General features: G+C 43.3%; 56 protein-coding genes (1 of these 56 running past the window's edge). 36 read left to right on the forward strand and 20 right to left on the reverse strand.

What is annotated here, in order from left to right; genetic code table 11:
- Window positions 1–199 precede the first annotated feature (199 nt).
- Genes AB4263_RS00870 through AB4263_RS00880 form a run of 3 tightly spaced genes read right to left on the reverse strand, consistent with a single transcriptional unit; the run spans window position 200 to window position 1,417 of the window.
- Entirely contained in the window at window positions 200–457 is a 258-nt protein-coding gene (locus AB4263_RS00870) for a hypothetical protein (RefSeq protein WP_154724136.1), read from the reverse strand.
- A gap of 47 nt (window positions 458–504) precedes the next feature.
- Window positions 505–861, reverse strand: coding sequence for a hypothetical protein (locus AB4263_RS00875; RefSeq protein ID WP_102305698.1), 357 nt, complete (start codon window positions 859–861; stop codon window positions 505–507).
- Between the two features lie 55 nt (window positions 862–916).
- Entirely contained in the window at window positions 917–1,417 is a 501-nt protein-coding gene (locus tag AB4263_RS00880; protein WP_154724135.1) for a hypothetical protein, read from the reverse strand.
- A gap of 174 nt (window positions 1,418–1,591) precedes the next feature.
- On the opposite strand from AB4263_RS00880, the gene AB4263_RS00885 reads away from it, so the two are divergent.
- Window positions 1,592–1,915, forward strand: a complete 324-nt coding sequence (locus tag AB4263_RS00885) for a hypothetical protein (protein ID WP_154724134.1) — start codon at window positions 1,592–1,594, stop codon at window positions 1,913–1,915.
- A gap of 41 nt (window positions 1,916–1,956) precedes the next feature.
- Entirely contained in the window at window positions 1,957–2,454 is a 498-nt protein-coding gene (locus AB4263_RS00890; protein WP_372050581.1) for a hypothetical protein, read from the forward strand.
- A 63-nt stretch (window positions 2,455–2,517) separates the two neighbouring features.
- Here the strand turns inward: AB4263_RS00890 and AB4263_RS00895 are convergent, their stop codons facing one another.
- Complete coding sequence (locus AB4263_RS00895; protein WP_372097209.1) at window positions 2,518–3,255, reverse strand: hypothetical protein; 738 nt, start codon at window positions 3,253–3,255, stop codon at window positions 2,518–2,520.
- A 154-nt stretch (window positions 3,256–3,409) separates the two neighbouring features.
- Between AB4263_RS00895 and AB4263_RS00900 the strand changes: the two genes are divergently transcribed.
- The gene (locus AB4263_RS00900) at window positions 3,410–3,625 is read left to right on the forward strand and encodes a hypothetical protein (protein ID WP_154724035.1); all 216 of its coding nucleotides are present in this window, start codon (window positions 3,410–3,412) and stop codon (window positions 3,623–3,625) included.
- Between the two features lie 10 nt (window positions 3,626–3,635).
- Here AB4263_RS00900 and AB4263_RS00905 read toward each other — a convergent pair whose 3' ends face one another.
- Window positions 3,636–3,833, reverse strand: a complete 198-nt coding sequence (locus tag AB4263_RS00905; protein ID WP_081230237.1) for a hypothetical protein — start codon at window positions 3,831–3,833, stop codon at window positions 3,636–3,638.
- 407 nt (window positions 3,834–4,240) lie between these two features.
- Between AB4263_RS00905 and AB4263_RS00910 the strand changes: the two genes are divergently transcribed.
- The 6 genes from AB4263_RS00910 to AB4263_RS00935 all read left to right on the forward strand — a co-directional run bounded on the left by AB4263_RS00910 (window position 4,241) and on the right by AB4263_RS00935 (window position 8,775).
- The gene (locus AB4263_RS00910) at window positions 4,241–4,573 is read left to right on the forward strand and encodes a hypothetical protein (RefSeq protein WP_081230238.1); all 333 of its coding nucleotides are present in this window, start codon (window positions 4,241–4,243) and stop codon (window positions 4,571–4,573) included.
- Window positions 4,574–4,630: 57 nt separating this feature from the next.
- On the forward strand, window positions 4,631–4,960 hold the full coding sequence (locus tag AB4263_RS00915) for a type IV conjugative transfer system protein TraL (RefSeq protein WP_136987019.1): 330 nt from the start codon (window positions 4,631–4,633) through the stop codon (window positions 4,958–4,960).
- Window positions 4,961–5,022: 62 nt separating this feature from the next.
- Window positions 5,023–5,691 carry a TraE/TraK family type IV conjugative transfer system protein gene (locus AB4263_RS00920; protein WP_372050578.1) on the forward strand — a complete coding sequence of 223 codons (669 nt, stop codon included), beginning with the start codon at window positions 5,023–5,025 and terminating at the stop codon, window positions 5,689–5,691.
- A gap of 8 nt (window positions 5,692–5,699) precedes the next feature.
- Window positions 5,700–6,887: a hypothetical protein gene (locus AB4263_RS00925; protein WP_372050577.1), complete on the forward strand. Its 1,188-nt coding sequence runs from the start codon at window positions 5,700–5,702 to the stop codon at window positions 6,885–6,887.
- Between the two features lie 12 nt (window positions 6,888–6,899).
- A complete protein-coding gene (locus AB4263_RS00930; RefSeq protein ID WP_136987022.1) occupies window positions 6,900–8,258 on the forward strand; it encodes a TraB/VirB10 family protein in 1,359 nt (452 codons plus the stop codon).
- 1 nt (window position 8,259) lies between these two features.
- Entirely contained in the window at window positions 8,260–8,775 is a 516-nt protein-coding gene (locus AB4263_RS00935; RefSeq protein ID WP_136987023.1) for a hypothetical protein, read from the forward strand.
- A gap of 56 nt (window positions 8,776–8,831) precedes the next feature.
- Here the strand turns inward: AB4263_RS00935 and AB4263_RS00940 are convergent, their stop codons facing one another.
- Window positions 8,832–9,062, reverse strand: coding sequence for a hypothetical protein (locus tag AB4263_RS00940; protein ID WP_086714999.1), 231 nt, complete (start codon window positions 9,060–9,062; stop codon window positions 8,832–8,834).
- Window positions 9,063–9,071: 9 nt separating this feature from the next.
- Window positions 9,072–9,614 (reverse strand): hypothetical protein, encoded by a 543-nt coding sequence (locus AB4263_RS00945; protein WP_136987024.1) that lies wholly within the window; start codon window positions 9,612–9,614, stop codon window positions 9,072–9,074.
- A gap of 393 nt (window positions 9,615–10,007) precedes the next feature.
- On the opposite strand from AB4263_RS00945, the gene AB4263_RS00950 reads away from it, so the two are divergent.
- The 3 genes from AB4263_RS00950 to AB4263_RS00960 all read left to right on the forward strand — a co-directional run bounded on the left by AB4263_RS00950 (window position 10,008) and on the right by AB4263_RS00960 (window position 12,414).
- Window positions 10,008–10,232: a hypothetical protein gene (locus AB4263_RS00950; protein ID WP_133150982.1), complete on the forward strand. Its 225-nt coding sequence runs from the start codon at window positions 10,008–10,010 to the stop codon at window positions 10,230–10,232.
- Between the two features lie 220 nt (window positions 10,233–10,452).
- Window positions 10,453–12,117, forward strand: a complete 1,665-nt coding sequence (locus AB4263_RS00955) for an ATP-binding protein (RefSeq protein ID WP_372050576.1) — start codon at window positions 10,453–10,455, stop codon at window positions 12,115–12,117.
- A 60-nt stretch (window positions 12,118–12,177) separates the two neighbouring features.
- The gene (locus tag AB4263_RS00960; RefSeq protein WP_086714996.1) at window positions 12,178–12,414 is read left to right on the forward strand and encodes a hypothetical protein; all 237 of its coding nucleotides are present in this window, start codon (window positions 12,178–12,180) and stop codon (window positions 12,412–12,414) included.
- 185 nt (window positions 12,415–12,599) lie between these two features.
- Here the strand turns inward: AB4263_RS00960 and AB4263_RS00965 are convergent, their stop codons facing one another.
- The 6 genes from AB4263_RS00965 to AB4263_RS00990 all read right to left on the reverse strand — a co-directional run bounded on the left by AB4263_RS00965 (window position 12,600) and on the right by AB4263_RS00990 (window position 19,034).
- On the reverse strand, window positions 12,600–13,730 hold the full coding sequence (locus tag AB4263_RS00965) for a hypothetical protein (protein WP_136987026.1): 1,131 nt from the start codon (window positions 13,728–13,730) through the stop codon (window positions 12,600–12,602).
- A gap of 2 nt (window positions 13,731–13,732) precedes the next feature.
- Window positions 13,733–14,992, reverse strand: coding sequence for a ParA family protein (locus tag AB4263_RS00970; protein ID WP_372050575.1), 1,260 nt, complete (start codon window positions 14,990–14,992; stop codon window positions 13,733–13,735).
- Window positions 14,993–15,523: 531 nt separating this feature from the next.
- Window positions 15,524–15,679, reverse strand: coding sequence for a hypothetical protein (locus AB4263_RS00975; RefSeq protein ID WP_154724030.1), 156 nt, complete (start codon window positions 15,677–15,679; stop codon window positions 15,524–15,526).
- Between the two features lie 143 nt (window positions 15,680–15,822).
- A complete protein-coding gene (locus tag AB4263_RS00980) occupies window positions 15,823–16,908 on the reverse strand; it encodes a hypothetical protein (RefSeq protein ID WP_154724029.1) in 1,086 nt (361 codons plus the stop codon).
- A complete protein-coding gene (locus AB4263_RS00985; RefSeq protein ID WP_081230253.1) occupies window positions 16,908–17,939 on the reverse strand; it encodes a recombinase RecT in 1,032 nt (343 codons plus the stop codon). Before AB4263_RS00985 ends, AB4263_RS00980 begins: the two co-directional genes overlap by 1 nt.
- A 15-nt stretch (window positions 17,940–17,954) precedes the next feature.
- Entirely contained in the window at window positions 17,955–19,034 is a 1,080-nt protein-coding gene (locus AB4263_RS00990) for a PD-(D/E)XK nuclease-like domain-containing protein (protein ID WP_136987028.1), read from the reverse strand.
- Between the two features lie 206 nt (window positions 19,035–19,240).
- On the opposite strand from AB4263_RS00990, the gene AB4263_RS00995 reads away from it, so the two are divergent.
- The 5 genes from AB4263_RS00995 to AB4263_RS01015 all read left to right on the forward strand — a co-directional run bounded on the left by AB4263_RS00995 (window position 19,241) and on the right by AB4263_RS01015 (window position 24,113).
- Entirely contained in the window at window positions 19,241–19,957 is a 717-nt protein-coding gene (locus AB4263_RS00995) for a hypothetical protein (protein ID WP_136987029.1), read from the forward strand.
- Window positions 19,958–20,055: 98 nt separating this feature from the next.
- Window positions 20,056–20,760, forward strand: coding sequence for a hypothetical protein (locus AB4263_RS01000; protein WP_102423357.1), 705 nt, complete (start codon window positions 20,056–20,058; stop codon window positions 20,758–20,760).
- A 4-nt stretch (window positions 20,761–20,764) separates the two neighbouring features.
- A complete protein-coding gene (locus tag AB4263_RS01005; RefSeq protein ID WP_136987030.1) occupies window positions 20,765–21,376 on the forward strand; it encodes an LPP20 family lipoprotein in 612 nt (203 codons plus the stop codon).
- An 11-nt stretch (window positions 21,377–21,387) separates the two neighbouring features.
- A complete protein-coding gene (locus tag AB4263_RS01010; RefSeq protein WP_102305722.1) occupies window positions 21,388–21,855 on the forward strand; it encodes a metal-dependent hydrolase in 468 nt (155 codons plus the stop codon).
- Window positions 21,856–23,057: 1,202 nt separating this feature from the next.
- Complete coding sequence (locus AB4263_RS01015; RefSeq protein ID WP_170964545.1) at window positions 23,058–24,113, forward strand: replication initiation protein; 1,056 nt, start codon at window positions 23,058–23,060, stop codon at window positions 24,111–24,113.
- Between the two features lie 1,554 nt (window positions 24,114–25,667).
- On the opposite strand, the gene AB4263_RS01020 is transcribed toward AB4263_RS01015, so the two are convergent.
- Window positions 25,668–26,429, reverse strand: a complete 762-nt coding sequence (locus AB4263_RS01020; RefSeq protein ID WP_372050574.1) for a DsbA family protein — start codon at window positions 26,427–26,429, stop codon at window positions 25,668–25,670.
- A 178-nt stretch (window positions 26,430–26,607) separates the two neighbouring features.
- Here AB4263_RS01020 and AB4263_RS01025 point away from each other — a divergent pair, with 178 nt between their 5' ends.
- Entirely contained in the window at window positions 26,608–27,618 is a 1,011-nt protein-coding gene (locus AB4263_RS01025; RefSeq protein WP_372050573.1) for a hypothetical protein, read from the forward strand.
- Here the strand turns inward: AB4263_RS01025 and AB4263_RS01030 are convergent.
- Window positions 27,615–29,045, reverse strand: coding sequence for a DnaB-like helicase C-terminal domain-containing protein (locus tag AB4263_RS01030; protein ID WP_157939158.1), 1,431 nt, complete (start codon window positions 29,043–29,045; stop codon window positions 27,615–27,617). The genes AB4263_RS01025 and AB4263_RS01030 overlap by 4 nt on opposite strands.
- Window positions 29,046–29,203: 158 nt before the next feature.
- Window positions 29,204–29,647 carry a hypothetical protein gene (locus AB4263_RS01035; RefSeq protein WP_372097211.1) on the reverse strand — a complete coding sequence of 148 codons (444 nt, stop codon included), beginning with the start codon at window positions 29,645–29,647 and terminating at the stop codon, window positions 29,204–29,206.
- 259 nt (window positions 29,648–29,906) lie between these two features.
- Between AB4263_RS01035 and AB4263_RS01040 the strand changes: the two genes are divergently transcribed.
- The 11 genes from AB4263_RS01040 (at window position 29,907) to AB4263_RS01090 (ending at window position 44,586) form a co-directional block, all read left to right on the forward strand.
- Window positions 29,907–30,065: a hypothetical protein gene (locus tag AB4263_RS01040; RefSeq protein WP_154723766.1), complete on the forward strand. Its 159-nt coding sequence runs from the start codon at window positions 29,907–29,909 to the stop codon at window positions 30,063–30,065.
- 36 nt (window positions 30,066–30,101) lie between these two features.
- Window positions 30,102–30,422, forward strand: a complete 321-nt coding sequence (locus tag AB4263_RS01045) for a hypothetical protein (protein ID WP_081230265.1) — start codon at window positions 30,102–30,104, stop codon at window positions 30,420–30,422.
- Between the two features lie 150 nt (window positions 30,423–30,572).
- Window positions 30,573–31,052 (forward strand): lytic transglycosylase domain-containing protein, encoded by a 480-nt coding sequence (locus AB4263_RS01050; RefSeq protein WP_146493234.1) that lies wholly within the window; start codon window positions 30,573–30,575, stop codon window positions 31,050–31,052.
- A 113-nt stretch (window positions 31,053–31,165) separates the two neighbouring features.
- Window positions 31,166–31,525 carry a hypothetical protein gene (locus AB4263_RS01055; protein ID WP_102305739.1) on the forward strand — a complete coding sequence of 120 codons (360 nt, stop codon included), beginning with the start codon at window positions 31,166–31,168 and terminating at the stop codon, window positions 31,523–31,525.
- 114 nt (window positions 31,526–31,639) lie between these two features.
- Entirely contained in the window at window positions 31,640–33,592 is a 1,953-nt protein-coding gene (locus AB4263_RS01060; RefSeq protein ID WP_372097213.1) for a helicase-related protein, read from the forward strand.
- Between the two features lie 76 nt (window positions 33,593–33,668).
- Entirely contained in the window at window positions 33,669–34,370 is a 702-nt protein-coding gene (locus tag AB4263_RS01065; RefSeq protein ID WP_372082495.1) for a hypothetical protein, read from the forward strand.
- A gap of 243 nt (window positions 34,371–34,613) precedes the next feature.
- The gene (locus AB4263_RS01070; RefSeq protein ID WP_372097215.1) at window positions 34,614–35,381 is read left to right on the forward strand and encodes a hypothetical protein; all 768 of its coding nucleotides are present in this window, start codon (window positions 34,614–34,616) and stop codon (window positions 35,379–35,381) included.
- Complete coding sequence (locus AB4263_RS01075) at window positions 35,378–36,079, forward strand: TraV family lipoprotein (RefSeq protein WP_086714968.1); 702 nt, start codon at window positions 35,378–35,380, stop codon at window positions 36,077–36,079. Before AB4263_RS01070 ends, AB4263_RS01075 begins: the two co-directional genes overlap by 4 nt.
- Before the next feature lie 13 nt (window positions 36,080–36,092).
- Complete coding sequence (locus AB4263_RS01080) at window positions 36,093–38,750, forward strand: TraC family protein (RefSeq protein ID WP_102561031.1); 2,658 nt, start codon at window positions 36,093–36,095, stop codon at window positions 38,748–38,750.
- Between the two features lie 575 nt (window positions 38,751–39,325).
- The gene (locus AB4263_RS01085; RefSeq protein ID WP_372082491.1) at window positions 39,326–39,820 is read left to right on the forward strand and encodes a hypothetical protein; all 495 of its coding nucleotides are present in this window, start codon (window positions 39,326–39,328) and stop codon (window positions 39,818–39,820) included.
- A 572-nt stretch (window positions 39,821–40,392) separates the two neighbouring features.
- The gene (locus tag AB4263_RS01090; protein WP_269999708.1) at window positions 40,393–44,586 is read left to right on the forward strand and encodes a hypothetical protein; all 4,194 of its coding nucleotides are present in this window, start codon (window positions 40,393–40,395) and stop codon (window positions 44,584–44,586) included.
- A 76-nt stretch (window positions 44,587–44,662) separates the two neighbouring features.
- Here AB4263_RS01090 and AB4263_RS01095 read toward each other — a convergent pair whose 3' ends face one another.
- A complete protein-coding gene (locus AB4263_RS01095; RefSeq protein WP_081230277.1) occupies window positions 44,663–44,995 on the reverse strand; it encodes a hypothetical protein in 333 nt (110 codons plus the stop codon).
- 30 nt (window positions 44,996–45,025) lie between these two features.
- Window positions 45,026–46,195 carry a DGQHR domain-containing protein gene (locus AB4263_RS01100; RefSeq protein WP_372097217.1) on the reverse strand — a complete coding sequence of 390 codons (1,170 nt, stop codon included), beginning with the start codon at window positions 46,193–46,195 and terminating at the stop codon, window positions 45,026–45,028.
- A gap of 161 nt (window positions 46,196–46,356) precedes the next feature.
- Between AB4263_RS01100 and AB4263_RS01105 the strand changes: the two genes are divergently transcribed.
- The 4 genes from AB4263_RS01105 to AB4263_RS01120 all read left to right on the forward strand — a co-directional run bounded on the left by AB4263_RS01105 (window position 46,357) and on the right by AB4263_RS01120 (window position 52,004).
- Window positions 46,357–50,025: a hypothetical protein gene (locus AB4263_RS01105; protein WP_372097219.1), complete on the forward strand. Its 3,669-nt coding sequence runs from the start codon at window positions 46,357–46,359 to the stop codon at window positions 50,023–50,025.
- Complete coding sequence (locus tag AB4263_RS01110; protein WP_372097221.1) at window positions 50,018–50,497, forward strand: hypothetical protein; 480 nt, start codon at window positions 50,018–50,020, stop codon at window positions 50,495–50,497. The genes AB4263_RS01105 and AB4263_RS01110 overlap by 8 nt, the downstream gene beginning before the upstream one ends.
- A gap of 500 nt (window positions 50,498–50,997) precedes the next feature.
- Window positions 50,998–51,546 carry a hypothetical protein gene (locus tag AB4263_RS01115; protein ID WP_372097222.1) on the forward strand — a complete coding sequence of 183 codons (549 nt, stop codon included), beginning with the start codon at window positions 50,998–51,000 and terminating at the stop codon, window positions 51,544–51,546.
- An 8-nt stretch (window positions 51,547–51,554) separates the two neighbouring features.
- Window positions 51,555–52,004 (forward strand): type II toxin-antitoxin system YafO family toxin, encoded by a 450-nt coding sequence (locus tag AB4263_RS01120; protein WP_372042043.1) that lies wholly within the window; start codon window positions 51,555–51,557, stop codon window positions 52,002–52,004.
- Window positions 52,005–52,100: 96 nt separating this feature from the next.
- Here the strand turns inward: AB4263_RS01120 and AB4263_RS01125 are convergent, their stop codons facing one another.
- The gene (locus AB4263_RS01125) at window positions 52,101–52,445 is read right to left on the reverse strand and encodes a hypothetical protein (protein ID WP_136987070.1); all 345 of its coding nucleotides are present in this window, start codon (window positions 52,443–52,445) and stop codon (window positions 52,101–52,103) included.
- Window positions 52,446–52,911: 466 nt separating this feature from the next.
- On the opposite strand from AB4263_RS01125, the gene AB4263_RS01130 reads away from it, so the two are divergent.
- The 3 genes from AB4263_RS01130 to AB4263_RS01140 all read left to right on the forward strand — a co-directional run bounded on the left by AB4263_RS01130 (window position 52,912) and on the right by AB4263_RS01140 (window position 57,158).
- Window positions 52,912–55,320, forward strand: coding sequence for an Ig-like domain-containing protein (locus AB4263_RS01130; protein ID WP_372097224.1), 2,409 nt, complete (start codon window positions 52,912–52,914; stop codon window positions 55,318–55,320).
- Window positions 55,321–55,632: 312 nt separating this feature from the next.
- On the forward strand, window positions 55,633–56,421 hold the full coding sequence (locus AB4263_RS01135; RefSeq protein WP_102305763.1) for a serine/threonine-protein kinase: 789 nt from the start codon (window positions 55,633–55,635) through the stop codon (window positions 56,419–56,421).
- Window positions 56,421–57,158, forward strand: coding sequence for a PP2C family serine/threonine-protein phosphatase (locus tag AB4263_RS01140; protein ID WP_102305764.1), 738 nt, complete (start codon window positions 56,421–56,423; stop codon window positions 57,156–57,158). The genes AB4263_RS01135 and AB4263_RS01140 overlap by 1 nt, the downstream gene beginning before the upstream one ends.
- 68 nt (window positions 57,159–57,226) lie before the next feature.
- Here the strand turns inward: AB4263_RS01140 and AB4263_RS01145 are convergent, their stop codons facing one another.
- A protein-coding gene (locus tag AB4263_RS01145; protein WP_372097226.1) for an Ig-like domain-containing protein crosses the window boundary here: on the reverse strand, window positions 57,227–57,671 show its final stretch. 446 nt of this gene lie beyond the right edge of the window; only the last 445 of its 891 coding nucleotides appear in the window; its start codon lies off the right edge, out of view; it ends in the stop codon at window positions 57,227–57,229.

Below are 57,671 nucleotides of genomic sequence, written 5' to 3' on the forward strand. Positions count from 1 at the left end.
ATAGTGGACTACTATGAATAAAGCAACGACAGAATCCTTCGGTATTTAGACCGTCAACCTCCCTCGGTAATCACAACAAAAGACAGACTACGACAAAAAGCATCTAAAAGTTTCTAACTTTATTGTTACTTCTTGCTTTAAGTTGGCCTATTGAGTGAAATTGAGTTTTGATCTTTATTGTCAAATCTTTGCTATAGCGTCACGTAGCAATCAGCTCTGCGTAACAGAAAAGTTTCAATCTTTGTTGTTCACCGACAACAGCATGCACCAGTTTTGATTTCTCACGTTTAACTCTTGCTTGCCCCTTCTCGCTTACGACAAACTCGCAGTCCATCAATGACAATGAAGGACTGTAGCCAATCACCTTCCCATAAGACTCTTTCTCTCGTGACCGAATAGAATACACACGCGTCGTATCAGTGGAGCGATGTAAGTTCAGATACACATCAACTTTCATGTCATGATCTCCAAGGTGTTAAGAGAAAGAATCGAACAAGGTGTCATTTAGCAATAGCGAGCTTCATGAGCGGCTTTGAGCTTTTCCATCAGCGACGACAAGACAGCGGCTTCCACATCAGGCAGAGACTCACGAGCGAATACTTCAAGGAACTCGAAATCCAACGCCTCATAAGTAGCATCGAACTGACATACCTCATCCGGCGCTTCAACTGCTGCTCTTTGCATGTCATCCAAGAGCTTGCAATGGTCTAGGTATTGCTCGGTCGTACCATCAAGTAACTGGTTGGTTTCAAGCCAATGAAGGAGCCTATCCCATGCCATGTCTTCGTCCGTGGCATGCACAAGGTATGATTCAGGTTCGCCGCCTTCTGCGTGTGTAACGACTAAAAATAATTGCTTCATGTCTATCTCCAAATTAAAAAAGTTCGGGGGACTGGGTACACCATTACGTCCCGTTTTAGTCAGCTAATGCCACCTCTTGAGCTTGCTTTGTCGCGATGTCCACAATTTCGCTTTCGAGGAATTCCTTGATTTTACTTTTACGAATTTGCTTCAAGTTCTTGGCTTTAAGTTGAAAGTCTTCAATGGTTTCCTTGCTGGAGGCAATTTTCGATTCCCAATACTGAAGTTCGGTAGGATCGGATTTCAGCTGAACCTTATATTCTTCAAGATCACATTGAGCGTCATTGACCACCCATAAGTGAGCAAGCAAATCCAATCTCGATTTATCTAAGATATGACTTTTGCAGGCCAGCATCGCTGATCGTTGGTCTTTATGCTCAATGAAGGAAAAGCCTGAATTTTCAGGTAACGAAGGCATGATCACTTCTACAACCTCATTGCCTTTACTGTCGTAACCACCATCAGCACTTGGGTACTTCGATAGCATTAGAACGCCGCAATATGCGATCTCATCATGAATGACTTGATACCAACTGTTGCCCCAAAACATTGCCATGAGATTTCTCCAATCTGTTGTGTGTGATGACAGCTAAAGAATAGATTCGACCTATCTCCCCTCCCCCCACTCACTGTGGCAAGTCAATCGCTATCTACCGTGCTAACCAATACGGGGGGAGCCCTTACATTCATCCACTAAAGTATCTCTAAACCGCAATCACGGAGATGCAGCATGAACAACCTTACTTTTGAAACTTGGGTGGAATCCTTTAAACCAATCATCAATGAGAATGGGGGTAGCGCCATCTTCCTTGATGAAAAATGCATCTCATTCGAAACCTATGGCAACGACCTAGAAACCATCAAAAAAACCGACGCCAGTCGAGTTTGGACGATCATTGAGATTGACGTAGATGAAGAAGAGGATGAGCTGGGGGAGCCTATCGACAGTAAATGGGTGATTGTCAATGGATGCCATTGGGTTAACCGAGTTGCCTACATCATTACTCAAACGCCATGGCAAGACGGCAGTGACTACGAGATCACTTACGACTGATACAAATCACACAGACTCCTGAAAGGCAAAGAGAGGCTAATATGGACATGAATAATCAAAAAATCGTCGCTAACGATCTACTCAAGGCAAGAAGTACTGCTGATCCATCAATCGTATTGGAATGTGCTGATGGCAAAGTACGCATTTATTCGTTCCCAATCTCAGACCAAGACAGCAAAGAAAAGATGACCATGGCGCTGCGCGTTCTTATGGGTAAACTCAACGTGCTCAAATACACGTTCGTTCTAGAAGCTTGGATGAGTACCAACCCAGACATCAAACCTTCGATGTCGCCTACACGACAAGAGTATATGGTGTTTTTGATCAATGACCGTGTAGACGAGACATGCACATTCTGGCCGATTCAAAGAAAAGAAGATGGCTCTGGCTTTGTCACCGAAACACACGATGTAAACCAAAACGGACAATCCGGTCTAATGTGCGATTTGTTTGACACTGAGCCGTATGAAAAACTCAGTTTTACGAAAAAACGAGCGATCGACAAATTGGTTCTCAGACTACTGAACATGCGTGCATAAGCAACGCCAACCTTTCATTAGTAAAAATATACCCACATAAAAAAGAGCACCTGAGTTTATATATTACGCGACTTGTGAGTACTTGCTATCCGGTTCGCCATCTCGGACCAACTCATAGAGCAAGGGTTCATAATAGTTTGTGGACATAAGGATTAAGTACACCGGAACGCCTTGGTCATAGAGCGCTTTCTGAAACACTTTGATTTCTTTCAATGTCATAGAAGAAGTGCGCTCCTTCATCATTCGCGCTTCGTTAATCATGTTCTCTGAATAAAATTGGACGCCGATGGAATTGACCTTCAGGTACGGCTCGATGCGCTTCCCCAATCGGTGTAACAAGAACTGATCACTAAAACCAGACTGCTTCAATCGCATAACCTTGTCCTTCAACTGCTTTTTCCGATCAGAGACGTACCGCTTTTGTTCACTTACCAATTGAGCAGCCTTTTCAGTAAGTCCTTTTTTATTTTTAAAAATGCCGTGCCGTGCGAGTCCTAATAATTCATGTTCATTCACTGTCGATGAAGATGGCGAACCATCAAGGTTGTACCGGGTGTAGGAAGCTCGATAGCAATTGATTAACGCCAGCTTGTATTCCCTACTGGAGAAAAACCTATCCAGATATACAGAGACATCTGCCTGCTCGAACGATTGGCAGAGCGTTTTGTGTAAAGAAGCACCAGCCCCAATTGCCAATGGCTTGAGTGGTGTTCTGGCCAGAATAGGAAATAGTGTGAATGCACATTGTTGGATTTGCTCTTGAATACCACGATCCATGTTTACCCTCGACGATTGTTCCATACCATCCTCATTGTATCTAAATGAGTTTACAGATTGACAAATAGCGAGTGAAAAAGGCGAAATTACCTAACACATGAAAATGGACTGGTAAATTGCTAAACCGTCATGGGTTTCGTCGTATAACAGAGTTAGTGCATAACTAGCGAGATATAGTATGACGCCTGAATTTGAAGCAAAACTCGACCGCTTGAATAAACTTCGAAAAAACGCAATGGAAAGCAATGCGTTCTCGGATGCTGCCAAAGAACACGAAAAAGCCATCCAACAAACCGACAGCCACTCCCCTGCCACCACCAAAAAGACCAAAAAGAAAGGTCCCAAATCATTAGCGGAAATCTACAAACCGCATACACATGAAGAAACCCATTAGATAATGGAATCTAAGAATGGGCGCTGCTGGTGGTATTAGCGGATACCCAATCTTTGATATACGCCGAAAATGCACTCTGGTCAGAGATATGCCCCGAGCAAGCCGGTTGACCCGTAAACTCCGCTTTTCGTTTAGCAATAAAAGCCATGAACTCCCAATTGGTGCCAGTTGGACACCATTGTTTGAAAGCCAAATATCGTTCATTCATGATTCTTCTCCTCGGCAGAAACGCTGTCTATTGATAGTAACGTCCCCTCGTCAGAGTACCTAGAAACCTCCCCCCGTTTGGTATCGCTGGTGGTTGAAATCATCGCCATCGAAGCCCTTTCTATTCTGGCTGCAGCTCTGTACTCAGAACCCGTCATCCGCCTGAAATATGAAAGTCACAGTTGGTCGATGCATGGAACTCAATAAAGCATATTGATTGTCAACAATGAAATTTTGGATAAATCAAGATTTTGCCACATAAAAATAAGCATAAATAACAGGTGCTTATGAAAAAAAACAAATAAACCTAAAAAAACGGCTCACTATTTGGAATTCAAAATTAGGTTACCTGCAATGATTCAAGGGCCTACTTAAAAGGTATTTACCGGAATTATTGGAGATATTTCTATGCAAAACACAATCAACGTCAATGATGTACAAAAAGTAGATTCAAAGACGACATACCTCGGCTTAATTACATTCGCGCTTATGTTTTTTACCGTCTCGGCCATTGCCGGTTCAGGTGGTGATGCGTTCCAAGGCCTATTTGATGAACTAGTGAGCTTTGCTGAAGGTGTTCCTGGACAAATTATCGCGTTCTGTTCTTTCGCAGGGATCATCATCTTCTCAATGGTTCGACCAAACCTTATCGGTCTTGGTGTTTCTGTCATCATCATGCTGGTGCTGGCGCAACTTCAAACCATTATCACTACCATGCTAACTGCCGGTCTTCCGGTATAAAGCAACAGATGTCTCTGGGCCTTATAGAAGAGGCCCAGAAGTACATAAGGGGGTCATATGAGTAAGTTAGACATCAATAATGATGCTCGTCCTCAACTACCGAACAATCAAACCTATGTGCCACTTCGAGTAAACGACAAACAATCGGTGATCGGAATGGAGTCGGATACAGCGGGGATTTTGCTTGTCGGTATCGCTATCGGACACATCAGCAAGAACCTGTTACTTATCGGTGGAATCGCCATTCTTTTCGCTCTCGCCTATTCATGGGTCAAAGATAACTATCCCAAAGGTCGGCTCAAACACATGTTGTGGTGGGCTGGAATCATTAACTTTAAATCCCGTAAATCGTTTCCAGAAGCATTTAACCGTACTTATTTTCGCTAACTCTTTGTAGCGATCCGTTTTTAAATTCTATGTGTTGTTTTAGCAAAAGTTTGAGGTTTGCTATGAATATATTTAACCGCAAAAAAAAGGGGCAGGATGAGTCTGAACTGGAGCATGATTCAGATTCGAATGTCCAACGTTCTTGGCAAGCAGCCATCGACCACAGCAACAAAATGACGAAGATGATGGGGCTGTCCATCATTATCTGCGCATTTCTAGCGTTTAAGGTAATGACAGCGAAACCCATCACCGTTGTTACCCCGCCTAATTTCTCTGAAGAAATTGTCATGATAGGCAACAAAGCCAACTCAGGTTACAAGAAGCAATGGGGCATATTCATTGCCAGCATGCTTGGTAACGTGAATGTCCGTAATGTGGATATTGTCTTAGATACGCTCAAACCAATGCTCTCCATTCGAGATTACGATGCATTGAATGAGCAAGTGATCAGTCATGTGAAAGCTTTAGACATCAGGGACCAAGTGCAAGAGTTCAACGTATTAGATGTGTTCTACGATAACAAATACGACAAAGTGATTGTTTACGGCGAGCGTAAGCTTACTGAGCGGAAGAAACGCGGCAATAACAGCGATGAACGCCGTGCAGTACGCTGGACATACGAACTCAAGATTGCCAATGCACACGGTAGTCCAAAGATGAAGTCCATTGACCAATACGAAGGCGCTCCGCAGATAGAACGCAATCGTATCGAACGCAAGCAAGACAAGTAGGTCCCGTTATGAAAAATTTACATCACCTCGCTAGATATACGACCTTGCTTTGTGCCACGTTATCATTCGGTGCAATGGCAAACCAAAACGTCATCCCTATTGAACCTGTTGGCTCGAAAGTGGAGCGACAAACAACGCAACCAGAAAATAAAGCAGCTGTTGCGGCAATGGTTGACCAAGTAGTCAAATCTTTACCGACCGATAAGCAAGAGTCATTAAGTCAATTCACTCCAATCAATGACCCAGCTGCGAAGCAACCTATTGTCAGCACAAAATCCGTCGATGAATTTGGAAGAGTCACCCAATCAGACAAGAACGTGATTGTCGCAACACCACCAACGGCCCAACCACCGAAACCTTCTCTGACTGCATTCGAACGTATGCAGCGACAAATGGCGAAAAAGTTTAAGCCGGTTCAGAAGTACAAACTACGCCCTTCAGACAATATTACGTTGCCTGCAGCAAAGTACATTCTCAACAGTATTCGCACCTCTTTCAAAGAAATTAACATTCGCAGTTCAGATCCCAATGTTGTCATGAAAGTGGATGGTAGCTTTATCTATTTCACATCTAACAACGATGCCCCTTTTAATATCATTATGTTCGAAAAAGGGGTGCCTGAAACCCAAGTTAACTTAACGATTTGGCCACTTGATGTCATGCCTGCAATGGTACAAGTCGATGTCCGATACAACAAAGCACTACAAGCAAAAGTGAACCGCGTATTGGCGTCCAAAAAACAGGATAAAATTGAGCAAGAAAAGCGCATTCAAGATATGGAATCTGAATTGGCCATTGCCAGTGATCCTGAAGTTAAGTCATCTCCATACGTCGAGGGTATCAACAAACTGTTTGCGCAAACGGCAGGAAAAGCAACACCTACAGGTTTTGACTTGCAGACCAACATTCCGCGAGACGCGTTACGTCCTTGTCGATTTGGAACATATGCAGAGACGAAACAACGTTTAATATCGTCTCGACGAATCGTGGACGTTGTATTGGTTAAAAACGTTACGAATCGAAATGTGGTTTTGCGAGAGCAGGATTGCTGGGTAGATGATGACGTGATCGCAACGGGTATCTTAAACAAAGCGACCTTAAAGCCATCAGAAAAAACCGAAGTATACGTATTGCGCGACCGACTGTACTACCAACGTATGCATTCTCGCAATGAACGTCCATCACTTCTGGATTAATCGAGGTGAACCATGAAGATTAACTTTAAAGAGCTTTGGGAAACCAACAAAAATTTCCGATATGGGGTGATTGGCGTCTGTATTGTTCCTGCCGCCTATGTTGCGATGCAATTTATTCATCCGGGCAAAATTCAACGACCGAACGCAGACGCGAATAAAATCGAAAAAGTGTTCATGCCTTCGAGCACACGTACCCAACTAGAGAGGGAAGACGTTGACGGAGTTCGTGACGCCTTAGTTGAAATTTCGGCTATCGATAAAAAGTCGTCGGCACGTAATGACAATTACCAGTACGACCTGTTAAGACAAGAGGTCGATGGTCTTCGTCAAAAAATGGCCGATCAAGATGCTGAGATTGCCGAATGGAAGTCAGGCAAACGACAATTGGAAAGAACCAACTATGATCCGAACCAAATCCGACAAGGCCGCCAAGTCGTTGTAGATCGACACGGGAACGCAACGGAAATCACTGTCGACACTAATGGCGTGCCGAACCAACAAGTGAGCCAGTTGCGCAGCTCCCCTCCCCCAGCTCTTGCAGGCATTCGAAGTGTCGATGAAGGGAATGATGCGATTTTGTTGCAAGACGGGCGTGTAAAAACCTTAGTAGAAGCGAACCAACTGGTCGATGAAGATGAAATGTCAGAGGCGCAAAAACGTGAGGCATTGAATCAGAAAGAAATGGAGTTGGCTGCAGCCTTGAAGAACTATCAGCAAAAACCTGAGCAAAAAGGGTATTCAATTTCATTGCCAACCACCAGCCTTGTAACCGGTACTTTGCTATCAGGCATGCAAGCTCCAACCAGTATTGGTTCAGCGAGAGAGCCCCTTCCGGCGGTCATGCGCATCAAGACAGATGCACTGTTGCCAAATGGTTATCGTGCTGACCTAAGAGACTGTCAGGCACTATTATCCGGCATTGGTCAATTGTCAGACCGCAGAGCCTACATGAGACTAGAAAAAGTGGTCTGCATCGATGAGGACGGACTCACGGCAGAAGCAGCGGCGCAAGGCTTTGCTACTGGCTCTGACGGTCAGGCAGGGATTCCAGGCACGTTAGTTGCTCGAAACGGTGAAGTATTGAAAGGCTCCATGTGGGCGGGTTTCTTTTCTGGACTGGCACAAGGTATTGCCCCATCAAGGGTGCCGGGTGTCGACATCAACTCTGACGGAACAGGCTTTCAAACACCCGATCTAGGGACACTAGGCACCTCGGCAGTACTCCAAGGTGGCGCCTCATCTTTGGACCGCATTTCGGAATACTACGTAAAAATGTTGGAAGAAATCTGGCCAACCGTTGACGTACCAGCAATGCAAGAAGTGACCTTCCTACTTCAAGCCCCTTTAAAACTGACGTTTAAGGAGATCTAATATGGCCACTGGTGATAATGAAAAGAAAAATGACCAACCAACTGAGGCGTCGAATTCCAGTCAGGAGCTTGAACAACTCATTGAGAAGGCATCAAAACCAACAATGCCCGACGAACCTAAAGGCGACGAAGAACCGACCGTGATTGAAGCAACGCAAACGCAAACGGAAAGTAAGACGTCAAATCTATTGCCGAAGATCATCTTAGTGTGGTTAATGGTCCTATCAGGGGTAATGGCTTATGCCATGATGGTGATCGACAAACAAAGTGAAACGTCATTAAGCCAACACCCCATTGTGTTTTACCCGTTTGGTAAAGCGTTTTCGGCTCTTAAATCTCAGGGTTATGATTTTGCTGCTATAGAAAAATATAACAACAACATGATCCAGATATTGAACTCTGAAGGGAAAGTGGTGCTACCTGCAGCTAGTGTGCATGGTCAGTTACCAGATTCTCTTGTTGTTAAGCTAATGTCCGTAGATGAAATGAACAGGCTGGCTTCGCAACAATCGGAGTAACAAAACCAATAAAACTAGCAAACAACACAGCTTGGCCACTTTCACAGTGGCCTTTTTTAATGCACTCCACTCGCGGCATCCATCGCACTCAAACAGATCGTGTCATACTTCGTCTTCATCACATTGACTTTGGTTTCTGCTCGAACCGCTCTGTTATATGAGGCCAACACCTCTTCGCTAGAGTCTTTCACCAACGCCAAGATCGCTTTTTTCTGAGTCTCTGTTAAGTCGGTGGCCAGCAACGCGTCGATGCTTTCATCTATACGATCAAAATACTGAGCTAACATACTTCCCTCCTAGTTAATTTCATTTTGAATATTCAATAGCAAGTGACGACAAGCATTGTCTCTAAAGCGAACGTAGTCCACGGGTGAACCAATACCTTGTCTAAGCGCATCTAACGTTTCCCGAAGGACGACGACCGGCATGTCAGGGTTTCGGCACTGTAGTCCATAGAAGTCGAACTCAAAAACCGTCATGTTTGCTTCGTCGATCTGATAGCGCCTTGAGATATCTTCAATACGTGTAAATAGCCCATAGGCATCGATATATATCGTTTTCCCTTCAATATCGAAAGCATTGAGGTAATGAAGGTCAACGCCATACTCAGACAGAATCACACCTCGAATCGGGAACCGGCTACGTTCTCCAGCCACAATCAAACCCTCGCACAAGACATAACATTTTGAATGAGCGAACTCGTCAATAAATTCAGTGGTAACTGGGCTTGGCTGCTCACACAGATATTGGATGTCACTGAGAGACAATGAACGCATCACATCAATCAGCTCACGACATCCATGGCTATGCCACATTACCCGCTTTACTTCATTCTCCATTGCTGCTCCCCGGCTATTCGTTGAATTCAATATACGACGTTTCCCATACCTGGCCTAGCAATCTCCCCCCACTTAGTACGTAACCCACTGAACGAGAGCTCGAAACATGTATTTTGGATTCGTTAATTGCCATTTATTTCAGCCCCATACGCTAGATTGATACGGTTCAACCCGAAAACATCATCACTAGTATTAGTGATCGTTTTCTCCAAGCTGGAGAGCTTCCAATTCTCCCATGCTATGCATGTCCTTACTGTCAATGCACTTTGACACCAACAAGAGTTACCCACTCGCATTACTACCCGTAATTAACCCCAATCAACGGTTCAAAACACACACCTCTTTGGTGTTTTTTATGTACCTGCGATATCACCTACCCGTGAGGAACTATCCATGAAATTAAGCACTTTGTTCACCATACTATTTGGTTTAACGACGGTTTATTTCTGTATTCACCCTGTTCTTGTCGTTCGTAGCACAGACTTCCCTTCTGCATTCCATAATGTGGTCGAATTCTGTGAAACATGGCGTCATGTTTTGTTGATCACCCTACTCTCTTGGGCTTTGGCAGGCATAACACTTTGGCTAACATTTACGATTCACAAACACAGAGTTTAACCCCCTGTTAGAACCTGGTACTTCCACCAGCACTTAACAAACCTCATTGTCCAGCAATGACAACGAACCTCATCCAATCGGATGAAACTTCCCGGTCAATCGTTCCCCTTCAGGCATTTATGTCTCGTTGAATGCGCTTATAACCGGCTTGTAACCCCTTGTGATGTGCTCACCCAGCGCTTCGCAGATTCATTACCTACCCTATATCGAGGATAAGACTATGACTAACTCAAACAACTCAGTTCAAATCAAAATTAATGAAAACAATTTTCTTTCGAACCTTGGTGCGATTTTTTCCAATACCGGAAAAGTGATCAATGAATTGATTCAAAACGCTTCCCGCGCCAATGCTACAACCATATCGTTTACCACATCAGTCGAAAATGGCCGTGCCTGCTTAACGATTCTGGACGATGGTTCGGGTATCGCAGACATGCAAAAGCTTCTTTCTATCGCGGAGTCAGGCTGGCCAAGCGATGTAGACAAATGTAATCCATACGGAATGGGATTTTTAAGCACTCTCTTCGCGTGCGAACACATCAAAATCCAAAGTCAGCATCAAATGCTTTCATCAAGTACTGAAGCCATCCTTTCGGGTGAATCTATCGTGATAGAAGACAGCCTGCGAGGGAACGGTACATTGATTGAACTGGAAGGTATTTCCGACGCTTTATTTGGCTATTTAACTTCTAGCAAATATAACCGTGAGGTTGATCGAATTGGTGAAGGCTATGACATTGACGTCGTTCTAAATGGAGTTCTGATGTTTAAAAATCACTCAAGAACGACTTTAGAAAGTTCGACCCAATACATCGAGCACAAATTCGAATACGGGAGTATCTATTTTGACACTAAACACAACGGTTTATCTTGGCTGGCATACCTGCAAGGCGCACTGATTTCTAGCACCAATGCGGTCACCAGTTCAAACCAGTTAAACCCTCATCATATCGTTCACTTGAACGACGATGTAAAAGCAAGAATGCCTGATCGAGCTGAATTGTTAGATGCAGAAACTGTCAAGCAATCAATTCGAACGAGTGTTCAAACCCTGATGATGCAGTTCCTCCAAAAAGAACTGAAACGTCTTGGCCAGTCGTTTGCGTTCGACCGTTTACTATGGAGAAAAGCCGTGAACTATGCCCCTCAAGTTCTCAACAACGTTGACTATTTAACGAAGTCTGAGATTGGGGATACCAAAAGTTACGAGCTCGGACTCGCTGGATATGATGGCGTAGAACATAGCCAACTTGAACAGCCGATTTCTCGCGCTGAAGTGGAATCATCTTTACTCTTTGCCCTCCCAGAGCATGAAAGTGAAGAAGATACCATCAACATCAACTACCTGAAGCACTTAAGAAATGTTTTGTTTGTCAACGTGTGCGGCCTGCATGCAGACCACTGGATCCACAAGTGTGAAATCCGCGAAGTGAGTGAACTCGATGTCAGTATCGAATTGGTTAACCCTACTTCGACGGCCAAACTCAATGGCATGTATTCAATACCTGTCGTTATGTGCGACCAATACACGCTGAAAGGAGAATATGGTCAGGTAGTCATAGAAACGGATGCCGTAGTTGTGTCTGGTGATGAATTTGATTATGGAACGTTAGTTATTCCAGAAAGAGAACATTTATCAACCGCACTAGGAATCTATGCCAACTACGAAGATGAATGGGGATGTTTTAGTGAAAGTGACAAAGACCGCGACAATTATCTGCTTGAGAAATTGTACAACAAACTCAGAGCGTCAAGCCCTGAAGTGTTGATTCAAAAAATGCTTGATGAAGCATTCAGGGACTCTGGTATGAAGCGCAACCTCAACAACCTCACGTTCACTGTTTCGTTTTCAGGCACTGACATAGTAGTTACCGAAACTAAGTAACCACACTAACCCGCCAACCTACCTGTCTTTGTACGGTAGAACACCAAGTATGGAGTTACTATGAACTCATTTACTGACTCCCTCATCGACCATTCTCATGAATTGGGTCGGGGATATGGTCCTTACGCTCAAGTCGATATGTTACACAATATCCTTGAGTTAATTGGCCCAACTTTGGATAAAGTTAAATTGCAGGAACTCATTAACAGTGTAGGGTTTATTGAAGCCCTAGACTTAAAGAGTGAAGAAGATAAGGCATTTGTATTAGGGCAGTTACAAGACGCTCTTAATCAATAACTTATCGTTATCGAAAGCTCCCATCATGATGGGAGCTTTTTTTTAGTTCGACAATAGACCGCAGGGAAAGTCAGTATCGTGTTATAGCAAGGGCTTTTATTACATGGCTGCTTGACCACCAGCATCAAGAGATAATTATGCCACTGAGTTTATAGTAGGACGCGTCCTACTACCCAAAAACCGCCCTAACCAAACAAAGTTTTGCTGAACTCTTCTAATTGAGCAATCTGCTCAGGCGTTGCATTGTTCAGTTCAATTTTCGACTTTGTTTTACTCACGACTTGGAATGATACCGATACCTTCCCATTCTTTGCCCACGATTGAGGTTCCTTATTAATGCCCCCCAATTTAGGAGAAACAGGACTCCAATCTTTCAACCGTGCAATAAGCTCTTTGTTCACTTCCTCTGCATTCATGGCTTCGAATTCTGAGCGGTTTTCGTCAATCCATTTCGTGAAGGCACTTTGCTTATCTTCACTCTCTGAAACCGTGCCGATCAATTTACGAAGGAACTTGGCATCTCGGCTACTAAAGGCATAGTTTGAAAACAGGCTCTTCAGACTGTCAGGCATCGAGTAGATAGCGAGGGAGAGTGAGATGTCTGATTTTTCGTATAGACGTTCTTTCTCTAATTTGTACGCCGACCAATCATTCACTTCCATCAAACGAGAATAGAGCTTGCCCTTTTCGTAGTAATTGAAAGACGTTTTGATGTCAGACGACGCCACCAGCCAGGTAATGGTTTCAGGTGTTGGGATTTGATCTAATATTTCAAAGTCCAGCCCCACTTTTTTATCCATGGCAATATCAGTACGACATGAGCCATCCACGACATAGATCAGGCCATCTTCACCTTGGTAAGCAAGTACAGGTGAAATTTGCATACCGAACTCGATTTCATCACTCATCTTGTTGAGTTGAATCGTATTGCGGCTCGACTGTTCACGAACGTTGTCCACGTCAATCCTAACCAAAGTCATAATCTCATCGTATGACAAGGTACGTTGGATAGCACGGTAGCTTGTACCATCAATGGACTTAATCTCACGACCTGTTTGCGCAAAGTCCAGCTTCTTAGTCTCAGTTAAAAACTCTTGGAGACTAATGCCGCCCTCCTTTAGTGAAGCTTCAATGGAAGCCAACTTCCCCTGTGCTAAGGTCATAGTGGTTTCGCGCTCATTACCACCCATGAAGGCTTGGGGCTTGCGTTGTGAGCTCGACACACTCTCCACTTCAGGTTCAGTGATTGAAGGTGATTCTTGTGCGGCCTTAGCAGCGTTAGCAGCAGCGATTTTCTTTAGACGGTTATTGGCCATGATTATTGCTCCTCACCTTTGTCCTGTTGTTTCCAAACGTCCGTGATCAGCTTATGAATGTCGGCCACCACTTCTTTACAGTTTGCCTGCGCCGCTTCCAACGCTTTACCTTTCTTACTGTCCATTGACCTAGAAAATTCGAATACACTGCTATGCTCGGACGCACAACGTTTCACGGCTTCACTGTGTTTCATTTTGGTCGACAATACCGCGTCGCCAAACTGACTGACTAGTGCATTGAAGATATCCAGTTCAGAGTCACTGCCCTTCCAGTTGGAAATGACAATCTTCGCAAAATCGTAGCCTTGATGACCTTTAGCAATGAAGTTGCCGATGATGCTGTCAAGATATTGAAAGTACGCACAAGTTGCATCGGTATCGTTATGTTCCGCCTTACACGGAATCAGCACGCTAGTCGCAGCGAAGTAACTGTTCAACGTTGCAAAACCCAATGAAGGCGGAGTATCAATCAATATGATGTCAAACTCACCATCGAGTGCATCTAAGATATTTTTCAAACGCGTTGTAGGGTCAACATTCTGCTTCTTCAAATCGTCGCTGGTACTCAAAGATTCCGTGTCTCTATCAGACTGGGACGCAGGGATAATTTTCAGATTGGGGATGAGCGTATCTGAAACGGCGTTGCGCACATCGTCTTGAAACGTCTCTGTATTAGGATCAAGAGTCATCAAGTCGCCAATGCTGGTGCGAGCGTCAGAAATATACTTAGCTCCATTTCGCTCAATGTGTTTGGTTTCGTGTTTATGCACTGGAGGGTAGAAACTTGTCAGAGTTGACTGGCCATCCATGTCAATAAGACAGATCTTGTAACCAACATGATAGTTAATCGCCAAACCTGTTGCTATTGTATTGGACAGTGACGTTTTAGATACCCCGCCCTTTTGGTTTTGAACGGCAATAATCTGCGTCTTTTGTTTCGCTGTTCTTTGGAATGGTTTGTGTCTTTTCTTAAGAACGGTGGTATTCGGCATGTTATCGCGGATCAAGTACAGCTCTTCAAGAGTCAGGTAGTACTGAATACCAACCTCAGCATAGCGTTTAGGATCGATACCTAACGCTTTCGTTAAATCGGTCAATACCTTTTGAGAACATTCGAGGTACTTCAATGCCTCAGCTTGTGTGAAAGAACGAGGTTGCTTTTCATTTGTTTCGCGGCGCAATTCCAAGAATTTAGCACCTCCGTCCCCAAGTTCGTCAACTAATTCAAGCGTCTTGAGCTGTTTCTCTGTCATTGTTCCCATAGCAATATCCACCAGTGGCCTGTTTGAAAGCTAGTATGAACCAATATTAAAGGTAAGAAAAGATATAATAAGTCAATTTTGGATAAATTCATTGAAATTCGACTTACGATACAGTTTTAAACTAATGATGTACTTTTCTGCAAAAGATAGGGGAACGATAGAGGAAAAAAACAAAACACAACAAAAACAACAACTTAAAATAGTAGGACGCGTCCTACTATTGTACTTATCGGCCATGTTGTGCAATTCATAAACGGACGTGAGTAAGGAGTAATGGGTTTGAAGCCACCACTAACATACGAAAAGTCAGCTCTGCGATACATAAACGCGGGAACTGACTGAATGTTAGGCTTCAATGTATGAGAAAGAAATTTTGTTGTAGTAGTGACCAAACAGGTGTGATGAGAATGTGGAAATGCCAACAAGATGAAAGCAAACCAGAATGAAGCTAGTCACACTAAACAATCAAAATCTCTTACTATTCTGTCATGATGACAGATTGGAACACGGGTAAAATGCCGGAAATATACTCTACGACACTTGCTCCATTAGGTATTCAAAAGCGGTTTCTACCTGTGCTTCTGTCATCGAATCAAATTCAAAGCGTTCCATCGATTCAATTAACTGACTGGGTACAGGTTGTGTGTCGTGATCAGAGTGAGTGCTCGGCACTTTAGTTGTATTCATGTATCTATCACCTTCTTGTCTTTGATGAGTAGATACTAAATCAACAAAACACCCCCTCCCCCCATATTGGCGTTAGGTAAGCATAAACAGGGGCCGAGAATAGAAAACGGGGGGAGATTGGCTTTGAGGTGCAGCACCGAATATTAAATTTTCGTCTCTAGCTGGCTTGAAGAGGACTCTTCATCGAGACAACTAGAGTGGAATTGATAGCTAAAGACTTTCACTAATTCTTGCTCACGAAAACTCGCCACAACAGCAATTTGGTAACCCATCGTAAAGAAGTCGTCATAAGAATAAGGGATCTGTGTTAATCGCTCACCGGTATCAGTAAAGCCAAGTACCCATGTATTGGTGCTTGAATCGAAATCAATGATGGTCAGTAGAATTGAGCGTCTTGCATCGAATCGATACACAGAATTGGTGGCCATGGAAAAGGCAAACCCAAATTCATCGTCCATAGTAGGTTCAGCCGGGACACGAGCATCAGCAAACAGCTTACAGGCAGATAGCTGACTAAGGAGAGCTTCAGAACTGCCTTCTACTTTATTGAAGAAACCAGATATCGCTCCGAGGAAAGTATACCCGCGTTTATTCGCCATCTTTGCAAGACCAGGTAAATCAGATTGAGCTTCACTGTCAATCAGAATCGCAATTTCTGTCTTCACCACCGTTTTTCGCCATATCGGTACTAACGACATCCAATGGCTCATAGGAAGACCGGTATACCCTTGTTCAGTTTTCAACGTTGCAAAATATCCAGAATCCACAGGGTAAATTGTCAGAACAGCAAGGGTAAAATTACTTGTGCCAGAAGTAGGAAAAAAACTGCAATCTGAATTGAAACATGTCGTCGAGTCAACGGAGAGGATGTCGTTATCTATCCAAGACATTGACGCCTCGGGAACTCGAAAACGGACCAGAACATCTCTTTCACGCACTGCCTTATATTCCTTGGGAAGACCTAACATAGACATATGTGGCAAGTTAATGTCATCAGGATGTGTTCGCAAACTCTTCACGACTTGCTGGTGGATATACACATCGGCCTGCTCTTGAGTACACTCAACTTCTTTGACAGAGCCGGTATCGCTGCGCTTAGTTTTGTAGATCAGTTTTTTGGAGCGACCACTCACTACAGAATGAGTGAGGAATACATTCTTCTTCCCTTGCGTGATGATATTCGCAGTAGGCAGTCGCTCAGGTTCGTTGTAAGTTTCAGTGTTCGTCATTAGTACCCCCACCCGCCCATAAAGCCATCAGAACCAAGAGTGGTTGGCGATGGGTTATCAGTTGACGGTTGTTCTGTTGCATCTTGAACCGGAGGAATAAATTCCATTTTTGGTCCATCAGTGGAACCTGCACGCTTAATCAAATCAGCAGCAGACTCACCTGTGTGTGTAACTACCTTCGAAGTACACACAGTATTGGTGTTCTTGATTGGCTGTCCAAAGGTGTTAACAGGAACGTTGTTTTGGTTTGAACTTAATAATTGCTTCTCTTTCTTTCCACGAGCGATCTCGTGGTCCATGGTGGATTTCATGTTCGTCCACATATTATCTTCTACGCTCATGAGCGTTTTAATACGACTGCGGTAATGAGGCTTATCGAAACCGAGTTGATTGAACAACAAGCGCATCATTCTACGAATTGCAGATTTCTTACGCATCTGACCAACAAATGCAGTATTCCAAACCGACTGGTTAGAACTGAAACTCATAGCCGCCATAAGCTCGATCTCATCCAACTCTTCACGGGATAGTGCTTCACAATAAACATGCCCTCCCAGTGTCTCCCCAACAGCATAAGCACATAGTAAGTCCCCACTTGCATAGGCACCTTGAGAAGTATGCTCAGGCAGTGAACGAGAGCCATGATAGACAAATTGGTCATTGCTAAAAACTTGATCCGCTGTAACTTGCGCCATTTCACCTGACTCGAACGCTAAGTGAATCAGTCCGTGGTATGTCGGCATAAATTCCAACACGAAGAAATTCGATACATAATCGTGACGATACAAAAAGGTGCCGTGATTCAAGCCTTCCTCAACAGACAAACCAATGGTCGCTTGGTTCAGTATGCTCCAATACACTGAGTTCGCATCCATATTAGAGGTAATCGACTCACCAAAGCTTTCCAGAATGTATGCCACATATTCCAGCTCTAAGTCTGTATCAAGACCCGATTGGTTCTCAGCAACGATAGTCGAAAAATGAGGACGTGCAGCCTCGACTGCTTGTAATACTAGTGATTGATTAGTCATGATAGCGCCCTCCAATTAACGGCAGTACTTCGGAATAGTGATAGAAGTGATTCCTGATAGATTCACGCGTTTTGTCCATACGCCTGTAGAAAGGCAAGTCGCCAATGTATGTAGCCCATCTTTGAACTTAATCATCGATTCTTCCTTTCTTTGTAAGTCATAGACTTCACATAAATCAGCATCGACATACTCAATGCATGCAAACAAGAAGGCACCCAAGTTCACCTCAAGCAAGCTTGCTACGTAGGTATAGAACGCTTCTTGAATGTGATATCCCAAGTTACCCGCTTGCTTGGCAAACGCATCAGGGTCCGTACTCGCAGTTGTTTTTACATCAACGGCAATACAGTCGAAGCGTAGCCAGTCAAAGCGACACTTGAGCCACAAGCCAGTTTCTGGGCAGCGAGCGATAAAGGAGATCTCTGGTAACCCATCTTGAATCAATGCATCTGCATCAACATTATCTCGACATGTTTCGTGTACGCGGTGTGCATCGTCCCAGACAATGGCATCAATCGCTTTTTTACCTTTATGGATAGCCTTATTGTTGTGCTCTTCTAAAACCGTATCCCAAAATTGCAGGGTCGGTTCTACTGCCAATAACTCTTTCATCAAACGCTCTTTATTGGCGCTTTTTGGCACATTAGGGATGTTAAGCTTCTCAACAAGCGCTTGCATTTCTGCGACCGTTCTAAGGGCATTTGGGTAATCAGCTGGCACAATATCGCGGTAATAGCGGTCATAGAACCCATGAGGCTCTAGGACCAACTCATGACCATAAGTGCCTGCATCAAAGGTGCGTTGCAGCGACTTCGACACGGTTCTACCACGGTCAATATCGCTTATGTATTTTCTGTAAAAGTGGGCAGGGGATTTCTTTACAAGCAGTTTCAACTGAGATGATGAATACGCGGGTAGGGCATGGTAAACCTCGTTCTCCATACCAATGTAAATCCCCTCGATGAGCTCACCTTTTTCATCGAGCCAGCTCGGGGACCCATCTTTGTTGTATGCCTTAAGCACATCACAAGTACTACCATCAAATTTAAATGGAGTAACCGAATCTCTTAGCGAGCTAATCATTTCAGTAATCATAATATGCCTTCTTAAACTTGTTTGTGATGTTATGAATATACATCACGAAATCCATTTTTTAGTAGTAATCTCCCCCCACTTTGAAAATTAGCGAATTCTCCTTGAGCCCTTATATATCAATGTCTTTGAAAGAAATCCTAACTGTCTAAACCAGTCCAAAATCGGTGTATAACCAATGATGACAGAATCAAAAATGGACATCGAATATGCTAGGTATGAACTATGTAATTCCATACGCCAAACACAGAACAAATACTGGCAGTGGCGCAGGTGTGCCGTTGATATTGAAATCGAAAGGGCTCGCAAATGGTGAAGGACTTTATGGTGATTGCTTTAACTTGCCGATAAAGCAAGGCGGGGTGTGGTTGAAAGAAGCCGAAATGGAATCAATGCTCACGAGCACGCTGGTGGAGCTCGGTAAGATACCGAAGAAATTTATAATCACCCGGTTGAACTTAGGACCAAAGGCTGTTCCTGATGAGTTGTTTCTCAATATCTTTGCGAGACATCCTCTGCCCTCAAATGTGAAGCTCAATGGTGTTTGGGCAAGAACGCTTATCCCCGAGTCGCCGTTTGTACTTTCTGTTATCGACCTGCGTGGCCAGAAGTGTGAATTATCCGTGACGGAAAAAGTCAGCCTGCTGCTGGGCAATGTATCCGGAGAAGTCGCGATACTGTCAGACTCCCCTTATACGACCTTTCCAAAGTGCCAATATCAAGCCAAGATGCTGAACGCGGATTATGACAATGATGGCCGTGTAGCTGGGCGGCTATTGAATTTTGAACAGCTACAGCTTTCTAATGCGGCTGCGCTTTTGATCGATGAATCTACGAAACCAGAAAGACTTCAACAAGTTCTCCATTGGTGTGAGTTGTATCAAATAAAGGTCCGAAAGATAGACGCACGGCACGGTCAACAATAAATATTGCCAATTAACGCCCGAAAATTGGCTCTTTAATTGAAAACATCGTTTGAGGGAAACGTTACCTTATTACCGTCTTTACGTTTATTGGTAACTCTATGATCCACTTCCTAACTATTGCTGCCGCCATTTGGGTACTTAAGTATCTGATGGAGCGCTTCCAAAAGAGCAGAGTACTCGTGTTTATCACGGGAATAGTTGGTGTACCTTTACATGAACTCGGACATTACCTGATGTGCAAATTGGTTGGGTTTAAGGTAACCGAAGTGAAACTGTTTCAAATGCCGACTCAAGATAATCCCGTGCTCGGCTACGTAAATTACGAATACCCAATGACCATCTCCGGTTCAATTCGAAAAGTAATAGTCAGTATTGGCCCAATTTTCACAGGCATCGTCGCACTGTATTTCCTCTCACCACAAGTGACACCGTATCTTTTTAATAACAACACAATTGACCTAACGTTGTTCATGAATAAAGCAGGGTGGCAACAGTGGTTTCTCATCTGGGTTTTATCTTCAGTAACACTGCACATGCTTCCATCTCTCACTGACATCAAAATCGCAATGGCTGGCTCACTGTGGATTGGGGTGTTTACTTATGTCGGCTTAATCTACGCAGCTTCACACACCACAACCGTTCTAAGCAGCGTCAATATCTATCTGGAAGAAATGGCAGGTTTGATGAGTGTTGGGGCAATCATCGCAACGGTCCCAGTCGCTATAACGCTACTTCAATTTATTTTCTCAACTATGAGTTCGCGTATGTATAACAAAAGCGTTAATTCATTAAAAAGAGACTAGACCAATGAAAATGACTCAAAAGAAAACATTAGCTGCGTTCATGATTTCAATCATGGCAGTCGGTTGTGCATCTAACGACATGACCAAATTGGAAGTAGAAAAGGCGAAGCATGACGCAACGGTTGACCGTGTGGATGAGACACTGAGTAACATTCCATCTTGGTACATGAAACCACCGAAGTCTAACGGTGAAGGCTTTTTTGCAGCCGGAACAGGAATGAGTTCTGACTTAGACATGGCGGTAACCAAAGCGAAGATTAACGCTGAGTTCGAATTGGCCAAGAAATATCGCCAAATCGTATCGGGCAGTGAACGTGCGTACACATCAGAAACAACCAATTCAGCAACAACGGAAAGCAAAGTCGTATCGTTGACTGAAAAAACGATCGATAAGCTGGTGGCCAATGCACAACTGTCTGATTACGACGTATCGGATACTGAAGTTATTCGAGAAGGTACTCAGTACCGCGTCTATTTGCTGTCATTCATGCCATACGATTCGAACAACGACGGTAGTGATGATTTATTCCGTGATGTGCGAGCCTCAAGCGACATTGCCTTTAAAGACTTAGAGCGTCGCGTGGATAAAGCAACGAACGGCAACACGGGTGAGTAGGGTGGTGCTGCGTGAAGGCAATCAATCATCAAATCACAACAGCAAGCGCCTATTACATCTGCATGAATACCATGCAAGACACATTCTATTGGATGTCATTTGCAGGTATGGGTTTCGCAATGTTAGGAGCATTACTGCCTGACATTGACACGAGACATAGCAGGGTAGGGCGCATTGTACCGTTCTTGAGTATACCGATTGAAGGCATTCTTGGGCATCGAGGAGCGTTACACAGTTTACTTGCTGCGTTTGGGCTGTGGTTCTTGTGTGCGACGTATGAGTTTCCTTGGGCATACTCGCTGACTTTTGGCTATATAGCTCACCTGGTAGGAGATGCCTGTACGAAATCGGGAGTCAATTTCTTTTGGCCGATAAGCACTCGATATCGAGTGCCACTGACGCCAGCCAGTAACGGCTTCTTTGAGGCTGTCACAACACTTGGATGTGTCGCATTGGCGAGTTGGGTTGCATTGAGATAAGTCCAACCTGTGGTTCAGCTATGGATACTGGTTAAGAAAGTACATTGGATAGGATCAATATCACATAAAACCCGTGTGAAACGCGGATTTTGTGTGTGAAAAACAAAACAACACGGAAAACCTGTAATAAGTTACGGGTTATATGTGATGGAAGCACGGAAAATATGTGTGACCATATCTAATAACCACTAAAAACACGGATATATTGTGTGATTAATCGAAAAAGCATGTGTATACACGGATAAAATGATCAACAAGGGGGTTATGAATAGGAAACATAAGCAGGATAAGACCAAATAGCGTGAAGAGTGTACATTTACCGAGCACAAAACCATCAAAACAACAGTACTTCCTGTTTGTTAGCTTAAACGGAAAATATGTAATGTATTGATGACTGTTACGGAGAACTGGGAGAAGAACGGTTTTACCACAAACTAGACACTCACCAAGTGAGCGAAACACGGATAATATGTACATTTACACGGATAAACTGATCATCAAACCTCTTGGTTAGGTTCGTCGGTAAAAAACACGGATTAAATGTATTAATACGCGGATAAACTGATCATTGAAAGCAGTAGAATTGTCATGTCAGCTGTATAAACACGGATTAAGAGTAATACTACACGGATAAACTGATCATTAAAGACCGGTATTTGCCCCCACGCCTGTCATGTGACACGGACAAACTGATCTAAATGAACAGGGCTTAGGTGTGTCTTGGCACAAAACACGGATAAATAGATCAAGAATTCACTATGATTGGATGCATTTCAACCAAATAGAATATATGAGCGTGAGTATAAAACCTATAGTTATCGCAACTACCCTACATATAAAACTATATAAAACAATATCATAGCGAATTCAATGAAGTGATATCTTACAGTGTAAACGTACACGGAATATCTGTAGTGTTACACGGATAAACTGATCACATACGAGATAAATAGTTTGGTTTAGACATTGATACTATCGTTATTGGACGTGTTTAAAGGTATGAATGTGCGATTAATAATCAAGAAGTTGAAAGCGTTATAACCGATGACGAAGATGCCACCAGCGAACTTTCAATGCATGCGGAGAGTTTTTGTAGAAATACACGGATTTCTAGAGTTAATAACGGAAAAGCTGTGATGCTAACACGGATAAAGTGTTATACTTCCAGATAGTAGAAAATACAGTTGAGATTAGGCATGGATATGGTCAATACCTCGAAGAAGCATACACTTCCAAAACAGTTTAAAAAAGCGCATAAGCTTGTATTCTCCCAGCAAGACCTCACACAGCGTGAGGCAGACCTGTTTGCCTTAATGATAGCGCACATGAAGCCTGAAGATTGGGAGAATAATAACACGCCAACCTATCAATTCACATCAACTCAGCTTTCGCGATGGCTAAACATTGATCCAAAGGAACTAGCAAAGACACTCCGACCTGTTGCAGATAGACTGACTAAGAAAAATATTGGTGTGTTAGTTGAAGATGATACCAAGGATATCCAAGAGTTCGACTTCATCTCAATTTTCAAACGAGTGACATACAAAGATAGACGCCTGACAATGAAGCCGAATGAAGAGCTCAAAGATGCCTACATCGAGTATAATAATAGCTACGCTCTTATTACTACACAGAGCTTTCTTAGCCTTAAAAAAGAGTATGCCAAACGTCTCTATGAAATACTTAGTCGTTTCAAAGGCGGTGGGACTTACCTACAAACCTTTGATATTGAAGACTTAAAGGGCTTATTTGGACTCCATGACCCTGCAGGGAAGATCAAATCAGGAAAACGTTCTTTTTCCAATAACAGCGTATTTATTGATCGTTGCATCAAAGCCAGCATTAAAGGTATAGAAGAAGACTCAGAAACAAATCAAGAGATCATGTTCTACGACTCTGAAGATGGCAGAACCCATGGCTATGAGGTCTACCGTGAAGGTCGTAAGATATCAAAGATCAAATTCTTGTACCGTTGGGTTGAGAAGAAAGGCCCAGTTCAAAAGCTCAACATTGAAGATATAAAGCGGATAATCTCTTCATTAGAAATGAAGCGTGTCGGGGGAAGTGAGCTCACTACTGATGAGCTAAAGAACCTTTCACACTGTTATACGTCAATAGGCGAACAAGACAGAGCAAGCAAGATAAACGTAGCTATCAAGCGTCGTGAAAAAGAAGAAGAACAACGTGTGGAAATGGCTCAATCAATTGAAAGCTTCCTTAACGAAATTAACAGCCTATCTGTTGATGATAATTACTAATAAAAACAGAGGCTTAATTAACTTATGCACAGCTCAAAACTGTGCTAAAAATCTATTCAGTGTCAACATGGTGAAAACACGGATAAAGTGTGTGTTTGAAGAGAGCTAAATGATCAATAAACAAGGATATACAGATCAAAGAATCGGATAGAAAGATCATAAGTTCGGGTAAGATGATCATATGTTCGGAAAATGAGATCAAACATACGGGTAATGTGTAACTGAAACCGCTAAAAGTTCTTTATAAACAATTACTTAAGATACTCCATAGTTATTATAGATCCCATAGTTCCAATACTAATAATAGATATTAATAGTTATTAATATAGAGTGTAGATAATATTAGAAGTTAGAACACATGGCCACAGATCTTCATGTATTGCTTTTCTCTTGAATCCAAACGCAGTTCCAAATTGACATCTATTGGCATTAAAAAAGAACCCTTATTGATCGGGTTCTTTTTTTCGTTCAAGAGAAGCCATCTGCACTACTCTGGTTCGTCAGCTGAAATCACCCATTTATCAGCCACCAGCCGCGTTAGAAAGGCATCGAAGAATTCTTTTTTACCGAAGTATACCCATTTCATGAAAATCATTGTTGCAGTAGCTACACAGCACCTTAGTTATTGCTTCATTCACTTGATAGTGAATTTCTTGGATATACACATGGTACGAATCTTCGCCATCACCGAACGCTAGAATCACCCCTTTTTGAATCAGTTCAGAAGGGAGTTCCAATTCCTTTTTGTACGTTGAATCGATGAACTTATAGAAGTCGGGGCCGGTGTCCCTCGCGGAAGTAAGTACAACGTGACTTTTCTCATGGTAGATAACCTTTGTTTTGATCTCGTGGTGATTTCTTATGTATACATCAACGACCATTTCAATGAAGGAAAATGAAAATAAAAGAGTTGTTCAAGTTAGGAAACTGAAAATGCCAAGGGTAAAGTGTCTTTTTAGAAAAAAAAAGGCCCCGCTCCAATGCAGGGCAACTTTTATTATTGTTAAGTCGAAGCCTATCCCCAGGTTATCCGACTTTTCACCACACGTAACTGTCACCACACAGCACGCCAAAGAAGACTGAGGCAATCTGCTTAGGTGTGCTGTGTGACGGTTGCTACACGCGATGAGGGATCAGTGAAAAATACATTTTCAATAAATTCAGTCGAGGACTGGTATGATCAACGGGACATATCACCCGACTAATAAGGGAACTACCGGATAGTGGCAGAGAACTTAGAAGATTTTGAGAACTGAAGTAATTATAATAATGGTGTGTGGTTTTGTATAGTTTATATGCAAACCGGCTGGCTTAACTTTGAACTTAGTGGAGCCGCTGGTGGTTGGCTTGTGGCACAATGACGACAGGCTATAGCAATATAGTGACTAGCTTGTGGCACTATAAGTAAAAAAAAACCCCCGAAGAACGGGGGAGTATGTGTGGTGATTTCGTAGTTATGCCTTACTACTTATAGTTAGTCTGCTCCACTCCCTCCTTGGAGTGACTTTGCAGGGCCATACGAGTAAATACCTCCACACCAATGCACGATGCTTCCTACTTACTAACTGCCTGCCTATTAGTCTGATTTACTAGTTGGCTATATTGAAGGTTCACTTCTTCAAGCATCTGTTGACGACTGATTAACCCCCCGAACTTTTTTTCACCAATATAAAAAGTCGGAGTTCCAGTAAGTTTCAGATCTCTAAAAAGTTTATTATTTTTATTTAAAATAGCACTAACTTGTGACGAATTCGCTGCCTTTTTGATGATCGAGCTGTCTAATCCCATCAGTTCAGCAAGCTCATATGCCTTCTGCGGGACGGACTGCTGCATTGAAAGAAGCTCTTTGTGGAATGCTGGATATGCATTGGGAGAGATCTGATTTACAGCAATGGCTATCTTTGCTAATTCAGTGGAATTAGCACCTAAAATGGACACATCTTTATACACGAATCGGATGCGTTTGTCTTTACCTAAAAGGGGAGCCAACTCCGTTGCACCCCTTTTACATACTCCACATGCGTAGTCAAAAAACTCCACCACAGTGATCTCTCCAGCTTCATTAAGAACCGGCGTATCTTCATCATAATACAAAGATTTTGAAAACATTTGTTTATGCTTCATTGTTTGGTATGTCCTCACGGATTCCACTCCTGCGATTAAGAGTTCAGGGTTTGATTGGAACGCTTTCAAAAGCATCGAGTTGAATTGTTGTTGTGACATTTCAACTTCAGAAGCTGATGCGGTAGCTGCAGAACCAATTGCCAAAATTGTGAATAAAGTCGTCGCTGTCTTCTTGAACAAAGGTGCCATCATTAGATTCCTCGATTTGAGTGGTCGTAACATAGTGCTCGATGAACAACGTTATGTTTTCAATTAAGAGAACTTTTTTTCGAGATAGATTGAAACGGGGGGAGAAAATTGACGCGATGATCGGGGAAAACCATAATGAGTTTACCCACCCCAGTTATGAAAAAATGTATGGAGCGTTACTATGGCCCCGATCAGTAGAATGAATTCCCTCATTACAGAAAGCTTTAATTCTGTAAAAGAATCGCAATCAGAAGTGCTTGAAACATTGGCCACTACAACAAGGAAGGTGTTCAAAGAAATTACTCAAACAACACCGAATTGGAGGCAGAAGCTTTCAGAAATTGCCAATGATGCAACTTGCGCCAATTATGTTGGCCACGTTGTCTCTAACAGACACACTCCAGCAGAGCTACTTCAGTCACAGGCAACTGACGACTTTGTTCTTAACGAATTACAAGTGACAGCGTTCGTGGTTTACGAAATGGTGGAACGAGGTTGCCCTGAGCCGACTCAGCTCAAAGATCTGAATACTGCTATCCAGAACGTAACGCTGAAGTCATTAAACAGTTTCCGCAAGTTACTACGCCGCCATAACTATGATATCGACTATCTTTCAGATCGTGTACAAGAGGCTGCCTTGGAAACGATTCGTGCTGCACGCTGCTATAAGCATACGGGTATAGCGAGCTTTGATACTTACGCGAGCGCTCGCGTTAAGACCGTTGTATCAAGAAAAGAGCTCCACCATACACTGATGGTGAAAGTATCAGACCGGGACATTTCAGGCGCTTATTCAAAAGCAATTGAAATTAATTCCGAGAAAACCAACAACAAGCTGACCCCAGATTCCAGTGCATCATCGTACTTACCCAAACCATTGTATGACTTTGAGCAAGGTTCGAACGACAATCGATATGGGGTAACTAGTGGATGTAGCGACAATGTGGTGTCGGATTTGACGCATCTTAAGTTGAGACAGCACTTGATTGCCCAGTTAAAGACCCTCAATGCGAACGAGAAAATTGTGATCATGAATGAGATGGGATTAGTAGCCGGTACATTGAATCGAAACGACTTGGTTGAATCTCTCGGTTTCTCCTCGTCTCGATATACCCAAGTTAAGACAAGCGCCTTACAAAAGCTAGGCGCACATAAGTCACTTTCTAAGTCATGGGAACGTGCGCTTGCTTAGTTGATGAACTCAATTCCACTCCCATTGGGACTGTTGTTTGGCAGAGTATCGTTAGTTTCGGTATTCTGCTTTTTGTTGTCGGTCCTTTGGTATTGATCAGCAATAGGTGACGCAGCTGGTGGTGCGCTTTGCGTGTAATTGAAGGAATCTTTAATTTGAGCGTATTTTCCAATGAAGGTTGTTTTTGCAGAGCCTATAGCTGATTTACGAGCTTTGCTAATAATCAAATGAGCGACACCAGGTTCATTTTGAGGATCATACATTTCCGGTCGATAAATAAAGCAGATGATATCCGCATCTTGCTCTAGCGAACCTGACTCTCGTAAGTCGGAATTCACTGGGCGTTTATCAGCACGCTTCTCGATATCGCGAGACAATTGGGATAGTGCTACAACAGGTACTTGTAACTCTTTCCCCAACGCTTTGAGCTGTCGTGATATTTCTGAGACTTCTAAATTTCTATTATCAGTTTTGTATTTTTCACTGGTTAGTAACTGAATGTAGTCCACACCAATACCAGAAATCTTTCCATTATGCTGCCGATAAAAGCGACGTGCGCGACGACACAACTCCTCGACGGTCATTGAACCGTCATCCATCTCAATATTGTAATCACCGGATCTACCTAGCGCAGATGAACAATCAGCCCATTGAGTATCACTCATGCTGGCGTTTCGAATATTACTCAGTGGTACGCTTGCCAAGTTAGATAGCAAATTCTCTCCAATCGATTCTGAGCTCATTTCAAGGGAGAAAAATAAGAATGGTGCATCGTTTTGATAACTTGAGTTTTTGATAACGTTCAGGAGTAAGGTGGTTTTGCCATGAGATGGACGGCCTGCAAGGATGATGAAATCTGCAGGTCGGAATCCACCAAGTGCTTCAAAGCATGCAAAGCCCGACTTAAATGCATTAAATTCCCCTTTGCTTCTGCGCTCCATGTTGTCCAGCGTTGCAGCAAAGGCATCTTTCAATGAAATTGGGCCTTGCTCATTGTCCTTTTCCACTTCGTCATAAGACTCAACAACAGAATGCATCGAACCTATGATTTCATCGGTCGTCTTGTTTGACGAACATTGTGTTAATAGCTTTTGAAGCTCCACCTGAAGTGTTCGTTTGTTGTTAGTGTCGTTGATTTGCGAAACATAGTCAGAAAGAGCATTTATGTTTGCTGGTTGCGCTAGTGACTCCATGGCAACTGTAGTAATCGCGTCGACTCCCTCTTGCCCATACTCAGCGTATACACGCGCTTTAATCGTGTTTAAATCGATTGATTGTTTATCTTCGTGCAATTGGAAGCAGGTATCGATGAGAACCCGTGTCGCTGTATCACTGACAACGTTAGTTTCTAGGTCGAGTTCGTCAATAACGCCATCGTGGGAGAGGATGAGGTTAATCACTGGGTGGTATAAATTAAACTTTAACATGGTAATGCCCATCGGATACTAGGACATAGTTGATACAACTTTTGAGAGTGAATTTAGAGAATTGAGTGGGGGAGGTGGTAGGGAAACCCAAAAAGTTAACAACGGAGTGGGTTCAATCGCAACAATCAAACGATTGGATTTTTGGGTTTCCCAAATTACTAAAGCGAGGCGTCGATGCCTCCCTCATAATCAAAATCGACGGACTCTGTTGGAGAGCTAATCAATGCGTCGATGATGTTATTGCGTCGTGTCGTGTGGTATTTGCCTGACGGAAGTTTTTGCATAAATCCATCGGTGACCTGGTTGATGTCCAACGAGTAGCCCAGCTTCGAAATCTCGCCATGAAGTTTAAACATCACGTTATCCGATATGTAGTGATAAGCGGTACTGCGCGAGATGTTGGCGTAGGTTCGATAGAGCTCTTCACATGGTTCCATTTTGAACTCATCTTCCAAAAGACTTGAGCTGCATTGAGAAAATAACAAGTTTACTCGTGCATCTAAGTAATCGGTGCGGCTGGGTGTGAGCATATACACGGCCAAACACGCGAAGGCGACAATTAAGCACGCAGCGGTTCTGACAGGGACACACTTTGTATTCATTTCCATAACGTTTCCAGTTCCATTCATCAAGACAACCAGTACGAGAAATATGGCATAGACACTGACGTAGAAATGTAATTAGTGGGACTATTTTATCTGTTTACCTCATTTGAAGACGATCCCTCATCATGTGATTGGGATCGAGTGCCATTGTCAAATAAGAAGCTTAAATGGCTTCGCTAATTCGTAAACCCAAGTGATTAGACGTGTATAACTGACAGTCAGAGTCTAAATCCTCTTAGAGTTGCCGGGGTAGTTAATGAAAAAGATGGTTGTATTGTTGAGTTTGATGACGGTCGCTTCGGTTGCACTCGCTGATAATTCAAACAGTGAAACGACGCTAAAGCTCCCTGCGAATTCAGTCGCTTGCTATGGAACAGTTGCAGGAATGTGTGATTTCCTGACTACGAAATCGTAGAACTTAAACCAGTAGCAGCGTAACAAGGAGATAATAATGACAAACCTTCTTTTAATCATTTCAGTTGTGATAGCGACATTGGTACTCCAAAAGACGATTGCTTATTTGCGAAACGCTAAGGAAAAAAGTAATAAGGAAAAAGCATTAAAGCTATTGAAAGCCAACGGTTACGAGCCTGAATTGTACCTCGCGACTATCGGAACGGACGATCCTCAACTGAGAGATGCTTTAGACCAGTTCGCATTCACTGGTCATGTAATCAAAAATCGTCACGGAGACATAATCGGGGGGGTAGTTCCTAAAGCAAAACCTGGTTTAACTAAGCCTAGCTTGAAGCTAGTTGTTTCAAATGACTAGTGAGGGACAGAACGTTGTCGGGTACTTCCCTCATCAAAAACTTCCGCTCAACGAATGAAGATTAAAGATGAAGAGAAAAGGTGTATCACCACAGGAACATACTTAGTCAATACTGACTTTCAATCATTGGCCACGAAAAGGAGAATCACCGTGTTTTTCTTGCCAGATATCCATGACACAAAATTAGATACTGTTGCTTTATCAAACGCGAGTAGATGCAGCATTGTTGCTGAAGTCGCAGGAGAGAAGTATGTCCCGAGAGACTTTCTTAACTTACTTGTGGTTGGCGAGGGGGGCAAAATCGGCAGTAAAGTAAAAAATACTAACGATTCCTATGACTTGGGTCCCGCTCAGGTGAATACAATCCATTCCAAATACATCTTACGAAACTACCCTAATAAGTCTTGGGTAGATGTTGCCACTGACCCTGTTCTCAATATCCGTATCAGTGCAGATATATTCAAAGGATGCCTTACCTACGCTAAGGGTCATGTTTGGGAAGCCGTCGGTTGCTATAACTCAAAGACAGTCAACATCAAGACCAATTATCTAATCAGAACAATGAAAACTTGGGATTACATTCTGAAACGACCATCATTGAACTGCTCGGAGTATTGGTATCAGGATTAGAGCTAACTTCGACTCCCCAAATATCAAATAGCAGCTCAAATTCCCCTCGCTATTTAGCAAAATCGACTTCTACCACAAGTAATATGGGGTTCTCATGTTTATAGGAATTCATTATGTCGATACGTATAAATCGAAAGACACTGACCCTATGTGGCGTACTCGTACTGTCTGGTGTTCTGGTTCTAAAGTTCTCTTCTGTTTTCTTCGATGATTCTCATGCCTATGTTGGCCAGTGGAGCTCTGTATCGTCAGACGGCGCTGCAGAATTCAACGTCGGAGCTGACTACATTGAGGCGTTTGGGAAACGATTACCCGTTGACGTGATTGTTAATGATGACGGCTCTGTTTTGGCTCAGTCTCCAAACCAAAACTTTAGAATAACCAAAACCACCAGCGGTGTTGAGTTAACTGTTACACGTAGGTACATCGAAGAACCGGTCGAGAAGGTTTATGAGCTGACTCTAAAGCAGTAAGCGTTCGTAAAGACGTTCTAAATCAACTTCATATTACTGAGAGCCATCGTAACTAAATGATAGTGCTCAGACGTGTATAACTACTGCATTATTGAATCAGAATGAAACGCGAGAATGCTGGATATAAAGTACATCAAAGACACATTTAAAGTTCCTGTTTGGCAAGTGTTGTTGCGGTTACCTGAATCGTTTGTGGACACGAGACAAGTGGTGTCTGACTTTTCCTATCTTACGGACAGTGACTGTGTGGTTATTCAAGGGACAGTGACTTCTATTTCTGAATCATACAATCGAACGACTGTCATTAATGGCAGCGTTGTTGACTCCCGAAACGTCGCTCAACGTTTTTCTCATTTTGCCAAATTAGACAGTGAATACGGCCAACAATTGGCAAGTCGACTTAATGATCGAGGTTATTACTTGTGCAAAGTGAAACAAGTCGGAACCGCGCTGTTTATCAACCACCCGCAGCCATTGAATGAAAAATTCATTGGTAAAATCACTCCGGTCTATAAAGTCAAAAGTAAGCAACTCAAAGGGTTGAAGTATGCTGAGTTTTTGGAGCAGCATATTGATGAACTGATCCCATTGACGGCAAGAAAGATACGAGAAGAATTAGCGAAATTAAATCTAAGCAACGGGAAAATTAGACGGTTGTTAGAAGCGCACTCGCTGTGTTTAGAAGAGGTTTTGAGATTTGTGCATTTCCCAAATTCATTGGAAGAAAGTGAACAATGCAACGCTATACTACAAAGAATAGCAGCTACTTTGTTGTTCTCAGAAGTGGAAGGCGAACCAAATTTAACTCACCCATTTCAGCTCGACAAAGACGATACCTATTTCAATGATGTCGTCCCGTTTCAACTGACGGATGAACAATTGGATGCCGTGAGCGGTATCAAAGCCGCGATTAACAACAGAGCCCCACGAAGTGTCTTATTCGGGGATGTGGGGACGGGGAAAACCGTCATTGGCGCGATACTGACACGTCATGTTGTTGATGCTGGTGGTTGTGTCGTCATTATGGTTCCCAACCTAATATTAGGAGCCCAAATCTATAAAGAGATCGACAACTGCTGGCCAGATATTGGCATCGAGTTTTTATTGTCTGAGAGTGAGCATGACAACTTCGTAGGTAAAGGCTATCGATGCATCAACGAGATGACAGAAGACACCCGTGTCGTGATTGGTACGACGGCTTTGCTCCATCATCACAACAATATGCCTATCGACCTACTGTGGATCGACGAAGAGCAAAAAATGGGGCTTGAACAAAAAGAATCCACATTAATAACTCATGGCCGGACACATCTGTTGTTGTCGAGTGCGACGTGCATTCCTAGAACGCAAGCGATGATGAGTTTTGGCATGCTGCCGTACTTCAAATTAACCAAGTACCACACACCTAGAGAAGTGATCACTACCCGTTACGAGCATACCCAAATCGATGAGGTTATCTGTCGAGTTGAAGAACGCATCAATCGTGGTGACAAGGTGTTAATCATTAGCACCATGAAAGGTGAATCCAAAGCTCAAGCTGTTTCACACAGAGCCAGTGCTGAACAACTCTTTGATGACTGGAAAGCGATGTATGGTGACATCGTTAAATTGTCCCATGGTGGGTTGTCTAAACAAGACAATGAGACTGCCATAAATGCAATGAAGTCGGGTGAGGGGAAAATATTGATTGCGACCACATTGATTGAGGTTGGGATCACAATACCAAAACTGAACTATGTCGTTGTGCTGAACCCTGAAAATCTTGGTGTGGTTACGCTGCACCAGATCCGAGGTCGCGTAGCGCGGGAAGGAGGTATCGGGCATTGTGACCTACTGCCTACTACCCAACTCAAAACGCCATCCATAGACCGACTGGATTTGTTGGTCAATCACTCTGATGGGTTCAGTTTGGCAGAGGCTGACTTGCAATTACGGGGTATGGGGGACTTAAAGAATGGCAACAATCAGTCAGGAACGTCGAAATGCATTTTGGTCGACCAACAATTATCGCTTGGTCTGCTAACCGATACCTTAGAAAGACTGACAGGAAAGGGATCAGAAACCTAAACGAATTAATTTCTGAAACTGACATCACGCTCAATAAATGACAGTCAGGCATGAGCAATTTACGGAGAGCACCATTATGCTAATTAAATACAAAAATTATTCTGATCTGGATGAATCTACTTTAGAGCATATGGATAAATTGAAGTACTCTGATTTATTCCATCAATTGAAAATTCAATTTGAAACAATGTGCGGATCTACTTACAGTTTCGGGGATATTTTCAATACACAAATTAATCAAACTGAGATTGTAGAACATAACTGGATGGTTTCAATACCAATTCAAAACCAACTATTCACTCTTGATAGTGTAAGAGAGTCGATACCGGAAAGCGAGAAAGGGATTAATGTACGTTGTTTTCTTGACCCGAATCTCTATGAGCTCATTTTCTTTGTCGACCCTAGAAACCCAAAAGAATTGATCGGGTTTTGCAGCTTAAGTAAGTTTGAACATAACGATGATGGGTACTATTCGATTAGAGTCGTTTTGGAAATGGTCTACGTTAAGCCCAAGTATAGAAATGGCATTCGAGGTCAGATAATGGCCTATGAAACGGGTCGCTTGATATCTAGGCAAAAAGTGTTTGATGAATTTAACAACGAATATCGATATGTGGACGTCGAAGTTGCTGGTCAAGGAACTAACGCAGGAGGTCGAGCATGTTTAGAGCGGTTTTACCTCGGAATCAATTTCCACCTCGGCGGCATAAGTATTGAAGATAAAGATGGTTGTGACATTGAAATACCATCTAACGTTATTTTGTGCGATGAATATTAGCGATTTGTTCTTGCTTTAATACAAGCTCTAAAGGCGGAGTTAAACAACACTATACCTTGCGATAGTTAGTTGTGGGAAAGTGAACCTCATCCCCTGATTATCGTTAATTTAAATACCTTTTCTGATGTAACACTTCACCTCTGTCACCAATAAAATTCAATTAAGCCGTGAAATAAGGCTCACTAATTTAAATTATGCAGATCTAAGTTTGGCAAACTCTTGGTACTAACTAGGAGTGTTGCTATGAAATGGTCAATCAAAATTCAAGGTATGTTGGGCTTAGGGTTGCTTGCCAGCCTTCAAGTCGCAGCTGAACCCCCAACGCAAGATTTCCTCAATGCCGACATCAATGTGGTTTCAAGTTATGAAATTGAAACCGACAAGCTAATTATGATGGAGCTGGATACCGGTGAAATGTTACTGGCCACCGGTGATGGAAAATTTCTTATCAAGGGCGGTTCATTATTCTCAACCGTTCACACCAAATTCGTAAACTCCCCACAAGAGCTTTACGCGGCATCCCATGTCGACTTGAAGAAAATGAAAATCAACCCAGAAGAAGATTTTGCGGGGTTTAACTTAAACCCATTAGCCAAAGTTTTTGGTGGGACCCTCTTTATTGCACCAACGGGTTGTAAGCATTGCGGTGACTTCGTAGAGATCCTTGAGAAGCAGCACCCTGATAAAAGATTCCGCATAGCAATCGTGCCTGTCTTCGATGATAAGGAGTATGAAAATACGTTGTTAGCCCAATGTTCCGATGATCCGGACAAAGCGCTGCACGCCTTATATGAAGGCACTTGGTCTGAAGCTAAATACCCCCGCCCACCAAATAGCCAGTGTAAAGAAGCCATTACCAAAGTGAATTCAACTTACGCGTCTCTACAGATAATGAGTCCGGGCCGTGTTGGGCTTCCTGCATTTTTCAACAACAAAACATCTTCCATTATCGGGCTGCCAACGAGTAAGGCTCAACTCACGTCCATTATCGTAGAAGGAATCGACCTATGATTAAACAATCCATATTTATCTCATTTGCGCTGCTTACTTTAGCCGGTTGTTCTGTCGTAGGCGAAGAAGAGGGCGTGTGTCCAGGCGCGAAAAGTGGTGTAGCGTGTGCGTCCGTCCGAGAAGTTTATGAGCTAACCAATGTCTATAACAATGCTGAAGACTATGCGAAGGCGACAGGTGACGAACGTGTCATGGTCACAGACGAAGATGGCGAAACCATCACAGGGAAAGAATACAAAGAAAAATACGGAACGGACATTGAGGCTGACTCAGCATCAGTGAATGAAACCCAACAACACGCAAACTTTTCTCAAGCTCCAGCGTTAGCTTCACCCGAAGCGGCATATCAGCATTTACTTCTTCCGGCTCCAGAACCCCTAGCCATGCGAAAGCCTGCCGATATTGTTCGTACATTGGTGCGTCCATATACAGACAAAGAAACCTTACAGATCCCTGGTTATGGATTCATCGAAGCAACACAGCGAACTTGGGTCGTCGATAGAAGCGCTAAGACCAATGATTCTCAATACGTCAACTTCCATGTCAGAAAGGAAAGCCAAGAGCAAAACTACGATGTGAATGATGATGGTCAGATTGGCGTCGAGTCACGCAATGCAAGACCGGCTATCAGCGACTCTGAGTTAAGAGAGAATGCGAGAAGTAATGCGAACTCGCTAATCGATCAACTGCGTCAATAAGGGGGCATATATCATGGGTGCGATTTCACGATTTTTTAAGCAATTCGAAAACTCCAAATTTGGCGATCTTCTCCCTGTCTTGGACTACAACCGAAAGCACAAATATTTCGAGCTCGAAGACAGTTACATTGGCTTAATGTACAAGATTGAAACGGTGCCAGCCGTTAACGATGAGTTACAGGAGCTATTAGAACAAATCTATAAGGCCGATTGGCCGGAAGACACGTTTATTCAGGTCTTGTTTTGGGCGAATGATAATTTAAGCCCTTTCACCAATAGCTTTTCTATGTACCACGGAGGTCGACAAACAGGTGAGGCAAACGACAGACTGAATTCGATTTCAAAGGGGCTGATTAACCACTTCCAGCAATCATCACAATCAGGGTTTGGTGATAGCGACTGTCGAGCTCGCATGTTTGATTGTTACTTCGTAGTGAAGGTTCCAATCAAAGGCAACTTTGGCGTGCCTACCAAAAAGGAACTTAAACACTTCAATAATCTACGTACTGATACAGAAGAGTCATTGAACAAGGTCGGCTTGTTCTGTACCCCGATGGATCAGTGGGGCTGGCTACACTTCATGCAAAGGCTCATGAACAGAAAGGACTCGTCAACTTGGCGCAAAGGAGACGTTAATAAAAACGAAGCCTACATGCCCCGAGATCAAGTTCAGGAGCAGGGCGGTAAAATCGAGTTTACCGATTCGAAGGTCATCATTGATGAGCGGCCTATATCGATGCTTACTCCCAAAGAATACCCAAAAACACTGGGCTTTGGTGACATGCTGAATGTCTTTAGTGATTGGCGATATGGGCATTCTACAGCATGGTCGAACTTCATGATTGTATTGAATGTCCATTACCCTAACTCTAAAAAAGAAGAGGGTAAGATTAAGCGTCGCCGTAAATACATGACAATGCAGGCAAACAACAAATTAGTAAATTGGAATGATACTGTTCGTTGGCAGCGAGCTGACTTTGATGAAGCTTTTACCAAAATTGAGCAAAAGAAGTCGAAGATGGTGAATGCGTATCTTCAGTTTATGATTTTTGGTGATGATGAGGAGCATTTAGAGACGGAGATTGCACGCTTCAAGAAAGTAGCTTCAACCCCTGCAGGATTCGAATTGGAAGAAGACAAGTACATGACTCCACCTATGTTCCTGCATTCATTACCTTTCGCACCAGACCCTGTGACTCGCAAAAGATTAGACCGCTATAACTTAGTACCGTCTGATGTCTGCGCGTTCATGAGCCCGATAATTTCCAGTTCATCTGGCAACTCACCAAGTAAACCTGTGATCCCCTTTGTAACCAGAGACATGTCGATGTTTGGGTTCAATCCTTTTGAAACCGATGGCTCAATGAACGGTATCGTTGTCGCGGAGTCGGGCTCGGGCAAGTCGGTTCTCGTCCAATACATTGTGACGTGCATATTGGGGTCAGGCAAGATGCCAAGCCAGCATCTATGGAACATGATGAATTTACCCAAGTCAGAAATCGATAAGCTGATGAAGACCGCTCAACATATTGCTGAAGCCAAGCGCGATGGTGGTATGGCAATGATTATCGATGTGGGTCGAAGCTACTACCGTTTGTGTGAAGCGTTGAATGGTCAATTTATCAGTTTCGGTCAAGATATGAAGTTCTCACTCAACCCTTTCCCGTCCATTGTTGAGTTCAGTGGTAAGGAAGGGCAGGCTGGTATGATTTTGGAAATGCTGTCGGTGATGGCAGAGCCCAATGGTACGCTCACGACGTTGCAGAAGCGTGGTATGACGACCATTTTGAAATTGATGTGGGATAAGCATGGTCGCGACTCAAGTGTCACGATCTTCGCTGATATGTGTTCTGCGAGCTCTCGTAAAGAGCTGAAAGACATTGGTGAACAGTTAAAACCATTCCGTGAAGGCGAAATGTTTGGCGATATGTTTACGGTCAATAAGCCGCCCCCAACGCTGGACAACCCATTCATTGTCTGTGAATTAGAAGAGCTGAAGTCGCAACCGGAATTGCAGGTAATTGCCTTAATGCAGATCATCAACCTGTGTTACCAACATTTCTTCTTGGGTGATGCTCAAGCCGGTTCTCAGCGTCGTTCGAAAGCCTTCATTGTGGATGAGTGTTGGGAGTTCCTTCAAGAAAAGCAAGGGTCCACAGGTGCTAACCCAGTATCATCGTTCCTTGAGAGTGCCTTTAGGCGTTTTAGGAAGGTGGATGCTAGTGCTTGGATTATCACCCAATTGTTGAGTGACTTGTATGGTTCATCTGTAGGTAAAGCCATAGCCGCCAACTGTGTATATCGTTGCTTCCTGTATCAGAAATCAGACACGATTAATCAAGTTAAAAATGACAAGCTGGTGGCATTGTCAGACCAAGAATTCGAAATTCTCAAATCGATTAGGACCCGTAAAAATAGGTACTCAGAAATCTTCTTCCAAATTGGTGATGACATCAAAGAGGTTGTGCGTTTTTACGCGCCTCCTGCAATGCTGCTGATGTACTCCACGGACCCGAAAGACAAAATGGAATTAGCGGCTCTGATGGAGCGGGGGTACACCCAAGACCAAGCCATCGATAAAATTTTAGAGACGCGTCGGGTCGAGTCATTTGCGACTGACATGGATGACTTGGAAAATGAAGACGAAGAACAAGTCGAAAACGCCGCATAACAATGTCCTTTCTTTGAAAGAAAATAAGTTATGCAAATGATCTCCCAAATAGGCAAGCAGGCTCCAAAACCTGCTTGTCAATTTAAAGTCCAAATTACCTTCCTTGTTTGAAAAACTTATTTCTACCGCTCCTTACAATGAAAATCACACCCCAACAATGGTCACTATGCAATGAAAATTCTAACTATGGTTTTAAGCACTTTGGTCTTCATGAGTTCAGCTATGGCTAACACCAGTGACGACATAATCAGTCGTTACAAAGAAGCGTGTGGAACGGAGTGTGGGGACACCATCGCCTATTTGTCACGCTATGCTTCCGCCCAATGTAACATTCCTTATGATTCAGTCGTAGAAACGTCTGTGGAGCTTACTGGGCTTCAATTTGTGGCGATCTCCATTGCAGTCCAACACCCACTTGCTCACTCATTGCAAAATTATGCTTTGAAGAGTCTTGATTGTTCGGACTTACATAAGTGGTCTAAGTCCATCGAAGACTACTCGTTCGTGCTAGAGGCAAACAACGGACTCCAAGGCTCCAATGTCTCAAGTAGCAATTAGAATGAGTGAGGTTATGGATGTTGAGTACTAACCAATGTAATGAAAAATCAGGCAACAACGTGAAGGTGACATGGCTTCTGGTGTGTGGACTTGTGGCCTTAATCACTATTGTTACCGTGATGATGTGGACAACGAGAGCGAATCGATTCAGTGATTACACGATGATGGAAAAATCATCACGCGAGTATATTTTAAACCTGTATGCAATGGACAACTCAACACTAGATTCAAAGGCGATTCAGTGGCCTGATTTTGCTGTCGCTCATGGTGGGGTGCAGTCAGTGAATTTGGTAACAAAAGTTTGTAAGTCTGAGGCGTCAAATGCCACCTGCTTTTTTGCGTATCAAACTTCCTTTAAAGACCAAAGCCATACCATGACATATGGAGTCAGGGCGACAAATGATGAAAGTGAACCGCTGAATATTGAATTGCTCAATGCAACTGGGGGGCGGTTGTTGCTTTCCATGCCAGATCCCTTTGTGAATAGTCCTGTGGTGAAGGTATTGGAATGAAGACGCTAAATTTTCTTGTTGGATACATCTCACTTCAATTGGGGATAATTGTCTTTTTGACAAACCCATTGAATAGCATGTCACTCACAATAATTTGCTTTTTACTGGTGGCGGTATGCTACTGTCTTGTCTCCCCGTTTATCAAATGTCGTCTACAAGAACTCAAGCATTTTGATAAATTTGTCTTTGAGATTTATCAGTCAAATCGACGTCATCCATTGTCTGAAAAGTTTGGAACGGAAATATCTAAACACCTGTCTAAAAATGCACAATCTTCTTCTGATAAAAAGAAAGACATCGGCGCATATGTAGCCACGGACTTATACTTGTCCTTATTCACGTTCGGTATCGCGGTCGCGCCAGGTTTATTAATCCATATATTTTTACCATAAGTCTTCATTCTCATTCAGCCCCTTCATAGTCGTGAAGGGGTAATAATCCAAATCCCTCCTTTACAATGAATGCCGCGAGAAAAACTTTAATCTTCAAAAATAGGCTTGTTAATTTCAAAAATTGCTCTCGACCTTATTTAACCTATCCCAATGAAATTGCGTTTGGAGTTGAAGAGCACTATGAACAAGTTAATCAAAATTCTTATTAGTTGTTCACTAACAGTTATAGGGACTGCTGCTGTTGCGAAATCAGTGTACATCATCGGTTCCATAACGAGTGTGCCGCCAAAAGTAGAGTTTACTTACCCTGATGAAATCTATCGTGGCGTGAAAGAGTATTCAGCCTTAGCTAAAGAAGCCGCAGCATCTGGTTGTAGATTAGAAACAGTGCGAGAAGAAGCGTATACGTCTGACAGTAGCAATCTAAAGTGTTTCTTCGAATGGACAGGTGATACCGACCCGAGCTGGAATGCGAATGGATTAGCGCTCGATGGTCGACCTACCGCAGCTGCAGGAGAGCATTACCGTTCATATCGCATTTCTTACTTCAATGGTATTGAGAAAGAACGCATCACATTGATTGAAGACAGCGTGGCCTACACTATCCTTGAACCCGTTCCGCCTGTGATTGTAAATGTCACCACGGACACTACTTCAGCTCAATATCAAGGCTTGAGCTTCATTACGCACGATAAGAATGAAAAACTTCGCAAAATTACTGTTGAGGTCGAGCCTCGTCCATTTGATCAGGTGGTGGCCTTAACTCAGTTTGGTGAATCGTGTGAGGTGCCTGAAGGCCAAGATTCATGCGTGGTCGCCATTTCTGCCTTTCATCTATCTGGTGACGATTCACTGACAGGGCAACTTACCACAGCATTAAAAGTCTCGGATAAATACGATGTCGTATCAGCCCCGAACAGTCAGATCCAATACGCGTGGGATTACAGACCGCCCGTTATTGAGCAGTATGCTGTCAAAGCTGTCGGAGATACCACTAGCAATGATATTTCGATTGATGTTGGTGGAGAAACGGTGGTTGTCCAAAACAATGAAGCTGTAGTCGTTCTCAGTTCGCCGCACAGTACCGATACAGCAAATAAGTGGTGGTTACCATCCAAGGTTAGTTTGAGCTTTGAAGAGCATACAGATCATGTCGGTGTATCCGATTTTGTTACGCTAGAGGGTAGGGATATAGGCGATTTATTCAGAAATGAACACGTTACCTATACCGAGAAGACAGTAGACAGCTTTGGTATCCCTCAACAGATTGGCAACAAGTTTGTCTATCGAATTCCGCTCAGTTCAGTGGTAGATGGATTTTATCAAGGCAACATAAAAGCCTTAGATAGATTTGCAAACAGAGGTGACAAGGAAGTGACTGCAATGCAGTTAGACCGTTTACCTCCTGAGATTCGTCTGTACAACAATGACACGCTGTTTAGTACTGGTGATGAAATCAACTTCATGGAGCATATGATTTTCACCGTGCAAGATGAAACCAGTATTGAGAATGAAATCACTGATATTTTGCTTGATGGCGTACCCGTTGAGCATATTGGTGAATTCAAGATGGCTCGTGCGATCAAAATGGAAACCCCATGGGAGTCTAATACAGTTCATAAAGTCATTGTGCGTGGTAAGGACGGGAACAACAACGTAGTTCAAAGAGAGTATTCCATTTCATTCTTACCTTTAGACTTCGAATACGACAACATCAGTGACCGCAAAGTGGCACTTGTGCAGAACCAAGACATCACATTCGCACAAACGAAAGGTCGAGCTTGTAGAATGTTCAAGTCAGAGCATGAGGCGGTACAAGGGATCAAAAACCCGACTCAAATGACTTGTTCCGTGAACTGGACAGTCATCCCTCAAGGTTTGGAAGAAGCATGGGATACTGCGAGCCCTGAGCTGATTGGTGTATTTGAAAATACGGGTCCTGCGACAGTGGAAGCTGAGATTTATATCCATGACTCTGAAGGCCGAAAAAACTTAATCAAAGTCGACGATACAAGCCTAATCGTTCATACCCCAGATACTCCAGAGATCATCTTCGACGACGACGGTATGTTTGAAGATGGCATATATGCGGTTGAGATGGGGCAATCTAGAATCGGGAGATATCGAGTTAAATCAGCGGCGTCGCCTATTTACATTACGCTCCTTAAAAATGGTGAAACCTTAGAAAGCCAATACATCAAACAGTCCAACCGATACACCGAGCACACTATCACGAAGGTAATCACAGACAGAAACAGTGCAAACCACCGAGATTTGTGGCAGATGGATGATTATGCCGTTCAAGTTCATTACGCCCGTTTACCAGAACAAGTAGTTGAGAGTGCGGTGAAGACTTATGCGGTTCCTTCTACACGAGCAAGGCTCAAGGTTGAGCAAACTTCTCGTGAAACGTCCACCGTTGACACATTCAAGGTTAAATCGAAATTTGGGCTGTATAGTAGTTTTTACCGAGATGTCGTATACAAATCTGAAGAGCTTGGTGATTGGTCTGTTCGAATTGCTGTCATGGACAAAGAGAAGAACCTACATGGCCTGACGGATTGGCAAGATATGAACGAATCAGGTGTGAATGACTTTGATGTAAACTTCTCATCAGATGACATCGGTGACCTTCGATTCTATGCACAAGCGAAACTAAAATCGCCAAATGAAAATTATGTTTCAATGGTTCGCTCTCAACGCGGGACCTTGAAAATCATGAAAGGAACGGCAATCGAAGGTGAACTGCGTACACTGCGTATAACGGGTTCTGTACCGATGAATGCCGCTATTCAATATCAACATCTTACCCGTGATGACAAAGACGCCTCTGGTGAAGTGTCATGGTACATATCGGAAGACAATGGCAGTACGTGGAATCTATATGGAGAACCTGGTAAGCGCTTTTCTTTCAGTACCTCAGTAGAAGGTATTTGGTTGGTGAAAGGTCATGTTCCAAATCGCTTCACAGGGGAGATAGCAGAAACCGACGTCGTACAAATCATGGCGTACCGAGTGCCACAAACTGAACTAGTTGGGGCAGCAAACCTGATCACCGGTATGACAAGAACGTACACGCTTCTTGATCAAGGTGAAGAGGCGGATGCCGGTAATATGCTTATTAAATGGTCTATTGATGGTGGAGTCACGTTCACTGAAGGCGGTAGTACACTCGAATACACTGCAACAGGTGAAGGCAGCAACAAGATTATCGCAAAAGCGGCGTATCTTGGTTATGAAACCGATGAACACAGCTGGGCAACAGAATACCGCTCAGTACGTTCTCAGCGAGCGAAACCTGTTCGAGTAAGAGTGAAAGGGGATACTGATGTTGAAACCACCGATACGTTAACTTTGGTTGGAGATGTCGATACACCGTATTCCAATATGGACTCCGAACTTGAAATTGAATGGGTAAGACCAGACGGAACCATTGTTGATTCGAATGTTGTGGACTTTACTCCAACGAATGATGATTTGGACCGAGCTGACTTTCATACATTCACACTGCGTGCGTGGGTTAAAGATGCCAAGGCGTTAACGTATGCGGAATTCGATCATAAGGTTCGTGTATGGGAGTATCAGTTCCCACAATTCGACGTGGCGTATAAACAGCGTGTGCTCGTTGCACCTTCAGTGATTGAGATCTGGTTACGACGTCCAATTGGTGCGAATTTACGCGAGTACTATTTGTATGAGTGGAACGGACAAGGCCGACTGGAGTTGACGAAAGATTACGGACATCGAGCGCGATTTACCGCAAAACAACCGGGTATATACCCAATTTCGGTTACGGTAGAAGATGATCGCGGTAACTACGACACCTTTACTGAATATGTGGAGGTATTGGAACCTGAGCCGATCACTGTGGATTTAACTGCACGGTATAGTAACAGTTATCAACGTTCGCCACTTGATGTTAATGTCCGTCCGACAATTCGAGGTGGTCACCCATCAGACCGAGTGGCAGACTATCAATGGTATGTCGATGGTGAGTTACAACCTGAGTTAGAGAAGTCATCAGCAAATATTGAGAACCTATTAACGGGTGACCATGAATTGAAATTGAAAATTCTCACTAACTACGGTCAAGAAGCGGAAGCGATCATTCCAATTGAAGTGGTGCCAAACCAACCACCGACGTGCTCTATCGATTACCGTATGTACTCGAAGACCGCCCGTATCGAAGCAAAATGTAAAGACTTAGATGGTAAAATGGTCAAATACGATTGGACAGTTGGTGATAACGAGCGTCGCAATATCGGTAAACGGATTTCAGAGTTAAGACAACCGGGCGAATCAGAGTTAGTGACGGTTGTTGGTTATGATGATTCTGGGGATACCGCCACAGCGCAAATGGTCGTGCGTTGGTAAGACTATGACCTCGATATAAGAACGTCCTTGTGTCGTTATTGGTGCATTTAGACTCTTCAGTTTAGATGCACCTTTTTTATTGGATGGGTATAGCCAGGTTGTCCACGTTTTCATTGAATGAAATGCAGTACAAGCACTGAACTGTCGCCCCATCCAAGTCATCTTCATCAAACAAACTGTCATCAGACAACCATTCGTTTTGCATCGCTTCTGTTATCTCTTTGGCCATAAACACAGCGAGAGTGGCGTTAGGGTATTCCGAAGCAAGGTAAGCCTTAATATGATGCTCTAGCATAGGTTCAATGGAGTGAAGCCATAGGGATTCATTACTTGAATGAGCCATAGTTATAGCAAGTCGAGCTTGAGTCATTGCAGACGGGCAGCGATAGGCTTGTAAATTCAGTTCCATAATCTCTCTCCTTAGCGTTTATTCCAAAGGCTAAATTTCATCACACGGGTAGATACCACAGACTTTGCACAGACGTCGGCCCATCAGTTTCTCTGAACCTTTTTGCATTCTGTATTTCGGCTCTTTAGCATTGTCTAACTGTAGCTTTTGCACAACGTCTGCTTGAGTCCACCAGCTGTCTTTCATGTTGAGTAACGGAAGTGTTTTTAAGCGCTCCAGAGCAGTCCAGTCTGGTGCCGTACCATTAGACATACCTTCTTCGATGATGGAGCGACAAACCCACGCGCATCCGTAGAAATAAATAGCTTTGCTATACATAGGGTCATTCTCAGGATCGCTTTCACCAATTGGCATAGCGTTGAGTACGCTCGTAAGCGCAGGCTTGAGCATGTTGAACAACTGATCTGCCATTTCAGGGTTCTTGGTGAGTAATGCATTTATTTTCGCAGCTGTGGAAGCACTGGCAATGTTTAAGAAATCTTGAAGCTGCTTTAAGATGAAAAGTTGGCCGTTGGTGAGTTTTCCACTTACCGAGATCAGGTCCCATAAGGTGAATTGGTTTACTTCTAAATCCAGAAATCGACGTAATAACCGGCTGTAAGGTTTGCTGCTGTCGAAGTAGAGGTTTTGACTCGTTGTTGGTTTTCTCTGATTGTAGTGATAATCACTGAATAGTTGCTTTATTTGCTCTGTCACTGGCTCCAGTGTGTCGGTATCTGAGACAAGGAATTTCACGCTCAGGGTTTGCGTTGCAAGCTCAGGCATTTCGGTCAATAAAACTTGAAATAGCTCATTGCGGTTTTGACCGTCTGCGATATGCCGATCACAGTCGGCAGGGATCACGGCTTTAATCATCTTACGGTTACCTACAATGATTTCTTCTTCATCCTTAAGGTGGCTTAAACAAATCGCCAGTCCGGGCAATACGGTATTATCGCGGGTTCGAAAGTAGTCTTGGAGCGGTTCGCTGCGTGACTTTTCGAGATCACGTTGACGTTTTAAGTGGGCAGGTATCTTGTCTGAACCTTCTTCATTTTTGAAATGGTCGGCTAACTCTTTGGTCAACAGAATGCCTTCGAGCGTACGAAAGCCATACTTGTTGATCCCTTCTTCACCGACAAAGAACACCACTTCTAGGTCCTTGCCATTGAGCGCATGATTGGGTGTGTATGGTACTTTGAAATCTGTCTTCGCGTTCATAATGTTGTCCTTGCTCACTCGATGTATTATCAGTCTAGGGAGAACAATTACCTCTGTCTAGAAAGTGAAAGAAAAGTCTACCATTAAACGGGGGGAGAAACTTTCAAAATGTCCAATGCACGTTATAGTTAAGGTATACAAGATGACTTAGGTAATCGGATATGACTTTATTAGCATCGACAGCACAAGATGAATTGAACAATCAATTGTATGCCTTACACGTCGGTATCATTAATCGATACAACGAAACAGTGAGTGAAACGCGTAGCCTGATTGAAGCTGATGAAAAGTATATTTGTCATGAAGGCTTAAGTATGGGGAAAGACAGTACATTGGTCGCACTGTGCTTGATTGAAGCGTACAAGCAAAGCATTGCGGAAGGAAAAATCGAATCATCTCGTCCATTGATGATAAGCACCGTTAATCCCGGTGCAGAAGCCCTGCCAATGCAGATGTACAGCGAGTATGCGGCCCCGTTCTTGAAAGCCTATGCGAAGGAGTGTGGTATCAACCTATTCTACGATTGTGTTGCGCCTGACTTTCATGAAGAGTACGCCAATCGTTACTTGTCGGCGCAAAAAGTGATTCAGAACGCGTCTATGTCCGGCGATTGCACTGTCATTTTGAAGCTGATCCCTTCCGAGAAATACATTAAAACGATGTTGAATCGCTTTGAAGGCATGGAAGGCATGGAGCAGTACGCGTCGTCACCGGTGATCTCTTTTTCGGGTTCACGCGCAAAAGATGAAAGTACACGTCGCACTCGAAATATGAAGAAGCAAGGTACTGCTGACAAGACCATCGACGCACTCAAGGCGGAGCTGGTGGACCAAACTGATGTCAGTAAATTTCAACTGTACCAATACGCCCCCATCAGAGATTGGCTAACCTCAGAGGTATTTACTGCACTAGAGTTAGCCGGAAAGAAGCCGCTCACTAAAAATTTACTGGGTGTCCATAATGCCATTCCTGCCTTTTTGCCGGACTTTGCTTTACTGTTAGCGATTTATGGAAATGCCGCGCAAGAAGCGTGTGAAATCTCAGTGGGACAAAAGCACGGGGCTGGATGTTCAGGGAAAGCTCGATATGGGTGTTTGATCTGTACCCAAGTTGGCACCATTGATAAAACACAAACCAGTTTGGCTAAACAAGACCGTTGGAATATTCTAGGTCAAGAGGAAGCCTTACGTTTGCGTGATTACATGTTCCGTTTATCTGCGAACATGAGAGCTCGTGCTCTACATGCGAAAGGATATGACAGTGTAGGCTATGGCAGAATTGCGCTTCAACCCAACGTCTTAAAGCCGCGCTACTTGGAGAAGTTAGTCAGACTTTTTGCCCAATTATCAATTCTTTCACAGCAAAGGGCTGCAGAATTTCGTCAACTTGTGGCCGAAGGCAAAGAGCACACACATCCCGGCATCATAGAAATCCAAAATGATGTGACATTGAACGCGAAAGCGAGACGCGGCTATTTGGCCATGTATAAAGCCCAAGCGGTGAAAGCACAAATCAACCTCTTTTCTGAACGACACGCTGTATACCTAAGCTACCGATGGGGCATTGACGGAATAGCGAGCCTGCCATTTAGACCGCTTGCCATTTGGCGTGATCTTCACCTCCGTCCTGAGTCTTGGGTCCCATTTCCGAAAACCAATGCCGAGTGGGAAGCGGAAACAGGAAAGGTTATCAAGTTAGTCGACCCAGAGTATCCACTCCCTGAAGCCGTCATGATGCCTGTGTTCAAAAAAGAGGAACCGAACCATTATGTGGCCAACCACCGTGCGCTGCTGTCGTATTGGCGACGTCCGATTGATACCTCGGATATCACTAACGAAGCAGGCTTCAACAATTGCACGCTTGAGCGTAATCCCCAACACAATACGCCAGTCAAAGTGGAAATGTCGGTTTCACATTCATTCAATGACACGCAAGTTGACGATGGCCAGTATCAGGTGAGTGCAAACATCAAAGGTGAAGTGCATCTGGTCGATATCGGGTCTGTTACCTTTGGTACGCCCGAAATGGGGAAGGTACGCATTGACGGAAAATTGGTATCGAAGTCTTTTGAGTCAGAGTATCTATCTACCACGTTCACTGAGTTGGCCACTAATCGCATCAACAATGTAATGGAAGCGATCTCCGATAAATTAGTTCAACGTGAGTTCGTAAGCTTACAATCTGCCCAGCAATTCGTGAACAAAGCCCTCGCTACTGAGTTTCCTTCAAAGAAACCGACTTTACTTACTCAGTCTATCCCGTATTTAAAAAGTGCGGTGCTAGGTGTGGCGTATAACGAGAAACCGAGAAAGGTGTCAGCAAAAGCCCATTTCACAAAGCGAGTAGTACGAACTCAAAATGGTAAGCTTACGAAATCGAATACCCGCGTTAAATTCTATCCATTGTCAGTAGATTCGCGCTTACATCTTGCCCATGCCAATAAGTTAAATGGCCTTAATGTTGACTTTGGGTATGCATATGAAAAAGAAGTTAGCGTGCAAACTGAGCTCATTAACTGCCATGGAGAGCTGGTGGATGGTGCAAAAATCGCCGTCACCGAACAGTCCATAGAGATGTTTAAGAGACTGGGTGGCTTTGAACGTGCATTGGATGTACATGATTCACATTTAGCTCGTGCGCTCCGTCATCGTGGCCCAGTAAGAAAGTTTATATCAACGTGTCCAGCTGAAATGTTGAATACGATGGGGGGCGTGGTCGTGTCACCTTCATATATCGCTAAGTACCGTGAACTTCTCAAGCGTACTCAATTGTTCGCAGAACTCGGCGCTTTGGACTATCAATCAATGTCTGTTGAGGAAATCCAAAAACAGCCTTGGGCTATTACCATGAAGCAACACAGGATGGATAAAGTGGGTGTACTTCGTGTTGTGCGTGAACTAAGAAATAAGCAAAGGAAGCAGGTAAAGGCGGCTTTGCATGCGGGAACGCCACATCAAGAGTCACTGCTTCAGGTTCAACAGTTGTTTAATCTTGCTCACCAATATGTGGAAGAAGGGTTTGATACGTTATCTACATCGATATTTAACGTCCAGTTTAATACTCACGAGATTAGTCACACTCAAAGGGCAGCGGCATACAAAGCATGGTTACTGCTCAATCAAGATGCGCTGTCTTCATTTAATGAATTGCAACGCATGGCGCTGACCCCATCGCAAAGGAACCATCTTTGTGTGGATGCGTCTTTTCTAACACGCCTTGCTACTGTTACAGAAAAAGCAATGAGCGAACTGAGTAAAACTGCCATAGGAGTTGTTCAAAAGTGGCAGCCGATGGTTCAAGCGGTTCAGTCAATACGCGATAAAATTGAAATCGCAGAGAAGTCAGGTGTAGACGAAACACAAAACCGCGATCATCACCTTGAGATGTATAAACTAGCGATTACTCAATATCATCCACAGTCAGCTGGTGCGTTATTTGAACCGTCAGCGTCTCACCTACGACCTAATCTAACGAATCTCAAGTTGATGCTAGAAAAGCAGCTTGAGAAAATGCACAATGCAACCGAGTGGTATACTGACTTAGCACATAGCATTTCAGTTGAGAGCGCGACCTTGAAGAGCAAAGCGGTGTCTAAAGTCGATCTCTCAACCCGTCTTACCTATTGTGCAAACTTATCAACCGCTCCTACAAACAAGCCTGTAGCACAGTCACTCGAAGTGCCAGTCATTGTGAATGATAATCTGGTGTTGGAGAGAGTGTTGGAGACTAAGCCAACAGCCAAGCCGGTCAAGCGGGCTGCAAAGAAATCGAACGCTCTAGAAAGCATGCTTGCTTACCAATCGAAACAAGAGGTCCTGGGACATGTCTAGCTATCAAATGGAAAATGATATCGCCTTGGTAGCGAACGTCGGTCATATTTCGATTACTCGTCTCAAAAATTGGTGCAAGACTTCACCTGAAAAAGCCATGCTGTTTGATACAGCGTGTACAGCTATTGAGTTACAACCGGAGACATATAAAGCGGTTCTGCAAAACGCGGTGAGTCTATCAATATCGAATCACCATGAGACTCATAGCCTTTTAGGGATACCATACAAGGTTGAGCGTCTGAGTGGGTTTGCTGTGCCTGTTAATACGCTAAGACGCTGGATGACGGACAATCCTCATACCTATATAGCCGCAGTTATCGGCATACAGCAATTGATCATTCGCCAGCATTGCGATGCCACTGTCTCCCAAAAACTGTACAAAAAAATTGGTTTATCTTTTTCAGAGCAGTGCAGTCTCTTCGTGGCCAATGCTGACGCGGTTGGTAAGCTGATTAAGGGATTGAAACTATAACGACATCGTTTAAATAGATTTAGCGCCCATTTAATGGCGAGGTTCCATCGCTATTTTGGAAACTTTTATGTGCCACCAGCCACTCAAACGAATTTACAAAACACTCACAGAAATTCAGAGACATTGAAGAAGGTTAACGGTAATATGTGATCCTAATCACACTTATTGTATAATGTTAGACTTGCTTTAAGACGATATCCCTTTGATTTTCCCTAAACTATCCCTAGAACCGCTCTGAATCGCTTCCTAAAGCGTAATGATGGTTTGGGTTAAATCTGCGATGTCATTATTGCAACTGTTGCACTAAACGCTACCTGCGCAACATATGGGCATGAGTGGTGTGATATTAATCATTATGGGCTGATTGTTAGCAATATTGAATGGTTGTAATCTGGCTTTGGACATGGATAATTCCCGTCCCGTGAAATGAGCTAGGTTTATCACCTCTCTATAATTACTCCTATAATGTTTTTGAGGTCACAATGAAGAAGAGGCTAATTATGAGTGCAAGTATTCTTGCTGCGCTCGGTGGCAATGCCAGTGCGTCAATGGGCGATACTGTTGCTAAAGCTATGGATCTTCGTCTAGAGACAATTGAGTGTAAAGATAACCAACGCCAAGTTTCGGCTGAAAGCTTAGAAATGGCTATGTCTATCATTGCAAAACTCAACACTCAAACTAAACAGCTTAGAGAAGTTTACAGTGAGATTGAGCAATCAGATGTACCTGAGAGCTATTTTGATAAAGTAACTATCGATGAGCTGGTGGTCGCAGACGGTTATATCCGTGGTTTTGAGATGATTCTTAAAGCGCAACACGAAAGCCTAAGTCGTCGTGCAACGGCGTATGAGCAACCAGCGGTTGAAACAGCAAAACAAATTCGTAAGGCTACAGCGAAGCTACGCCGTGCCGTTGGTGATTTAATGTCGATCGAACGCCAACTCCAAGTGGCTTCGATTGGTAAATATGAGACTAGCTTTGAGATGACTTCTGATAAAGTTGCAAAACTCAAAGCGGCGACACAAGCGACTGTCTCTAATTATCACTAGGGGAACGCATGAAAAACGTCACCCCATCCCCTCGATTTGAACAAGAAATCAAAGCACAAGGTTTCAATGACGTTGAAGCTTTGTGCAAAGATATCTCCCTTCACTTAAGTTACGACGATGATCTATCGGTTCAATATCTTGGCCGTGTTGCAAGTCTAGCCTATCCGACAGACGCTGAAGATGCAGGGTTGGGGCATATCCACTTGTGGGACCCGAGCAGTCCATGGTTTGACAGCGCCAAACAAGGCAAATGGAATCGAGCACGACGTCAATTCGATAGAACGAGTGACACTTGCATTGTGTATTCTAGTCATTGGGAAAATGAAGACGAAATCCTTTTACTTGGTGTAGCAAATCCTTGCCACACAGATAAGGCGAAAGGTAAATTCTCAAAGCTTTTTGATAACAATTTCATGGAATATTTTCTAGAGGAAGGGTTGAAGTTCAACGACCTGTAATCCCCCTGCCAGCTCAACATCAGCTGGCATTCATTCTATTTGGTATACCACCAATCCTTCGTGTTCATTGAACAACAAAGAGCGCCCCCTTGTTAGTTATACTTCGATTTTCAATTGTTTGTTGCGGTTCCTAGCTTTGAAATTAACCGTTTCAGAGATTTCAATAACGACCTCATCACAACGTTCATTGTGTAGTCTTGCTGGTGGAAATTTGATGGGCTTTCCTATGTTCTCAAGATACTGAAATGTATCATTTTTTATCTCAATCGCCTGTTCTGCAATAGAAGGTGAATGAACCACACCGTTACGTAGAATTTCTTCCGTTTCGCAAACCCCCAAATCAAAAGCCTCTATCAACATGCTTGCTGTTTCCCATGTTATTTCTCCGACTTCTGCCGCAGCAATCCAAGTCGAGTGATATCGAAGTATAGTTTTTTTCATATTGAGTAAAGTAATTGGTCAATCTTCCATACTGACAACGATGGAGATGGAATATATTCCTGTAGTACTGTCTGTCATTGTCGGAATTAATGTCTTTATGTTTATCCTAAAGTTTGAGCGTAAGCCTATAGACTCACAAACTACTGGGTCAAAGCCCGTTACCAGTACGACGACTGACACTGACTGATCTCGAAGCCCATCCGATTAAGTTAAACGTACAATACACCTTCTCTACCTCGAAAATGAATGGCGAGACTGACGGCGTTGGTCTTTCTTGTCATTCATTTAACCAAGCCTAGCGCGGTAGCCAATCTTCTCCCTTTACCTTCAGTTACGTAAAATAATCACTGAAAATCATGCCATTAATTTGAATTTCTATGTACCACAGAAGATAACATCGGTGAGATGGCCGATGCCTTTGTTTCGACCATAGACCGCATGGCTGACTTTGAAAGGTACAGAGAAAATGAAGACCACACTAAAGCTCTCCTTAATGACAATGATTTTAGGGCTAACGAATGTTCCAATCGCTTCGGCTGCGCTAGAACAAGTTTCATTTACCGATACGAGTGGCAACCCTAAAAGCGTCGATGGCCGTGAATTGAACATGGTCAACATAAGAGACACGCTGACCCTTAAGATTTCATCTGGTTTGGATAGAAAAATTCAGGTTCGACTGCAACATGGTTCAGGTCTAGTTGAAAGTCAGTTGACCGCTGTCATAAATATCCATGATCGACTGAACATAGACGGCAAGGATTTCTACGGTAAGGAAGTGGTTCTCAGCAAGGTGCCTCAAAACGAAGGGGAGTACACCGTTGTTGTGGAATACCTAGATTTATCCAATGCAGTCGTCTCAACGGAATCTTATACATTTGTGCAAGACACGATTAAGCCGGTGATCAGTGGGCAGTTCGTTCACATTCTCAATGCATATTATGGTCACATCGATAATTTTGGGAACACAGGGACAACGAAGCAGCTTGAAGTGAGTGACATTAGTGACAACAACGGCATCTCACGAGCCAGATATTGGGTTAAGCAACCAGATGGTTCCAAGAAATACAAAGACGTTGAATATAATCTAGAAAGAAAAACCGTGATTGTGGCGGGGTCTATCGCGGCCACCACTGGTGCGGGACTTGTCCCTGCGCCCGGATATTACCAATTTGGAATCGATGTTTATGATACATCAGGTAATGTAAGTACCCTTGCTCGATCGTCACATATGGACTTTACTTGCCCAGACACCAGCTCCAATAAGATTGAAGTACGTAACGCGCAATCTGGCGTTTGGGAATCGTACTACTCAGGTATGACGATATACAGCAACCCAGTCTCGATTAGATATGGCCGCTTACTCTCACAATTTGCTACTAATGACTCCCCTTATGGTTGGAAGAAACTCAATCATATGGTCAGCAACACAGACTCTACGTATGCGTATTACCAGCCGACCATTAACTACCCTCAAATGTACAGCTACTTCCATTTTTATACGGAATCGGGTCATTACTGTTCGACTTATCGATATCGTGATTTGAATTTCAACCTCGCTGCGGGGGTTGATATGGCACCGAAATTTACGGGGGTGTGGCACAAAACCAATTTATCAAGTGAGTGGATCACCAATGACAGACCGAAAACGAATGTTCCCTATACAATCAATGCCGTGCGAGTATTCGTTGAGCCACGTAGTTATCGACAAAAGCTCACCATAACCGCTGGCGGCTCATGCTACGTGAACCCCGGCGTGACATCATGCGACATCAGTACGAACTATATTTACGCCACAGGGCGCGGTTATATCCCATATTCTATCTATACCGCTAAAGAAGACGGCTCGATGAACATTCACGGCGGTTACTTATATACATATTGGGATTACAATCCAATCGCCATTCGCTCTATTCATTATGATCGAGCCGCACAAAAAATTACGATGCAAACGTATGATGCCGATACTGTTTTTGATTGGCGGTCTTCCATGTGGCGATATAGCTCCATTTCGGCAACGGCCAACATTGGAGCCGGTCCACAAGACATCCCTGTCTCTCATACAAATCAGATCGACTTGCAGACATACGATTTCAGCTTCGATGTGTCTGCTCTAGATGTTGAAATGAATGTGCCTTTTGTATTTAAAGTCATTGACTCGTATGGCAACGAAACCAACCGCGTTGAAACGTTCACGATTGATACTGTGAAGCCCAAGATACAGGTTATGTATTCAGGCGAAGCATTACCCGAGGTGTTGAGTGATATACGTGATCTTGAAATCCATTTGGAAGATTTCAGTGAGGCTGTGCCGACTAGTGTGCAACTGTTGGGATCTGATGCTGAAGAGAATGTCTATCTGGCGGTGCTATCTCATGGTGATGGGCTGTTTCGTGTAGCGAAGCCCAAAATATTCCCCACGCTCAATTATGATGAAGGAGAAAGGTACAAGCTAATTATTACCGCTGAAGATGAGCAGAAGAACGTACAAAACAAAGAAATATCCTTTGGATATGAGCCAGATAACCTGATTGTTGTTGAGGCACAACCTTACGTACCTGCAAACCAAGCTTTGTATGATGTTTCATCAAATGCACTGGCTCGAATTTACACCGAAGATCCGCTCATAATTGAAGGTGGGCAACGTGCAACTGGTCCACAAACAGCGGAAATCAGTAACCGTAAGGATTCGGACTTCGCTATCTCGATTGTGGCGGATACGGGTATTGTGAATGTGTTACCAGGCGAAACCAAAGCGGTGATGGTAGATCTTGGGCCTGCAGGTGACCTCTTGGAAGTTGAAGTGTTTCCGTCTGAGCGAATGGAAGGTACGGCTCAATTTATGTTCTCTATACCGTCCCTCAGTACTATTTACTGACGATTAACAGGGCGAAGCGATTAGATATTCTCACGCGCCTTTACCGCCCCTGTTCATGCTTATGTGAACAGGGGCTTCTTCGTAATAACCGTTGATGATTTATGTTTCTGAGATATGCCTAAATGTGGGAGAGTACTAATGTCTCATACCAAGCAGAAATTATCCGAAATCAAAAAAGCGGATATCACTGCTGTAAGGTGAACTATGTAATCTCGCCCTCTTATTTAAAATGTTGTATTCTCACGGCAACTATATGATTTGTATATTAATAAACCTGTCAATAATTGATGGACAACGTTTTGAGGTCTATTCGTGTTATCTATCGCGAACTATAAATTTACAACTGTTGAACCTTTAGGCGAAGGCGGTTTTGGCTTTGTCGAAAAAATCGAGCTTGTCAGAAACTACAAAGAAGGTGAACAACCTAATCAATATGCGCGTAAGGTTTTGGCTCCAAAGAACGATCTTAAAATGTTTAAAGAACGATTTAAGCGTGAGGTTTTCAGTCAGAATAAATGTGAACACAAGTATGTCGTTGATATCTACCTCGCAGATCTAGACTGTGATTCACCTTACTTTATTATGGAACTTGCAGATTGTGACTTGGCGGATCTCATTAAAGCAAATGAACTAAGTGAGCAAGACAAACTCGATGTCATGATTATGACGTGTAAAGGTTTACAACATATTCATAGTAAAGGTTACCTACATAGAGACATCAAGCCATTTAATATTCTGAAGTTTTCACATGATAAGTACATACAATTGAACGGTGAGGTAACACCAGATGTCTTCTATAAGATTTCAGACTTTGGTTTAATTCGAAAAACCGATCCTGACCCAACATCTGAGGTTCTAACTTCTTTCGGAACCATTCTTGGTACTACGAGATACTGTGCTCCAGAATTGATGTACTCAGGCATCTACACGCATCAAACGGATATTTTTGCTTTAGGTAGAGTGTTTGAAGAGTTGGACGTTCAAGATAAACATTTGCAGAAAATAATTGCAAAATGTGCTGATTTCCAAGCACGCACTCGATATACGAATATTGATCTCGTTTTGGAAGATATAACCAACGTTGTTGAGGTTGTCGAATAATGCTAAAGCTAAAGGAATGTAGTAGTTTCACTCATGCTAAATCTGATAAAAGAGTAAACCAAGATTCGATCCTTACCCCCACTAGGTGTGATGATGGTTTTCTTTTTGCAGTGGCCGATGGAGTTGGTTCTTACAAGGGCTCTGATTTAGCTTCAATGGCTGCTGTTGAGTATTTAGAGAAGTCTCATCTGTCCAAGGCTCGTTTACTTTCTCCAGATTTATTCGAAGGTATCTTAACGAACGTTAAAGTGCTGTCTAACTATGACCCTGAATATGAAGTGGCTTCAACAACACTTACTTATGCATACGTAAATTCAACCGAAATAATAATTGGTCATATTGGCGATTGTCGAGCTTACGTAAAGCAAGGAAACAAGTTGGTCCAACTAACTAAAGATCATACTCAGCATCAAATGTTGATCGATCAGAAGTTATATACGAAGGCCCAATTGAAAAACGCAACAGGGAAAAACCTAATCACAACAGCTATATCTCAAGTTGTACCAATGAAACCTGAGTTTTTCAGCTTTAAAGTTTCTGATTACGTTGATGACCTACAGAATTTAACTATTTATCTGATGAGTGATGGCGCACATGCGTACTGGGAGGAAAACCCTAGATTCTCACCGAACACCATGAAAAATGTCACAAAATTATCTAACAGCTTATTACGTCGTATTGAACGGAAAGGCGCAAAAGACGATTATACGCTCGTTGCATGTACATTTTCTGTTTAGTTAAACAATTAAAGGAGCGTCAAGCTCCTTTTTTATTACGAACGTACTGCTCTGGACGCACCAGTACCTCAATCGATATACGCTGAACTGAGTTGCGGCAAATTAAACAGAAAATCGGCTTGTCCATTGTTGTTATCTGAAACCGGATAGACTTCGACATATAGGGGGTCACCATTGCCTAAGTCGATTACGATGTCCTTCGTTTCTCCCGGAGTGACTTCAACCCAACCGTTTTTAGTTTGAATTCGAATAGGGAAGTCCGAGGAGGCATTGTTGGTGATTTCACCCTGCTGGTCACCCGTGGCCAACATACTGTTTTCGAGTGTGAGTGCTCGCTCTGTCAGGATGATCGCCATTGGTTTACCATTTGATAAATACAGCGGTGTATTACTTTGCGACGCTAAATAGTCAATGGTGTCCATGACAATCAAGTTTTCGGGCTTGTAACTGAAACTTCTGAGTATTGAGTTGGTATTACTAAATTCGTCTGCAGCAACGACCGATAACGAATAG

Source organism: Vibrio sp. 10N.261.55.C5 (assembly GCF_041470505.1).
Classification (GTDB): domain Bacteria; phylum Pseudomonadota; class Gammaproteobacteria; order Enterobacterales; family Vibrionaceae; genus Vibrio; species Vibrio crassostreae_C.

Coding starts and splice junctions, on each gene's coding strand:
- AB4263_RS00960 (WP_086714996.1), top strand. CDS start 12,178: ATGAACTCATTTACTGACTCCCTCATCGACCATTCTCATGAATTGGGT.
- AB4263_RS01065 (WP_372082495.1), top strand. CDS start 33,669: ATGCTAATTAAATACAAAAATTATTCTGATCTGGATGAATCTACTTTA.
- AB4263_RS01115 (WP_372097222.1), top strand. CDS start 50,998: ATGAGTGCAAGTATTCTTGCTGCGCTCGGTGGCAATGCCAGTGCGTCA.
- AB4263_RS00945 (WP_136987024.1), bottom strand. CDS start 9,614: ATGGAGAATGAAGTAAAGCGGGTAATGTGGCATAGCCATGGATGTCGT.
- AB4263_RS01055 (WP_102305739.1), top strand. CDS start 31,166: ATGTCGATACGTATAAATCGAAAGACACTGACCCTATGTGGCGTACTC.
- AB4263_RS00970 (WP_372050575.1), bottom strand. CDS start 14,992: ATGGGAACAATGACAGAGAAACAGCTCAAGACGCTTGAATTAGTTGAC.
- AB4263_RS00965 (WP_136987026.1), bottom strand. CDS start 13,730: ATGGCCAATAACCGTCTAAAGAAAATCGCTGCTGCTAACGCTGCTAAG.
- AB4263_RS01110 (WP_372097221.1), top strand. CDS start 50,018: ATGTCTAGCTATCAAATGGAAAATGATATCGCCTTGGTAGCGAACGTC.
- AB4263_RS00905 (WP_081230237.1), bottom strand. CDS start 3,833: ATGAATGAACGATATTTGGCTTTCAAACAATGGTGTCCAACTGGCACC.
- AB4263_RS01025 (WP_372050573.1), top strand. CDS start 26,608: ATGGCCCCGATCAGTAGAATGAATTCCCTCATTACAGAAAGCTTTAAT.
- AB4263_RS00915 (WP_136987019.1), top strand. CDS start 4,631: ATGAGTAAGTTAGACATCAATAATGATGCTCGTCCTCAACTACCGAAC.
- AB4263_RS00980 (WP_154724029.1), bottom strand. CDS start 16,908: ATGACGAACACTGAAACTTACAACGAACCTGAGCGACTGCCTACTGCG.
- AB4263_RS01105 (WP_372097219.1), top strand. CDS start 46,357: ATGACTTTATTAGCATCGACAGCACAAGATGAATTGAACAATCAATTG.
- AB4263_RS00955 (WP_372050576.1), top strand. CDS start 10,453: ATGACTAACTCAAACAACTCAGTTCAAATCAAAATTAATGAAAACAAT.
- AB4263_RS01035 (WP_372097211.1), bottom strand. CDS start 29,647: ATGAATACAAAGTGTGTCCCTGTCAGAACCGCTGCGTGCTTAATTGTC.
- AB4263_RS00910 (WP_081230238.1), top strand. CDS start 4,241: ATGCAAAACACAATCAACGTCAATGATGTACAAAAAGTAGATTCAAAG.
- AB4263_RS00930 (WP_136987022.1), top strand. CDS start 6,900: ATGAAGATTAACTTTAAAGAGCTTTGGGAAACCAACAAAAATTTCCGA.
- AB4263_RS01085 (WP_372082491.1), top strand. CDS start 39,326: ATGTTGAGTACTAACCAATGTAATGAAAAATCAGGCAACAACGTGAAG.
- AB4263_RS01080 (WP_102561031.1), top strand. CDS start 36,093: ATGGGTGCGATTTCACGATTTTTTAAGCAATTCGAAAACTCCAAATTT.
- AB4263_RS01040 (WP_154723766.1), top strand. CDS start 29,907: ATGAAAAAGATGGTTGTATTGTTGAGTTTGATGACGGTCGCTTCGGTT.
- AB4263_RS00875 (WP_102305698.1), bottom strand. CDS start 861: ATGAAGCAATTATTTTTAGTCGTTACACACGCAGAAGGCGGCGAACCT.
- AB4263_RS01020 (WP_372050574.1), bottom strand. CDS start 26,429: ATGATGGCACCTTTGTTCAAGAAGACAGCGACGACTTTATTCACAATT.
- AB4263_RS00920 (WP_372050578.1), top strand. CDS start 5,023: ATGAATATATTTAACCGCAAAAAAAAGGGGCAGGATGAGTCTGAACTG.
- AB4263_RS00880 (WP_154724135.1), bottom strand. CDS start 1,417: ATGGCAATGTTTTGGGGCAACAGTTGGTATCAAGTCATTCATGATGAG.
- AB4263_RS00935 (WP_136987023.1), top strand. CDS start 8,260: ATGGCCACTGGTGATAATGAAAAGAAAAATGACCAACCAACTGAGGCG.
- AB4263_RS01030 (WP_157939158.1), bottom strand. CDS start 29,045: ATGTTAAAGTTTAATTTATACCACCCAGTGATTAACCTCATCCTCTCC.
- AB4263_RS01075 (WP_086714968.1), top strand. CDS start 35,378: ATGATTAAACAATCCATATTTATCTCATTTGCGCTGCTTACTTTAGCC.
- AB4263_RS00895 (WP_372097209.1), bottom strand. CDS start 3,255: ATGGAACAATCGTCGAGGGTAAACATGGATCGTGGTATTCAAGAGCAA.
- AB4263_RS00985 (WP_081230253.1), bottom strand. CDS start 17,939: ATGACTAATCAATCACTAGTATTACAAGCAGTCGAGGCTGCACGTCCT.
- AB4263_RS01100 (WP_372097217.1), bottom strand. CDS start 46,195: ATGAACGCGAAGACAGATTTCAAAGTACCATACACACCCAATCATGCG.
- AB4263_RS00940 (WP_086714999.1), bottom strand. CDS start 9,062: ATGTTAGCTCAGTATTTTGATCGTATAGATGAAAGCATCGACGCGTTG.
- AB4263_RS01060 (WP_372097213.1), top strand. CDS start 31,640: ATGCTGGATATAAAGTACATCAAAGACACATTTAAAGTTCCTGTTTGG.
- AB4263_RS01015 (WP_170964545.1), top strand. CDS start 23,058: ATGGTCAATACCTCGAAGAAGCATACACTTCCAAAACAGTTTAAAAAA.
- AB4263_RS01090 (WP_269999708.1), top strand. CDS start 40,393: ATGAACAAGTTAATCAAAATTCTTATTAGTTGTTCACTAACAGTTATA.
- AB4263_RS01000 (WP_102423357.1), top strand. CDS start 20,056: ATGATCCACTTCCTAACTATTGCTGCCGCCATTTGGGTACTTAAGTAT.
- AB4263_RS01070 (WP_372097215.1), top strand. CDS start 34,614: ATGAAATGGTCAATCAAAATTCAAGGTATGTTGGGCTTAGGGTTGCTT.
- AB4263_RS01005 (WP_136987030.1), top strand. CDS start 20,765: ATGAAAATGACTCAAAAGAAAACATTAGCTGCGTTCATGATTTCAATC.
- AB4263_RS00885 (WP_154724134.1), top strand. CDS start 1,592: ATGAACAACCTTACTTTTGAAACTTGGGTGGAATCCTTTAAACCAATC.
- AB4263_RS01120 (WP_372042043.1), top strand. CDS start 51,555: ATGAAAAACGTCACCCCATCCCCTCGATTTGAACAAGAAATCAAAGCA.
- AB4263_RS00870 (WP_154724136.1), bottom strand. CDS start 457: ATGAAAGTTGATGTGTATCTGAACTTACATCGCTCCACTGATACGACG.
- AB4263_RS01130 (WP_372097224.1), top strand. CDS start 52,912: ATGAAGACCACACTAAAGCTCTCCTTAATGACAATGATTTTAGGGCTA.
- AB4263_RS00975 (WP_154724030.1), bottom strand. CDS start 15,679: ATGAATACAACTAAAGTGCCGAGCACTCACTCTGATCACGACACACAA.
- AB4263_RS00990 (WP_136987028.1), bottom strand. CDS start 19,034: ATGATTACTGAAATGATTAGCTCGCTAAGAGATTCGGTTACTCCATTT.
- AB4263_RS00900 (WP_154724035.1), top strand. CDS start 3,410: ATGACGCCTGAATTTGAAGCAAAACTCGACCGCTTGAATAAACTTCGA.
- AB4263_RS01140 (WP_102305764.1), top strand. CDS start 56,421: ATGCTAAAGCTAAAGGAATGTAGTAGTTTCACTCATGCTAAATCTGAT.
- AB4263_RS00925 (WP_372050577.1), top strand. CDS start 5,700: ATGAAAAATTTACATCACCTCGCTAGATATACGACCTTGCTTTGTGCC.
- AB4263_RS00890 (WP_372050581.1), top strand. CDS start 1,957: ATGGACATGAATAATCAAAAAATCGTCGCTAACGATCTACTCAAGGCA.
- AB4263_RS00995 (WP_136987029.1), top strand. CDS start 19,241: ATGCTAGGTATGAACTATGTAATTCCATACGCCAAACACAGAACAAAT.
- AB4263_RS01045 (WP_081230265.1), top strand. CDS start 30,102: ATGACAAACCTTCTTTTAATCATTTCAGTTGTGATAGCGACATTGGTA.
- AB4263_RS00950 (WP_133150982.1), top strand. CDS start 10,008: ATGAAATTAAGCACTTTGTTCACCATACTATTTGGTTTAACGACGGTT.
- AB4263_RS01095 (WP_081230277.1), bottom strand. CDS start 44,995: ATGGAACTGAATTTACAAGCCTATCGCTGCCCGTCTGCAATGACTCAA.
- AB4263_RS01125 (WP_136987070.1), bottom strand. CDS start 52,445: ATGAAAAAAACTATACTTCGATATCACTCGACTTGGATTGCTGCGGCA.